The following is a 57671-nucleotide window of genomic DNA, read 5'->3' as shown; positions in this document are numbered from 1 at the left end:
TTTGCTGAAATCATTGAAAACATTGATATAGGTGGCCCAGCAATGGTTAGATCTGCTGCTAAAAACTTTGATTCTGTTATTATTATTACGGACGTTATTGATTATGATCTTGTTATTAATAATATTAAAAACGATACAAATACAGTTGAATTCAGACGTGATTTAATGATTAAAGCGTATGAGCATACAGCTGCTTATGATTCTATGATTGCAAATTATATGAACAAAAGATTTAACAATGGAATGGGTGCTAAACAGTTTATTGTAGGTGAGAAAGTATTTGATACAAGATATGGAGAAAATCCTCATCAAAAAGGTGCTTTATACGAATTTGATAAACATTTTTCTTCTAAGTTCATTACCTTAAAAGGGGAAGCATCTTTTAACAATATGGGGGATATCTCCGGAGCTTCTAAAATTGCTGGTGCTTTTGGAGATGCTAATGCTGTATGTATTGTAAAACATGGTAATCCCTGTGGTTTTGCTATTAAAGACACTCTTCTAGAATCTTATGAGCAAGCTTTAAGATGTGATCCTATTTCTGCTTTTGGTGGAGTGGTTGCAGTAAATGGTATTGTAGATTTAGCGCTTGCTATTAAAATGAATGAAATCTTTTTAGAAGTAGTTTTTGCTGCTGATTTTACTAAAGAAGCTGAGATTGAGTTAAATAAGAAAAAAAGAATCAAATTATTTAAACAAGGTAACGCTAAAATAGAATTAGCAAACGATGCTACAAACTTTAAGATTGTTGATGGTGGATTTGTTTTTCAAGATGCGGATAAAGTTGAAGAAGATGAAGTTAAAAACTCGGAATTAAAATCTACTCGAACAGCAAGTACACAAGAAATTAAAGATATGGAAATTGCATATAAAATTGCATCATTAACTAAATCAAATTGTGTTGTATATGTTAAAGACTCTGCAATGGTAGCTGTTGGAATGGGTATGACTTCAAGAGTTGATGCTGCTAAAGCAGCTTTACGAAAAGCAGAAGACTTAGGAATTGATGTAAGCGGAGCAGCACTTGCTAGTGAAGCATTTTTTCCTTTTAGAGATTCTATTGATGCAGCACAAGAAGCTGGTGTTAAGTGTATTATTGAACCAGGTGGTTCAATTAGAGATGAAGAAATAATAGACGCAGCCAATGAATTTGGTATGGCTTTATACTTCTCAGGTAAACGTCACTTTTTACATTAAGATATAGGCTTAGGCCTATATTTTATTCTCTATTTTAAATGTTATTTCAAAACTTGAACCTTTATCAAATGAATATTTAAAATCTCCAAAAAGTTGCCCTTTTATAATATTTGATACAATTTGTAAACCCAAACTTTTTGTATTGTTTATATCAATATTATTATGCAAACCTCGTCCATTATCCCGAATTATTAAAGAATAATAATCTTTTCTTTTTTGAAAAATAACTTCTATTAGACCATCATTTTTAAAAGCATATTTAAAAGAGTTTGTTACAAGCTCAGTTATTACGAGGCCTAAAGGCAAAGCATAATCAATACTTATATCAATATCTTCTACATGGGTAGTGATTTTTATATCTTTATTTTTTGAATAACTTGTATTCAAATCTTCACATAACTCACTTACATACTTATCAAAAGAAATAGAACTTAAATCTTTTGATTCATAGAGTTTTCTGTGTAATAACTCCATTACAAAAACTCTTTCTTGTATATTACTAAGTGAGTTTTTAGTTTCTTGATTAGATATTTTCGATTTTTCGATTTTTATTAGGTTGATTGTAATTGCTAAATTATTCTTAACTCTGTGATGAATTTCTTTTAATAATATTTCTTTTTCATTTAAAGAAGAGGACAGTTCTTTGGTTTTATTCGCAACTTTTTTATCTAAGTTGGCAATATTATTTTCTAAATAATCAAGCATTTTATCAAATGCTTTTGCAAGTGTTGATATATCATCACTTCCTTTTATATGATTTCTTTTATTTAAATTTCCTTTTATTACTTGGCTTGCTGTATCTGTCAAAATATTTATGGTTTTAAACAATCTTTTAAAAAGAAGAAAGCCTAATAAAATAGCAATTATAAAAGATATTAAAGCAGATGGCAGAATGTTCAATAAAGGAGAGCCAATATGTTTGTTATAATCTTTCTCATAAATAGTTGTAAGATACAAAAATCTTACTGTTTCATTCTCACTGATTTGCCTGACCCACGTATGTGCTGGATATATATAGTTATTCAAGTCCGATTTTGTATCCAACATATGATTAATAGGGTCTTTATCAACAGCTTGTTCAATTTGTTTTCCACTTAAGAGACCAAGGGTAGGAGATCGTAAATTCGATAAATGACTTAAACAATATTTTAAATTTTTATTTGGGTTATCATTTTTATGCAAAATTGCATTCTCATTGTCATTTTGTTTTTTATTTAACCACATTACATAGGTTTTTCCTTTATGAAAAGAATCTAATAATGAAAAACTTGTTTGAATATTGATTTTGATATTTTTTTCCAAACCTCCATTTAAAGATGGAAAGGCTTTAATATCACATGATATTACAAGATATTTATTTGCTGTTTCTAATTTTTTTGTATAAAAAAGTCTTCTAAGTCCTGATGTACACATATAATCATTGTTTACATCATGCCTTAAAAAATCATTTGTTATTAATTTATTGCTAATTTTTTCGAAATTCTCATATTTAGTTTGCGATATTATGTTTTTATTTTGATCTAATATGCTTGTATTACAAGAGATTTTTTTTGAACTAAAGGTATTTTCATTTGAATTTAGTGTGAAATTTGTTGTATTTATCATATTTGTAAATATTCTATTTGCTTCACGTTCCATAATGGATTTTAGTCCATCAATTTTTCTTTTTCCACTGTTTTTAATGGCTTTTTCCGCAAGTTTTATTTGTTGAGTTGTTAAATAAATAACATTCTCAATATGTGTTTCCATATGCTCTTTTTCTTTTTCTTTCATATCCGGAATTATTTGAAAAAATAAAATAGCCAATAAAAAGAGACCTAAAAGGATAAAAGAGAGAAAAATTTTTAAACTAAAAGAGTTAATATTAAATTTATACATTATTTAATCTTTAACTTGTAGCCTAATTCAAAAACATTCTCAATTAAATTTGTTCCTATTTTTTGTTTAAGCCTGGAAATAAGAACTCTTAATTTTGAAATATCGGATTCATCATCTCTCCAAATATAGTTTGAAATTCTATCAAAATTTACAGGTTCTCCTGGATAATCACTTAGAACTTCAAAAAGTTTGATCTCATTACCTGTTAAATTTAAAGCCATATCTTTTTTAAATAAAACTCTTTTTCCTTTGTTATAAGAAAATTCATTTACGAAATTTAAAATATTATTTATTTCTTTTTTACTTTTTAATGCATTTTTATTTTTAAAAAAATAGTTGTGTTTATGCAAAGTGGTTTCAATTGCAATTTTTAAAGCATCTTCTCTACAAGGTTTCAATAAATAAGCATAAGGTTCACAACTCATAGCTTCTTTGATTGTTTTGTCATCATTGTAAGAGCTTATAAAAATAATTGGAATTTTATGGTATTGCCAAATATGCTTACCAGCATCCACACCTGTTTGATTTCCTTTTAGTTCTACATCCATTAAAATCAGATCTGGGTGAAACTCTTTTACATGATTAATTGCATTTTGTGCAGTTGTTTCAATCCCACTTACTTCATATCCAAAATCATTTAAAGAACATTTCATACCCATTGCAAGTATCATTTCATCTTCTACTATTAAAATACGGATAGTTTTATTATAAATTTTAGGAATCTTTGTCATTATGTCGCTTTGTTATTTTGATGTTATTAGTAACAGTTATGATACTCAGTATTAATTTAAAAAGGAATAAAATGAAAACAAAAAATAAGATTTTTTTATCATTAGTTACAATAATGTTCTTATCTTCTTCATCGTTTGCAGATGAAAATAAAAATGACTTAGGGGAGGTTGAAGTTATAAATGATAATATCACGGAAAATTCAGATTCATATACTATGGACTTTATGCGCTCAGCTACAAAATTGAACTTGCCAGTCTTAAATACTCCACAAAGTATTTCCGTTATTACTTCTCAGCAAATGGAAGATTTTAATTTAAATACACTTAATGATGTATTAGATAATACTACAGGGATTGAAGTTCAAAGAATGGAAAGTGATAGAACTCAATATACTTCAAGAGGTTTTAATATTACAAACTTTTTGATTGATGGAGTTGGTTCAAGTTTAGCAGATAATTATATCTATGGTAATGTTGATATGTTTTTATATGATCATGTTGAAGTTACTAGAGGCGCAACTGGACTTTCTAGTAATCATGGAGATCCTTCTGCTAGTATTAATATGGTTAGGAAAAGACCGACAAAAGATTTTCAAGCAAGTACAAAAATCTCCTTAGGTTCATGGAACAAAAAAAGACTTGAAGTGGATGTTTCAAATTCATTAAATGATGATAAAAGCATAAGAGCAAGAGTTATGGGTGCTATTGAAGATACTAAATCCCACTTAGATAGAAATGAATCCAAATTACATGTGTTTTCTGCAATTATTGATGGCGATATAAACGATAATAACAAAGTTACTCTTGGAATTAAAAGTGCAAAAAATGATGTTAAAGGAACGCAACAAGGAGGTTTTAATAGTACAGATTTGCAAGCAAAAAATTACGATATTTCGACAAATGCAGCGCCAGATTGGTCTTATAGAAATACAGACTCAAAAGAAATATTCTTAGAACTTGATTCTATTTTATCCGATAAATGGAAATTAAAAACATCCTATAGAAAAGAAAATAATGAGGGAGAAAATCATGTTGGTATTTTTACTGCAAATACCTTAACAACTTCTATGCTGTACAACAGTAAAACGGATGCTGACTTATTTGATGTAACATTAAATGGTTCGTATACCTTATTTGATAATGAGCATGAAGTTGTTTTTTCTGCTAATTATATTAAACAAAAATATACTTTAGATGTCTGGATGGATTTTACTGATTATGCGATTGATTTTAATACTTGGGATGGTTCAACGTCTTCTAGAACATATGCAGTAGATCCAAACAGTGTTACAGATTGGACGTTAACAGAGAAATCTTTTTCAGCTGCAAATAATTTTAATATAACAAATAGTTTATCTGTGTTATTAGGTGGTAAATTTTCCAGATATGAAAAAGAAGGCTTATCCTATAGTAAGGATTTTTCGCAAAAAGACAATAGTGTATTTACACCATATGCTTCTCTTATTTATAAAATAAATGACAATATATCTGCGTATACAAGTTATACTACAACTTTTAATCCTCAAGACAAAATTGACGCCCAAGAAAATCAATTGGATCCTGAAGAAGGAATCAATTACGAAGCTGGAATAAAATCATCTTTTTTTGAGGAAGCATTAAACAGTTCTTTTGCTGTATTTAGAAGTAAAAAAGATAATGTAGCAGATGAAGCTGGAAAACTATCAGATGGTGTCACCAGTTATTATAAAGGAGAAGATGGTGTAGTAAGTCAAGGATATGAAATAGAAGTATCTGGAAAACTAAGTGATAATATCAATGCTTCTTTAGGTTATACAAAACTTTCTATAAAAGATAAAGATGGCAAAGATTATAATACTTATATCCCAAGAAAGATGATTAATGCTGCTGTTTCTTATTCTCCTACACAAGTAAAAGGTTTAAAAGTTGGAGTCTCAGCTAATTGGAAGAGTGCAGCATATCATTCTATTGCCCCTGATGTTGTTCAACGTTCTTATACAATATTTAACTTGATGTCAAGTTATGCAATTAATAAAAAAACTGATTTGTCTTTTAATGTTAATAATGTAACTAATAAAAAGTATTTAAACTCTTTATATAAAAGAGGTTTTGCCATAAATGGAGCACCTAGAAGTTTTGGAGTATCACTTGCTTACAAATTCTAAAACGCTTCTAAAGAGATTATTTTTAATCTCTTTGGTGTTTCTCTTTTCTCCCTCTTTTGCACAAGATTTTAGTAAAACTTTTTCTTTTAAAGAGACTTTGAAAGCAAATTTATCTTCTTTTCAATTACTTAAGTTAGATAAACAAAAGTTTGTAAGAGGAAATTATAAAGTAAGTGCAAAAATCAAAAGAATGGATTTATTAGACAAAGATAAAAATTTTGTACGAAGGTTGGATACTCCTTTAAAACTTGAAGGTAGATTTATTTTTATAAGCCAAAAAGCTCAAGATTTTTATATAAAAGTGGAAAGCTTAGATAAAGATATAAAATATGAAATTAGTGTAAACAAAATATTAGATGTGTTTTATGATAAAAAACAAAATGAAGAAAGAATACTAAGTAAGATTATAAAACAAACAAGAAAAGACTTACAATCAAATTCATCTACTAAAGAGTTTTGGCAAACAGTAAAAAGTGTAGGGACGCCTTTGGTTGAAAAGATTGATGAAAACTACTCTTTGATTACTTTTTTGTACAAAGGTGCTAAGCATAATGTACGTCTTTTAGGCGCGCCAAGTCATGATCATGTCAAATTAAAACAACTAAAAAACAGTGATATTTGGTATAAAAGTTTTAAAGTTAAAAATGGGCTAGTATTGTCCTATCAAGTAGCACCAGATGTCCCAAGTATAAAAGGAAGCAAAAGAGAAAACAGAGTTGCTATATTAGCAACAGCACAAGTTGATCCTTTTAATAAAAGTCCTTATCTTATTTCAAATGTAAAAATAAAAGATAAGTATTTTAAGCATTCAAGTTTTATGTTAAATGTTAAAGAGGATAAATGGTATGAAAAAAAGAACTCTCCTCGTGGAAGTTTAGAGAGTTTTTTGTTTACTAGTAAAATATTAAATAATACAAGAAATATTACTGTTTATATGCCATATAATTATTCAAACAAAATAAGTGACTATAAACTTCTTTTTATTTTTGATGGTATTGAATATCAACATAAGATTGAAACACCACTAATCTTAGATAACTTAATTCATGCAAAAAAAATAAAACCTACGCTTGCTGTATTTATTGATAATATTTCTTACAAAATCCGTTCTTCTGAATTACCAACGAATCCTAAATTCGCAGATTTTATGGCAAAAGAATTATTTCCATATATAAGTAAAAGATTTAATATTAAAAACAAAGCAGAAAACACTGTATTAGCTGGATCTTCTTATGGAGGTTTAGCTTCTGCTTATGTGGCTTTCCAATATCCAGAAATTTTTGGAAAGGTTTTAAGTTTATCAGGTTCTTTTTGGTGGCATAACAATAGTGGTGAGTCTGAATGGTTAAGCGAAGAAATAGCTAAAAATAAAACAAAAGATATAACTTTTTATTTAAATGCAGGAGTGTATGAAACTGGCTATTTTTCAATTGGTATTTTAGAAAGCAATAGGCATTTACGAACACTTCTTAAGGCTAAAAATTATGATGTGATTTATAAAGAAGTCCAAGGAGGTCATGATTACTTTTCATGGAGGATATCCTTACCCGATGGACTAATTAGTTTATTAAACAAATAAAAAATACTTGAATTACATGTTTAAAAGAATGTCAGTGTTTTTTGAACAATAAAGTTAAACCCTAAATATTATTATATTTTTAAAAATTGCAGTCTTTATAATTTTGTGATTTGGGTGTTATTTGTCTTGGTTATGATACTTAGTATTAAAATAAAACGCATATTCATTTTATGAGAACTTACTAAAACTAAATATTTATTTTAGAATAGTAAAACTGATTTATATGAATGAAAAATAAGGAAGAATATGAAACAACTGGGCGAAAGGCTTATAAAAGTTCATGCGACAGCAGGCATTGTTTTTGGACTTTTATTTTATGTAATAATGTATTTTGGTATATTTTCCATATTTCAAAACTATATTAAAGTATGGGAAAAACCATCCAGGCATTTTGCAAGTATGGTTAAAAAAGAAGATATCCCAATAAGCAAATATGTGAATCAAATACTATTAGATCCTAATATTCCTAATAATAATTTAAGAATTATCTTGCCTGATTCAAAAAATGATAATGCTTTGGTTTTATCGCAAATGTTTATAAAAAAGATTGTAATAAATCCAAATAATGGAGAAAAACTTAAAGATGAAGGAAGAAGAATAGGTTTAGGCTTTTTTTTACATAATCTGCATACAGGACGGGCATTTTATAGGAATGTAGGTTTTACTATTTTTGGTATTGTAGCTGTGGCTTCAATATTTTTGATTTTGACGGGATTAATTCAAGTACTTACCATTAAATATTCAAATAAAGGAGACTCTGCACTTAAAAAAAGCTCTAAATGGCATAGAAAATTATCTATTTGGTTTTTTTTTCCTATTTTAATAATCTTTATTTCAGGCGCTGCTCTTAATCTTCAAATAAAAGGAAATAAAAAATTATCTGAGCCCATTACACAGATCCTTTCAAATAAAAAATCGACTAAATGGCCAGAAGCAATAGGCAGTACTTTATTCCCTAGTCCAGAAGTAAAAAAGAAAGAAGGCATTCTTGTAACAATGATGCCTCTTGAAAAGTTATATGCAAAAGCAAGAGAAATTAATCCTAACTTAGATTATATTGATATGAGACTTTATCGATGGAATGATTCCAGTGCAGAAATTGAGTTACGTGGGTACAATCCTTCTTATCCTTTTTTTAATGGCTTTATAAATCTCCCAAGTGTTACATTAAAGGGATCAGATGCTTCTGTTGTAAAAATAAAAAGAGTTTTTGATGCACATTGGATGAGAATCTTTTACGAATTTGTGCATTTTTTACATTTTGTGCCTTTTATGAGTTTTATCGTTAAATTCTTACTTTCTTTAGTTGTTGCTGGTTTTACAATAGGAACTGCTTTTGGCATATGGCTTTATTTGGAAAAATGTGTAAAAAAATATGATAATAAAATTCCTTTTTATCACTGGTTTAGTAGGTTTAGCATGACTATTATGCTTGGAGTTTTTCCTTCAACGGCTATTGCTTTTTGTTTACAATGGTTATTGCCCCTAAATATGGAAGAAAGAATCCTATGGCAACAAGGCGCATTTTTCCTTACGTGGCTTAGTACGGGACTTATTGCTTTTGCTAGATTTGATTCTAATAAAGCAGCAAAAGATATTTTGTATATAGGCAGTATTTTGTTTTTTTGTGCTCCTCTTATTCATTGGTTTAATAGTGGCTACGGACCTTTAAAATTAGCAAGTTTGAATATGTATCCTATTTTAGGTGTAGATATTGGACTACTTTTTTTAGCTGTATTGTGTTTTGTATGTGCTTTTATCTTACCAAAAAGTAGAATACAAAACAAAAAAATATGGAAGAGCATATAATGAATTTTGGCATTAGAAAATATCTGGATGAATTTAACTCTAGGCAAAAAAATGGAAAAACAATAGGCTGGATAAGAAGTTTATGTGCCATTTTAGGAGGTTTATTTATATCTTATTTTGCTTTGATTATTATCTTAAAAGTTATATTTGATGCATCAAAAGATGCACTTATAATTCCTTTATTATTCAATACCTTCACATGGCCATGTGTTTCTATTTGGATATTTTTAAGCAGAAGTTCTAAAGATGTATTTTTAAGAACATTTATACCTTCTCTTTTTATTGGTATTGTGTTGATTTTTATAATAGAGTAAAGGAAAACAATGAAATTTATATTGATGATTATATTATGTGCGAGCAGTCTTTTTTCTCACACCTTACTTTTGAATATAGTTGATAATAAAGATGGCTCTATTCAGATAGAAGCTGCATTTAATACAGGACAAACAGCAGCAGGTGCTTTAGTAAAAATTGAATCGCTGTATTCAGGTAAGATACTTTTAGAGAAACGTTTGCCTGATGAAAGTGAACTGAAGTTTATAATTCCATTTGAGCCATATTCTGTAATTTTAGATGGAGGAAGAGGGCATAGAATAGTTAAAAATGGCCCAGCTCCTGATGGTGGTTTTATAAAAGAAGCGAAAATGAGTATTTCAAAACAAAAAAGAGCTTTTAAAAGCAGCAATACTCTTCCTGTACTTTGGAGTAGTGCTTGTATTATTCTATTATTAATTCTATTTTTCTGGATATGGAATAGCCACAAATTAATGACTATGCTAAAAAATAGAACATAGTTTATAAAATAGAATAACACCGTACATATAGTGTTTTATTCCTGCATATTCAAGTTCATAATTCAATAATATGTTTTTTTGTGTATAAAATACTTATTTTCTTAAAAAAAAACTATATTTTAAAAATGTAACTGTTTTTCAATTTTAATGAGATATAATTTTTAAAATCCCTAAGGATATTAATTGAATATTTTATTTAAAAAAACTACTGTCATATTATTAATACTATTTTTAGCACATATATCTGCTTATTCAAAAGAATTAAAAAAAGTAACACTTCAATTGTCATGGTTTGATCAATTTCAGTTTGCTGGTTATTATATGGCAAAAGAAAAAGGCTTTTATAAAGACCTGGGCCTTGATGTAACAATACTTCCTTTTAAGTTTGGTATTGATATTCCTTTAGAAGTTAGTAATGAAAATATTGATTTTGCTATTGGACGTGAGACCTTATTATTAGAGCGTGCAAAAAATAGAAATATTGTTGCTTTATATGCTTTGTTTCAATCGACTCCTTTAGTATTATTAAGTACAAAAGAATCTAATATTAATACTATCAGGGACTTTTCTAAAAAAAATATTATGACAACAATTGATGATGCAAGTGAAGTGTCCTTAAAAGCGATGATTCGTTCTCATAAAGTAAAACTAGATGATATTAATTTTTTAAAACACAGCCATAATATACAAGATTTGATTGATAAAAAAACAGATGTTATTTCTGCTTATATCTCAAAATCTCCTTATGAATTGCAAAAAAAGAATATAGAGTATAATATTTTTGATCCAAAAAAATTCGGTTTTGATATGTACAGTGATTTTTTGTTTACCAGTGAAAATCTAATAAAAAAAGATATAAAAACAGTACAACTATTTAAAGAAGCTTCTTTAAAAGGTTGGAAATATGCCTATTCTAATATTAAGGAAAGTGTTGATATTATTATAGACAAATACAATGCTCAAAATATTTCTAAAGAAGCTTTAATTTATGAAGCTAAAGAATTATCAAAACTCTCTTATTTTAATACCCTAAATCTGGGTGAAATTAAAATGGACAAAATACAAAGAATTTATGATTTGTATAATGTTATGGGTTTATTACCACAAAAGATAAATATTAAAGATTTTGTTAATCCTTTAAATAAAACAAATAATATTTCTTTTACGCAAGAAGAGCTTGAATATATAAAAAATAAAAAATATTTAAAGCTATGTGTTCTTCCCGATGCTTTGCCTTACAGTGCAATTAAAAAGGACAAACATATTGGTTTTATAGCAGATTATTCGAATAAAATATCAAAAATAATTAACATGCCTTTTGTTTTAGTAAATACTAGCTCTTTTTCACAATCCATAAATTATTTAGAAGATAAAAAATGTGATATTCTTCCTTCTTTACATAAAACAAAAGAAAGAAGTGAATTTGCTAACTTTACATCCAGTTATTTTAAAATACCTTATGTATTAACAACAAATTATAAAATTTCTTTTATTAATGATTTGAGTACTTTATCTGATGTAAAAATTGGAATTACTAAAGGACATAGAATAATTTCTGCCTTAAGAAAAAAATATCCTAAAATTACTTTTGTAGAAATACTAAATGGAAATAATGGTTTTTCATTGGTCTATAAAGAAGATCTTTTTGGATATATAGATAGTATTGCAAGTACTTGGTATACTCTTCAAAAGAACTATTCTAATGAATTAAAAATTTCTGGGAAAATAAATCTTTTTACAAATTTACGAATTGCTAATATAAAAGAGGACAAAATCCTGGGAGAAATTCTTAATAAAGCTGTTTTAAGTGTAAGCCCGGATGATGTTAATGAAATGCTTAATAAATGGACTTCTATTGAATATAAAGATGATATAAATTATAAATTATTAACACAAATTTTATTTTTTCTTACTTTGGGATGTATCTTTATTTTGTATAAACAGTATTTTTTAAACAAAAAAAATAAAGCATTACGAAAAGAACTTTTAGAAAAAAGTTCTGAATTGGTTAAAATAAATGCAGGTTTAGAAAATAGAATTAAAATTGAAGTTCGTAATAATGAAAGAAAAAATAAACTTTTATTTCAACAAACAAAAATGGCCGCAATGGGTGAAATGATTGCCAATATTGCCCATCAATGGAGGCAACCACTTAATAATATTTCATTATTAGTTTATTTTGTAAGAGATAATTATGACAATAAGAACTTTACAAAAGATGATTTTGCTGTTTGTGTTCACGATATAAGTTCACAATTAAGTTATATGTCAAACGTAATAGAAGATTTTTCTGCATTTTTTAAACCAACAAGTAAAGAAACAGTATTTAATCTGTCTTCTGCACTTAAAAAAACCATTAACTTAAGTGCTATTGAGTACTTATACAAAGATATTAATATTATAAAAGATACTAAAAATATCCAATTAAAAACCCTAGAAAATGAGTTTACTCAAGTGCTTATAAATATTTTAACCAATGCCAGAGATGAATTCGTTCGTAATGAATCAGAAGAAAAATTAATTTTTGTTTCTGCAATTAAAAAAGATACTAACATTATTATTAAAATTAGGGACAATGCGGGCGGAATACATGAAGATCATATTCCTCGAGTATTCGAACCTTATTTTACGACAAAAGAAGAATCTAAAGGTACTGGAATAGGGTTATATATGTGTTCAGAGATTATTACAAAACATATGCACGGTCAAATACTTGTGGAAAATAAAGAATATACTTATAGAGATAGAATATTTAAAGGTGCAGAGTTCACAATTATTTTACCAAATAACTTATTGTAATTAGAAAAAGAAAAGTAATTTTAGGGGTAAATTATTTTTCTTTTATATGTATTTGATATAATATATCATTATAAAAAGAAAGATGTTATTAGTAATGAAAAAAAAAGATTTAGAAAAATTAAAACACAATTTACCCTTAACTCCTGGTATTTTAGGCCGTGAACGATACTTTAATTCAAGTATTTTAATTCCACTTGTAAAACTTCAAAATGAATATTATATTTTACTTCAAAAACGTGCCAAAGATATTAGGCAAGGTGGGGATATTTGTTTCCCAGGGGGTAGAGTTGAAAAAAGTGATAAAAGTTTTAAACATACTGCTTTACGTGAAACAAAAGAAGAGTTAGGAATTAGAAAAAAAGATATAAAGATTATAGGGCAATTAGATACTCTTGTTACTTCTTATGGTGTGGTTGTTGAATCTTTTGTTGGTCTTGTAAAGAAAAAAGCACTAAATAATATGGTATTAGATCCAAGTGAGGTTGAAAAAACACTCTTAGTTCCTATGTCTTTTTTTAAAAATACTAAAGCAGAAGTGTATACCTTACGTGCTGAAGTTAAGCCTTATTCTATTGATGATGAGGGAAATAAAAACATACATTTCCCCGCAAAAGAGCTTAATTTACCTTTGCATTATCAAAAAACTTGGATAGAAAAAGAGTATCAAGTTTGGGTATATAAATATGAAGGTGAAGTTATTTGGGGCCTTACTGCATTGATTATTAACGATTTACTTAAAAAATATTAGAAGGAAAAAAATGACAAGTTTATGTTTAAATAATGAGAAAATTACGGTTTCAAAGGTCGTTTGTATTGGACGAAATTACAGTGAGCATATTAAAGAGTTACAAAATGAAGTTCCTAGTGAAATGGTATTTTTTATTAAACCAAATTCTTCTATTTCTTCTTCTATCTTATTTCCAAAAGATCAACCTTCTTGCCATTATGAAGCTGAACTTAGTTTTTTAATTAAAGATAATAAAATTCATGCAGTAGCTTTTGGTTTAGATATGACTTTAAGAGAAAAACAAAGTGAATTAAAAAAGAAAGGACTTCCTTGGGAGAGAGCAAAATCGTTTAAAAATGCTGCTGTTTTTTCTGATTTTATTTCTTGTGATGAAGATGTTAAAGATTTAAGTTTAGAGTTATATATAAATGGGGAGCTTAAACAAGTTGGCGGATATGATTTAATGATTAATAAACCCAATGACATTATCAAAGAGTTTAACAGTTTTAATTCTTTTGAGCAAAATGATATATTAATGAGTGGAACACCAAAAGGGGTAGGAACATTTAAAATCAAGGATGTTTTTTTAGGAAAAATCCTTTTAAATGGAAAAACAATTTTAGAAAAAGAATTTATTGTTTCATAATACGTAGTTAAAATAAATAAAAAGAGTATTTTGGGAATAATGACAATGTATATCAATATGTCTAGCTAAATTAAAAAATTTAGCTCTTTTAAAGATGAATACATTATCTTGATATATAAGCGAAATACTAGGGATGATAATAAAACACTTATTTTTGATTTGAATATTTTTTTATAAAATGATTAAAAATATCAATAAATATCCATTCTAAATTAAAGGAATAAACTATTTATTTTTTTTATCATTATGTACAAAAATATTTGTTAAAATTATTAAGTAGGATTAGTAAATAAACAAGAATATATTATAGAGGTTATTATGGATTACAATGAATTAAATGATGAAGAAAAAAGAGTGATTGAGCAAAAAGGTACTGAACGTGCTTTTTCTGGGGAATACAATGATTTTTATGAAGAAGGTGTTTTTGTATGCAAAAAATGCAATACTCCTTTATATAAATCAGAAAATAAGTTCTCTTCTGGATGTGGATGGCCAAGTTTTGATGACAATTTGGAAAATGTTAAAAGAATACCAGATAGTGATGGTTCAAGAATAGAAATTGTTTGTGCTAAATGTGAGGGCCATTTGGGCCATGTTTTTGAAGGTGAACATTTTACGCCAAAAAACACAAGACATTGTGTTAATTCTATGTCTTTGAAGTTTTTAGCTGGTGATAAAAAGAATATAAATAAATCTTTTGCATATTTTGCAGCGGGATGTTTTTGGGGCGTTGAATATTATTTCCAAAAAAAAGAGGGAGTTGTTAAGGTTAAATCAGGATATATGGGAGGACACTTAAATAATCCTACGTATGAAGACATTTGTACGGGTAATTCGGGACATTTAGAAGTTGTACAAGTTGAGTATGATTCTTCAAAAGTATCTTATAAAGAACTCTTAGAATTGTTTTTTGAAATTCATGATTTTACTCAAACAAATGGTCAAGGTCCTGATATTGGTTCACAATACTTATCTGCTATTTTCTATTTAAATTCACTAGAATATAATACTGCTTTAGAAATAATTGATGCTTTAGAATCCATGAGTTATGATGTCGCTACAACATTAAATGAAATGCAAACCTTTTATGTGGCGGAAGATTATCACCAAGATTATTACATAAGGCATCAAACGATGCCTTATTGTCATGCTCATAAAAAAATATTTTAAACAGTACCTAATATATAATAAATAGGTTTAGATGGCATTTTTTCAAGTTTTACATTGTATTTATTTGACCAATGTAGAACTTCTTCATGAAACTCTTCTAAGATTTCTTCGGCATCATTTTCATCACATTTTATTTTTAAATAATCAGTTTGATTTGAAAGCCCAACATAAGCATTCATTTTTTTAAGATGGTCATTTAAACTTAGAATATGTTTTGCAAACTTTTCAAAGTTACCTGTATTATTAATCATTATTTCTGCTTGTTTTAAAGCGGTATCACTTTTTGTATAACCAAGTTGCGATAAAACAACTTCTGCAGTCATTTCTATTTGCATTGTATTTCCTTTTGTGTAATCTAAAAAATAATTCTATCTTCTACTCTTATAATATATCCAATTATATATGAAACTAATATAAAAATAATAAGTAATTTATAAAGTAAAAAGAATTTTATGAAAGGTAAAATAATAATATTATTTCTTAAAATAACTTTATCAATAGCCTATTTTAAGCTATATTGTTAAAATAAATAATATATTTTAACTTTTATTAGAATAGTGATAAAAAAAAGCTTTTGATAAATATAAAATTAGTTTAGATATAATCATTTTATTAAATTAAAAAGGTTAAACGTGAGTGTATTATTAGAACTTTCAATGTTCCCTACGAATAAAGAGGAAAGTAAAAGTGAATATGTTTCACAAGTTATTGCTTTGATTCGGAAAAGTGGTTTTGATTATCAATTAACAGCAATGGCAACTCTTATTGAAACAAATACAATAGAGGAAGCTCTTGACTTAACTGCTAAATGTTATAAGATTTTGGAGGACCTAGGTTGTAACAGAGTTTTTTCTACTCTTAAAATGGATATTAGAAAAGGGCATAATAACAGACTAAAAGGTAAAATTAACTCCATAGAAAATCATATAGGGGAAGTTTGTAAATAAATAAAACCTTAGGGTTTTATTTATTTTCTCCTAAGGCTTTTAGTTTAAATGTAAAACGGTGTTCATCGCTGCGCCCAAATTCTTTTATTTTTTCTACATGGGCTTTTGTTCCATAACCCTTATGTTTTTCAAAATCATAGTTTTTGTAATAAGGTGCAATTTTACACATATATCTGTCTCTTGATACTTTTGCTAAAATCGAAGCAGCACTTACTTCTTTTATTAATGCATCTGCTTTTATTAAATGATCTAAATCATCAATGCCAAAAGAAGTATTCCCATCCATTAAAAATGCTTTAGTATAGGCTTTGAGTTCTGACATTATCTCCAAAATTGCATTTTTCAAACACAAAGATAAACCTTTTTCATCAATGGTTTTTGCACTAATAAAAACAATATGATAATGTGAGTGTTCTTTAATAGGCTCAAAAAGGATTTCTCTCTTTTTTTCACTTAAAACTTTTGAATCATTTAATTCTTGTATTTCTTTTTTTAAAATAACTCCTGCTACTACTAGAGGACCAGCTAATGGGCCTCTTCCTGCTTCATCAATTCCACATAACACATACATTCCTTGTTTTAATTACGTAATTATAGCTAAGATTAGTAAATTCTATTTTAAATACTTAATAAGTACTTGACATACATTGACTAAAGTTGATATAATGATTTTAGCACTAGAGATACAAGAGTGCTAAAGGGAAAATAATGAATAATATATTTGAAAAACTAACCAATCAATTAAGCGAAAGTTTAGACAGTGCTTTTGCTTTGTCTTTACATAATAAAAATCAAGAAGTACAAATAGTGCATTTATTTTGGGCTTTAATTACTAACAGTTCTTCTGTTCTTAATCAGCTTCTTAATAAAATGAATGTGGATAAAACAGCTATTGAATTGGAAACAAAATCGTATGCAAGTACTTTATCTAAAGTCTCATCTTTAAAAAAAGAGAATCTTAAACTCTCAAGCTCTTTATTGCATTCTTTTGAAAAAGCGCAAGGTTTAATGAGCAGTTTAGGAGATTCTTTTATTGCAATAGATACTTGGTTACTTGCTAACTTTGATGAAAAAGAACTAAAAACTCTGCTTGGTAAATATATTTCTTTAAGTGAAGCAAAAAAAGAATTGCAAGCCTTACGGGGTGAAACGATTATTGATAAAGCAAGCGCAGATGATAATTTGGATGCTTTAAATAAATATGGAATAAATCTAAACGATAAAGCGCGTGAGAATCTTTTAGATCCTGTTATTGGAAGAGATGAACAAATAACTCGTATGATGCAAATTTTAATACGAAAAACAAAAAATAATCCTATTTTGATAGGAGAACCAGGTACTGGTAAAACTGCAATAGTAGAAGGCCTTGCACAAAAAATTGTAAACAAAGAAGTACCAACCTCTTTATTAAATAAAAAAATTATTACCTTAGATTTATCTGCTTTAATTGCAGGAGCTAAATACAGAGGTGAGTTTGAAGAGCGACTTAAAACAGTTATAAAAGAAGTTAAACGTGCAGGTAATATTATTTTGTTTGTTGATGAAATTCATACTTTAATAGGAGCAGGAGCAGCAGAAGGTTCTATGGATGCTGCTAACATTTTAAAACCAGCACTAGCACGTGGGGAATTACATACTATTGGGGCTACAACGCTAAAAGAATACAGAAAGTTTTTTGAAAAAGACACAGCAATGCAAAGAAGATTTCAAACAGTAAAAGTAGATGAACCAAGTGTTAATGAAGCCATTGCAATGTTAAGAGGAATAAAAGAAAAACTAGAAACACATCATAATGTAACTATTCAAGACTCGGCATTAGTACATGCTGCTAAACTAAGCCATCGTTATATTAGTGACCGATTTTTGCCAGATAAAGCCATTGATTTAATTGATGAAGCCAGTGCAGAATTAAGAATGCAAATTGAAAGTGAACCCAATATAATCGCGAAAATAAAAAGAGATATACAAAATTTGAATGTTGAATATGAAGCACTTAAAATGGAAGATAGCACAAGAAACAAAACCAGATTAAAAGAGATAAAAAAAGACTTAGAAAACTTAAATGAAGAAAAAAGAGCTTTAGATGCAAGATTTATTAGTGAAAAAGAAACCTTTGATGCTTCAAGTATTTTAAAAACAAAAATAGAAGATTTAAAAAATCAAGCAAAAAATGCAAAAGCCGTTTCTAATTTTGAAAAAGCAGCAGCTATTGAATATGGTGAAATTCCTGCTTTAGAAGAACAAATAAAACAAAATGAAATAAAATGGAAACAAATGCAAGAAGAAGGCACTTTGCTTTCAAATTGTGTTAATGAAGATACTATTGCTTCCATTGTATCAAGATGGACAGGAATCCCAGTTAATAAGATGCTTAAAAATGAGAAAAAAAGAATTTTAGAAATTGAACAGGTTCTAAAAAAAGATGTAGTAGGTCAAGAGGATGCATTAAAAGCTATTTCAAGAGCCATTAAACGTAATAAAGCAGGTTTAAGTGATGAAAGTAAACCTATTGGTTCCTTTATGTTTTTAGGACCTACTGGGGTAGGTAAAACACAAGTAGCAAAAATATTGTCCAAATTTTTATTTGATAATGAAGAGTCTTTAATTCGTTTTGATATGAGTGAATATATGGAAAAACACTCAGTTTCCAGATTAATAGGAGCAGCTCCTGGTTATGTTGGATATGAAGAAGGTGGGCAGTTAAGTGAAGCAGTTAGACGTAAACCATACTGCGTAATTCTTTTTGATGAAATAGAAAAAGCTCATCCTGATGTTCTTAATATACTTTTACAAGTATTAGATGATGGGCGTTTGACTGATAATAAAGGTGTTAATATTGATTTTAAAAATACAATTATTATTTTAACCTCAAATGTGGCTTCTTCTGTGATACAAAGTATAAATGGAAAAGAAGAAAGAAAAACAGCTGTTTTGGGGGAACTTAAACATTATTTCAAACCAGAATTTTTGAACCGTTTGGATGAGATTGTTATTTTTGAACAATTAAGTTTAGAATCGGTTAACAGTATTGTTGAAATTTTATTTAAAGCAATTCAAACAAAAGTAAATGAAAAAGGAATAAATATTTTCTTAAGCAAAAATGCAAAAGAATATATTGCAGAGTTCTCCTATGATGTATCTTATGGAGCAAGACCAATAAAGAGGGCATTGTATGAAATTATTGAAGACCAATTATCTGATTTAATTTTAGAAGATAAAATTAAAATAGGTTCAAATGTACATTTTGATTATGTAAATAATCACATTAGCGTAGAAATATCATAAATTTTGATAATATGCTCAAAAACTAAACAAAACTTAAGGATGATTTAATTATAATCCCCAACTTAATAATGATGAAAAAAGGAAAACTTTTATGAAAAGAACATATCAACCCCATAACACACCAAGAAAAAGAACACATGGTTTTAGAATCAGAATGGCTACTAAGAACGGTCGAAGAGTTATCAAAGCAAGAAGAGCTAAAGGTAGAAAAAGATTAGCTATCTAAGTAAAGAATATCGTCTTAATAATTCAAGAGATTTTAAAAAGATATATAAAAGCGGCAAAAAATGGCATACACCATCTTTTGTCGCTTTTTTTTGTTCTGCTACAAATACAAGTTTCGCTTTTGTTACTTCAAAAAAAGTTGGAAATGCCGTTGTACGGAATAAAGCACGCAGAAGACTAAGAGCTGCGATTTTGACTTATGGAGATACTTTGCTTACTGGATCCTATATTTTTGTAGCAAAAGACAGTTTAACTACTCGTAGTTATAAACAAATGATGAGTGACTTTAAATTTACTTTTACAAGAATGAATTTAATGAAATGAGCTTAATATTTTCAACACTTGTTAGATGGTATCAGAGATATATATCAAGATATACACCTGCATCTTGTAGATATTATCCCACATGTTCAGAATATGCACTTATACAATTGGAAAATAATACCTTTTTTAAGGCGATTTATTTTACAATAGCACGAATCCTTAAATGTAATCAGCTTTTTGCTGGTGGAATTGATTATCCAATAGTGAAATTAATAAAACATAATAATATTTCATTTAAAAAAATAACAATAAAATATTGGTTTGTACCAATGAAAAATAATCGTTTTTATGTGATTAAAAACAGGGAGTGGAAGAAATAATATGAATAATGAGAATAATGGTATGCAAAAAAGAATGTTAATAATGACATTAATTGTCTTTGTCTTTTTTATAGCTTACGAATTTTTAGTACTAAAACCAAAACAAGAGGCACGAGAAGCAGCTGCAAAAATTGAACTTAAAAAAGAACAAAATGCAGCGCCACAGGTTAATCAAAATGGAAACTTAGCTCCTAATAATATGAGCAGTGATTTGGGTGCTTTATCTACTAAGAATATTTCAACTTCTAGTATTGTTAGTACAATTACTACCTTACATAATATTATTGAAATTGATTCTTTAGGTAGAATTGCGCAAGTAACACTAAGAGATAAACAATACCATGACGAAGATGGTAATGCAATCAAATTGTTTGAAAACAATCAATTACGACCTTTGGAAGTAAGATTTACAAACAGAGAAATTAATAATGAATCACAAGAAGTAAAAATAAAAACGAGTGCTACAACACTTGATGCTACAAAAGCTATTCAAAGTTTAATTTTAACGCAAGAGTTAAAAGGTACAACATTAAGAAAAGCATTTACATTTTATCCTGATGGACATTATGATTTAACTGTTACTTCTACAAATAATGCGAAATTTTTTATTACTAATGGGTTTAGACCAAGTGTATTAGTTGATATGTATGCGGATCACGGTTTAATTGTTAAACAAAGTGATGGAACAACTGAATTGGTTTCAGATGAAGACTTAGATAAGAATAAGAGTTTTTCTGCTATTTCTTTTGTATCGTCTTTTGATAGATACTATGCAACTGTAATTTATAATTTTAAACAAAATATGTCAATTACATTATTACCAGATAATGAAGGTAATCCTCAAGGTTTTATTCATGGAGGAGATAATATCTCTTTTTCTGGTTATATGGGACCAAAAACATTTAAAACACTGGAAGCGTTAAATCCTGAATTAACAGATGTTATTGAATATGGATTTTTTACTTTTATTGCTAAACCTATGTTTTTATTATTACAATATATGCATTCAATCATTGGAAACTGGGGTTGGACTATTGTTTTTGTAACGATATTAATTAAAGGTATATTATTTCCTTTATCATACAAAGGTATGGTATCAATGCAAAAACTAAAAGACTTATCGCCTAAAATGAAAGAAATCCAAGCAAAATACAAAGACGATAAACAAAAACAATCTATGCATATGATGGAACTGTATAAAAAACATGGGGCTAACCCTATGGGTGGATGTTTACCATTAATTATGCAAATACCTGTCTTTTTTGCAATATATAGGGTATTATTAAATGCTATTGAATTAAAAGGTAGTGAGTGGATTCTTTGGATTCATGATTTAGCTGAAATGGATCCATATTTCATCTTACCTGTATTAATGGGTGCATCAATGTTTTTACAACAAAAGATTACTCCTAATTCTATGCAAGATGAAATGCAAAAAAAGATTTTTCAAATGTTACCAATTGTTTTTACATTCTTCTTCTTGTGGTTCCCCGCAGGTTTAACATTGTATTGGGTTGTAAATAATGTATTTACAATTTCTCAACAATATTATATTAATAAAGTTTTTGAAAAACAAAGAGCAGCAAAAAAACACTAATTTATTAGGGATATATAATGAAACAGTTTGAAGGTAAAAGTTTAGAAGAGGTATATACCTTAGCTACAACCGAATTTAAATGTTCAATTACTGAGCTATATATTGAAGTTATTCAACAACCAAGTAAGGGATTTCTTGGTTTTGGACGAAAGACTGCAATGATAGCAGTCTCCTATGAAAAAGAAAAAACTCAAGTCTTAAAAAAAGAAGAGACTTTTAAAAAAGTAAATATTAAAATTGAAGATGTTTCTAAAAAATTAGAAAAGATTGAAAAAAAATCTTCTCCCCTAATAAAACCTAGCAAAAAACAACATATTAATCTTGAGAAAAAAGAAGAAATATTTGATAACTTTTATTCAAAAGACAAAGCACCTGAACTTTCAAATCTAATAGTAAAAAAAGATAAAAATGATGTTATTACTGATGTTAAACAAAAAGTAAATCATCTTTTTAAAGATACTTGTTATGATATAAATGAGATTAACGTTGATTTTTATGATGATGAAACATTATACATAGAGTTTTCTGGAAAAGATTCTGCTTTACTTATTGGAAAAGAAGGTTACAGATATAAAGCTTTGTCTTACATTCTTTTTAATTGGATCAATGAAAAATACAATTTAATGTTAAGACTTGAAGTTGCAGAATTTCTTAAAAATCAAGAAGAATCTATTTATAACTATTTAGGCCCAGTAATTGTAACTATTAATGAAGTAGGAACCTTTAAAACAAAACCTCTTGATGGAATTTTAGTACATATTGCATTAAAACGATTAAGAGAAGAATTCCCTGATAAATATGTAGCAGTAAAAACAAATATAAAAGGTGACAAATACGTGTTAGTAAACGAATACAGAAGTAAACAACAATAATGTTAGAAGAAGATACAATTGTAGCAATTGCTACTGCCAATGGAATTGGTTCCATATCTATAGTTAGATTAAGTGGGCCAAGTGCACTTAAAATAGCACTACAACTCTCAAAAAAAAAAGAACTTAAGCCAAGACTTGCAACGTTAGCTTCTTTATACAATGCTAAGAATGAAATAATTGATGAAGCTTTATTAATTTATTTTAAAAACCCTTATTCTTTTACAGGTGAAGATATTGTTGAGTTTCAATGCCATGGTGGTATTGCTATATCAAATATTATTCTTTCTGAGTGTATGCTTGCTGGTGCAAGACTTGCCAATCCGGGTGAATTCTCAAAACGTGCTTTTTTAAACAATAAAATTGATTTAACAAAAGCAGAAGCAATCGCAAAAATCATAGAAGCCAGAAGTGAAGATGCAGTTAAATTATTAGCCAGACAATTAAAAGGCGAATTGAGCGATTTTGTTAATGATATTAGAGAAGATTTACTTTTTATGTTGGCATATACAGAAGTAACTATTGATTATGCAGAAGAAGATTTACCAAAAGATATTTTAGAACAAATTAAAACAAAACTAGATGCGATTATACTTAAACTTGGAAATACGCTTGAAGCTTCTAAACGAAGAGAAGGTTTAATTGAAGGGTTTAAAGTAGCTATTATTGGAAAACCAAATGTTGGAAAATCTTCTTTATTAAATAAACTTCTAAATTTTGATCGTGCTATTATTTCTACTATTGCAGGAACTACAAGAGATACTATTGAAGAAACTGTAAAAATTGGTACGCATTTAATTAAGATTGTTGATACAGCTGGAATAAGAGATGCCAGTGATGAAATAGAAAAAATAGGTATTGAAAAATCTTTGGAAGCAGTAGAAGATGCAGATATTATTATTTGTTTGTTTGATAATTCACATGCAAAAGATGATGAAGATGAAAAAGTCCTCTCTATTATAGAAGAACATAAAAATAAAAAAATACTTACTGTTTTAAATAAATCAGATTTAAAAAATGTATTTGATAAAACTTTATTACATGAACCCTTAACTCTTTCAACAAAAGAAGATATAAATCCTTTAATATCTTTAATAGAAAAAATTCTTGATGCGAATACTCACAGTGATGAAATGACACTTATTTCTAAAAGACAAGTAGATGCAGTATCTCAAACACTTTACCATATTCATGAAGCATATTCCCCTTTAAATACAGGAGAGTTAGAGTTTTTTGCTTACAATATTCAAGAAGCTTTGGAGTATATATCCAATATTACAAGACCTTATGACAATGAACAAATGTTAGACGTTATGTTTGGAGCATTTTGTTTAGGTAAATAAACAAACATGCCCTTTTAGTGAATGAAAATATTACTTCAATTTTCATTCCTCTGTAAATTCATAATTTATTTGTTATTTTAATTTTACTTTAAGTATAATAATTAATTATGAATAGATTTACTTTGTTGTTTAAACTCTTTTTACTACTTTTTACCAGCTTACTTTTTGCAAAAAATGATTCTCTTGATTTAAGAGAAATACATGTGCAATTAAATTGGAAACACCAATTTGAACATGCCGGTTTTTATGCTGCGATTAATGAAGGGTATTATGAAAAAATTGGCCTAAAAATAATACTGCATGAAAAAAACAGTGACAGTAATATTTATGGTGATGTTCTTGCTTTAAAAATGGATTTTGCTATTGGTTATTCTTCTATTGTTTTAGAATATCTCGAAGGAAAACCTTTAGTGGCGCTTGCCAGTTTTTTTCAACATTCTCCTTTGATATTTTTATCTAAAACAAGTTCAAATATTAGAAACGTATCTGATATGCGTGAAAAAAACGTAATGGTTAATATTGATACTAGAAGTGCTGCATCTTTATTAATTATGATAAAAAAAGAAGGCTTGTCTTTGTCTTCCATGAACATTCAAGAGCACAGTTACGATGTTATGGATTTAATTAATAATAAAACAGATGTAATTGCTGCTTATATATCAAATCAACCCTATATATTAAAAGAAAAAAACATAGCTTACAATATCATTGATCCTGCTAATTTTGGTTATGATTTTTATGAAAATATTTTGTTCACATCAAAAGATTTAATTGAAAAAAATCCCAAACTGGTAAAGAATTTTTTAAAAGCAACATTAAAAGGTTGGAAGTTTGCTTTAGAGAATGAAGATGAAATAATAAAACTTATTTTAAATAAGTATTCAAAAGAAAAATCATACGAAGCGTTATTATATGAAGCTGAGATAATAAAAAATTCATTAATGCCCGCAAATATTGCTATTGGAAATATTGATAAAAATAGAATGAAAAGAATTGTTGATGTATATGATGAAATCGGTATTTTAAATGTAAATTCAAAAAATATTGATGCTTTGATATACAATCAGAATAAACATATTGTTTTATCCTTAACACAAAGAGCTTGGATAAAAAAACATCCAAAAATATATTTTACAGGTGATCCCAATTGGCTTCCTTATGAGGCTTTTGTTGATAATAAGTATATAGGTATTGTTAATGAGCATCTTAAACTAATTCAAGAATATACAGGTTTAGAAATTATTATAAAAGAGAGTAAAACCTGGAATGAAGCCTTAGTTATGTTAAGAAATAAACGTGTGGATATTTTATCTGAAACAAATGCCTCTATTTTAAAAAAAGAAATGTTATTTACCCAATCTTATTTATCTTCTCCCATTGTAATGGTAATGAATAAAAAAGCTTCTTATAAAAACTCACTTAAAGATATAAAAGAAAAAAAGATTGCTGTTGTAAAAGATTATGGTTATATCACTGAAATCAAAGAAGAATATCCCGATTTAAATTATTATGAAGTAAACTCTTTACAAGAAGGATTATTGGCTGTTGAAAATGATCATGCAGATGTATTTTTAGGAGCTTTACCACAAAGCAGTTATTGGATTAATAAACTTGGTTTACAAAATACCAGGATTGTTGGTAAAACTAAATTTAAAGCATCTTTATCTTTTGCAGTAAGAAAAGACTATTCTATTTTAGTTGATATTATTAATAAAGCTCTCTTACAAATAGATGAAAGCAAACAACAAGAAATATTAGAACAATGGACAAAAGCAAAATTTAAAGAAAATAGTGATTATTCAATCTTTATTTATGCACTGGTTATTTCCCTTTTTGTGATTGTTTTTTTAATCATAAGACAAATACTATTAAAAAAATACAGTAAAGAACTTGAATATATTTCTCAAACAGATTCATTAACCAAAATATATAACAGGGTTAAATTAAATTCAATTATGGCAGAACAATTAAATGTATTTAAACGCCATAATCACAGCTTTGGAATTATACTTTTGGATATTGATTATTTTAAAAGAGTCAATGATAGTTTTGGACATGATATAGGTGATTCTGTGTTAGTCGAATTTTCTACTTTATTAAAGAACAATATAAGAGAAGTTGATTCTGTTGGGCGTTGGGGAGGAGAAGAATTTATTATTGTTTGTCCTTTTAGCAATAAAGAAGGTATCTCCTTATGTGCACAAAAACTTAAAAAAATTATTGAAGAACATGATTTTTTTAAAGTAGGAAAAAAAACAGCCAGTATTGGTATATCTTTATGTGAAAAAGATTCTACAATTAAAAGTTTAATAAAATGTGCAGATATAGCATTATACGATGCAAAAGCTTCGGGACGTAATACCATTCGTTTTTTTAAATAAAACTATTTTAAGAACTTTTAGTTATTATACGGCATGAATAATACAAAATACGATGTAATAATAATAGGTTCAGGAGCTGCTGGTATGATTGCTGGAATTACAGCGGCTAGGGCCAACAAAAACGTACTTCTTTTAGAACAACAAGATAAGGTTGGTCCCAAACTAAAAGCAACAGGTGGAGGAAGATGTAATCTTTCTAATACTTTATCCAATACTGATTTTATGAATTCTTTTGGGCGAAATGGTAAATTTATGAGCGATGCTCTAAATCTTTTGGACCATAAAGATTTAATAGCGTTCTTAGGAGATATTGGTGTTGAAACACATATTCCTGATGGTTTTCGTATTTTTCCCGTTACGCATAACTCTTCAACTATAATAAAAGCCTTAGAAAAAGAACTGATACGATTAAATGTGACACTTTCTTTAAATACAAAAGTTTTACGTTTACTTCTTGAAAATGAAGACATAGTTGGTGTTCAATGCACAAAAGATGATGAATCAGCAAAGTTTTTGTCTTCAAGAATTATAGTTGCTACGGGTGGTTTGGGTTTTCCTATGTTAGGAGCTAATGGAGATGGTTATGACTTTGCAAAACATTTAGGCCATCAAGTAACAGATCTTTATCCTGCTATGTTACCACTTCTTACCAAAGAAACGTGGGTAGGGGAGTGTAAAGCAGATACCATTGCAAAAGCTGTTTTAAAAATCGATTTACCAAAAGCCAAAAAACTAAAAGCAGTGGGGGATTTAATTTTTACTTCAAAAGGTATTAGAGGTCCAGTAGTACTTGATTTCTCCAGAGAAATTACACCTTTTTTAGAAACGCACAAAGAAGTACCTATTTTAGTTCATATGCTAAAAGGAATGAATGAAGAAGATTTACGTGTGCATATTAAAAATGAAGTAAAAATCAACAATGACGTTACTGTATTAGATACATTAATTAAAATTTTGCCTGAATCTGTAATAAAAGGGTTATGTAAACAAGTACAAGCTGATTATACGCTTACTTTTAAAAATTTAAAGGGTTTAATTAGAGATAATTTAATAAAAATACTTATTTCTACACCTTTAACAATAACAGATCATGTCGGTTTTAAAAAAGCAATGATTACAAGAGGTGGCGTTAAACTAAAAGAAATTTCTCCCAAAACAATGCAAAGTAAGATTATTGATGGTTTATATTTTTGTGGAGAGGTTGTTGATTTAGATGGCCCTTGTGGGGGATATAATTTGCAATGGTCTTTTTCAAGTGGAAACTTAGCAGGGCACTTGCTTTCATAAGTTAACACTTCCTTCACATTAAAATTCTATACTAGTTCATTAAGGATTTATTATGAGAATTTTAATTTTTTTGAGCCTGTGTTTTTCGGCACTATTTGCTTTTGACCCAAATATCGATGACAGGTCTTATGGTTTAAAAAGCTCTACGTCTTCTTGGAATACTAATTGGAATAAACACTCAATTCCATATTCTGAGCTTTTAAGTGGAGGACCTGCACGAGATGGTATTCCTCCCCTAGATAAACCAAAATTTGTAACTATTAAACAGGCAAAAACATTTCTAAAAGATGATGAGCCTCTTATTTTTGTTAGTATCAACAATGAAAAAAAAGCCTATGCTTTATCTATTTTAATTTGGCATGAAATAGTAAATGACAGTTTAGGAAATGAAAAAATTCTGGTTACTTTTTGTCCTTTATGTAATGCTTCAATTGTATTTTCAAGAATGATTGATGGTGTTTTACATGATTTTGGGACTTCTGGACTTCTTCGAAAATCAGATCTAGTAATGTATGATAGACAAAACGAATCCCTGTGGCAACAATTTACAGGGGAAGCAATAGTGGGTGATTCTTTGGGAAAAACATTGAAACTTCTAAATTCTTCTATTGTATCTTTTAAAGATATTTATACCCATCATCCTTCAACTATGATTTTATCACAAGACACAGGATATAAAAGAGAGTATGGTAAAAACCCTTATTCGGGATATGACGATATTAATTCTTCTCCTTTTTTATTACAAGAAGATATTGATGATAGAATGCCCCCTATGAGGAGAGTTGCAACCCTTAGTATTAATAATAGAGATAAAGCTTATTCCTATAAGCTTCTTAAAGCAAAAAAAGTGATTAATGATCGTTTTGAAAATAAAGACTTAGTTTTGTTTTATAAAAACAATGTTTTATCTGCTTTAGATAAATCAAAAATAAAAGATTCTAAAAAAGTTGGTTCTGCAAGTATTTTTGAATCAAAACTAAAAGGTGAGATTTTAGAATTTTATTATGACAAAGGTTTTTATGATAAAAAAACAAAAAGTTTATGGAATATTTTTGGTTTAGCAATAGAAGGTAAACTAAAAGGAAGTCAATTGAAAAAAATTACTTTTGGTTCACACTTTTGGTTTGCTTGGGTTGTTTTTAAACCCAATACGGTTATTTATAAATAACAGTATTACAGGTCTTTTGGTTTTGTATAAGAAATAAAAGTCGCATTGTTTTTATTTACATCCATCCAAGAATCACAAGAAAAAGATATTTCAACAATAGAAGCTGTTTTTAACTCTTCTCTTGAATCACATAACATATATGCTAACGTTGATACTCCTGGATTATGACCTACTAGAATTGCTGTATCATTGTCATCATGAATATAAGAAATCAATTCTTGAATTGCTGCAACAAAAGGTTCATATATATATTGATTTTGCATTATGTTTTTATTAAAATCAAGTTCTTTTGCTAAGAGTTTAGCAGTTGTATGTGCTCTTAATGCAGGGCTTGATAAGATAATATCTATTTTTTCATTTTTCTGTTTTAAATACTTTCCTACTAGTGCACAGTCTTTTATGCCTTTTTCATTTAAAGGTCTATCAAAATCATCTAGGTTTTCATCTCCCCAATCTGATTTTGAATGTCGTATTATAAATAGTTTTTTCATTTTTCGCTCATTTTATCTAAGATGTAAAATTATAAGATATTTTTCTTAAAAACAACTAGAAAAGCCTTTTTTTAATGCTATTTTGTATAATATATTTATAAATAATAAAGAAAAATTAAAAGGCTATATTTTGGGATATAATTTAGATGATAAACTTGTAATAGCAATTTCTTCAAGGGCTTTATTTAATCTAGAAGAAGAAAATAAAATTTTCGAATCTTCTGGTTTACAAGATTACTATGATTTTCAAATTAAGAATGAAGATACCTTATTAGAAAAAGGTACAGGCTTTCGTTTGGTGAAGAATTTACTTAGAATTAACGATGATTTTCCTGATAATAAACAAGTGGAAGTCATTATTATGTCGCGAAATAATGCAGCAACCTCTTTGCGTATTACAAAATCAATTGATGCTTATAAACTTGATATAAAACGCAGCGCTTGGTCAGGTGGAAACAATATTTCAAAATATTTAAAACCTTTTAAAGTTGATTTGTTTTTATCAGCAAATGATGAAGATGTGAGGGCTGCCAATGATATAGGAATAGCAGCTGCTAGAATTTTACCTTTTGTTAATGTTGATGAACAAGATGAACAACAAGTGAAAATTGCCTTTGATGGGGACGCGGTATTGTTTTCAGATGAATCTGAACAAATTTATAAAAGTAAGGGCCTAGAGGCATTTTTAGAGCATGAAACAAACAATGCCAAAAACAATTTACCTGATGGACCTTTTGCTAAATTGTTACGTGTTATCTCTACCATACAAAATAAATATGCAAACGAACACACACCTATTCGAACCGCTTTAATTACTGCTAGGAACTCTCCTGCTCATGAAAGAGTAATACGAACACTAAATGCCTGGAAAGTACGAATTGATGAGTCTTTTTTCTTAGGTGGTATGGATAAATATGAAGTAGTGCAAGCTTTTGGTGCAGATATCTTTTTTGATGACCAAGATGTGCATTTAGAAAATACGTCAAAAGTAATTCCAAGTGCTAAAGTTCCTTATAAAAGTGATTCAAAGATTAATAAATTATAATCACTTTTTAATTATTGTTTTATTTGAAGATATTAACAATTTCATCAAGAGATATTTCTTCTTTTATAATAGGATAAATACCCTTATCTATTAAATATTTTTTACAGGTTATTCCAATTTGTTTTGTAATGAAATAATGAATATTTTCTTCTTTAAGGAAGGTTGGCAATACATGCCTGGGTCTAATATTATTTTCAGAAAAAGCAGGGTTTTGTATGTGCTTGATATTTTCTAATTTATAATCTTTTATGTGTAAAATAAAGATATATTTTGAATCAATTGAAATATCATCCAGAACTTTTAATTGATTTGAACAAACGGCTACATTAAAATCATTTTGTATTTCATGTACTTTTATATTGGAACCATTAATTAAAGCAGATGCAATTTTTAAACGTGCATTTTTAATAATTCTAGCTAGGGTTGGTCTAGAGATATTCATCTGTATTGCCGCATCTTCTTGGTACATTGAATCTAAATCCATTAATTTAATAGCTTGTATTTCTTCATGCAATAAAATAATATCTTCATTAGACTTTATATCTTTTGGACCAAAATATTTAGAGGTTGGTTTAAAATTTAATTCACGTTGTTGTTTTTCTCTGGGCAAATTTTTCCTTTTTTCTTTGAAGATAGATTCTAACATAAATAAATCAAAAAATATACTTGACATATGTTCACTAATATGATATAATCCGGTCATATGTTCATAAGTTTAAAATTATTTTATTTGTATTTATCTGAAATATAGAAAAATTTAGCCGCTTTTCTTATATATAAATACTCTTCCAATAATAATAAATGATTTGATTTGTGAAATATATCATTAATTAATTGGATTTTGTGTTTAATAATCTAGCCAATTTAAATATTAAACATAATAGTCATTCCTTTAATTGTCCAATTAATGATGTTCATTCCTAATTTTGTAGAAACTTACTTTTAAATATTTTATTACTTTTTTTAGTTTCTACAATCTCCTTTTTACTACACACAAAATCAATAACTGCATTAAGTAAACATTCAAGAATTAGTTTAATTTATAGAATAAAAGATTAGTAGGAAAGATACAAATAAGTATGCTTCTTAGGAAGCATCTTTATTAAGAGTTATAGACTTTTTTAATATTCTTTATTTTTGAGGACATATTTAGTATAAGCATATCTGCTAATACTAAAGCCATCATTGATTCTGCAACTACTGAGCCTCTAATAGCTACACAAGGATCATGACGTCCTTTTAATTCACAAGTAACTTCATCATTGTAAATATCAACTGTATCTTGTTTTATAAAAACAGAAGGAGTTGATTTAAAATGAACTTTGATATTAATGTCATCTCCATTAGAAATTCCACCTAATATTCCGCCTGAATGGTTTGTTTTAAAACCATCTTTTCTTATTTGGTCATTATTATCAAAACCTTTTACTTTAGCAGCTTCAATTCCATCTCCAATTTCAACTGCTTTTACTGCATTAATACTCATCATAGCAGAAGCAATTTGTGCGTCCAATTTAAAATAAATAGGTTCACCTAAACCACTTGGGCAGTTTTTAACATTAACAAGAGCACAGCCTCCAACAGAGTTGTGTTGTTTTTTTGCTTGAATTATTGCTTCTTTTTGTTTTTCTTCGACTTCTTTATCTAAAGCAAAAATATCAGAAGTAAGTGCATGTTTAAAATCGTAATTTTTAGCAGCTATACCATCAATACTAGTTATTCCTGAATTGATTTCTATATTCACTTCTTTTAGCATAAGTTTAGCAATAGCTCCTGCTGCTACTCTTGAAGCAGTTTCTCTTGCACTGCTTCGTCCACCGCCTCTATAATCTCTTAATCCATATTTAGCAAAATAAGTAAAATCTGCATGACCTGGTCTGAATAAATCTTTTACATTCGTATAATCTTTTGATTTTTGATTCTCATTATAAATAATCATAGCTATAGGTGTACCTGTGCTTAAACCTTCAAAAACACCTGAAAGTATTTCAATAACATCACCTTCTTTTCTGGCTGTTGCATATTTATTTTGTCCAGGTTTTCTTCTGTTCATTTCACTTTGAATAAATTCTTCATCGATTTTTATTCCAGCAGGAACTCCATCAACCACACAACCTATTGCTTTACCATGGCTTTCCCCAAAGGTCGTAAATCTAAAGTTTTGACCAAAACTATTCATTAAACTTCGCTTTTTAATTGAAAAAGTGCAATCTTTGCAACAGCTTGTTGTGCAAGTTTTTTACTTTTTCCTATCGCTTGTCCATAATGTTTTCCATCAATCCAAATAGAGACTTCAAATTCTTTTTTATGATCAGGACCATAAGAAGCTTCAATTTTGTATTCTGGAATTGAAGCAAATTGAGCTTGAGTTATTTCTTGTAAAGCCGTTTTATAATCAGAAAACAATACTGATAAGTTTATTTCTTCATAAGATCTGTTTAATAAATCTAAAATAATAATTTTTAGGATTTCAAGTCCTGACTCTAAATAAATAGCCCCCATAATTGCTTCAAAAGCATCTGAAAGAATAGATGCTTTTGATCTTCCTTTATTTCTTTCTTCTGCTATTGATAAATAAATATAATCACCCAGTTTAATTTCATTTGCAAGTCGTGTAAAACCTGCTTCATTCACCAAAGAAGCCCGTATTTTTGATAGATCTCCTTCGTTCGATTTGGGAAATTTTTTGTATAAAAACTCTCCAACAATCAAATTAAGTACTGCATCTCCTAAGTATTCTAAGCGCTCATTATCATAGGGTTTTTTAAAACTTTTGTGTGTAAGTGCTTCGACTATCAGGTCTTTATTTTTAAACTGATAATCCAGGCACTGTTCTAACTTTAAGTAATCACTCATATTAAATTCTTCCTGTTCTTTTTAATTTTCTTTGCGTGGATGCTAGTATATCACATCTTTCATTATGCTTATTGGCTCTGCGTATTTTTATCACAATTGCTTTTATATTGTGACTTTTTGAAACTTTTGTATGAAAAAACACTAAGAGCACAGTTATTATGTATCATTCTTACCATTAAGAAGATTAATTTATTAAAAATAATCTTTTATAATAAGGATTGGTTTTTTTCATAGGCATTTTTTACAAGCATGTGTTTTACAATAAAACTTAAAATACTATGACAATGTGGACATCTTGATTCAAAAATAGGATGAACATGTTTACACGAGGTACAAATAAATTCAAAATCCAAATCGGCTTTGGTATCATGCTCATGAGTATTTAATAATATTAATATATCTAAGTCAAAATCTTTTGAATGTTTTAAAGAGTTTAAATAGGATTTTGCATTGTATAACTCTTCTAAAAAAGGATTATTGTTTACTTTATCAAAATCAATATCTTCAAATTTTTGATACCACATTAAATCAGTAAATTTATTCACATCAAAACTGTCTATATTTTCCCACAAAAATGTTTTGTTATACATAATAAGGTATTGTGCAAATAAACGTTCAATTATTTTGTCTTTTTGGAAGATTTCATACAAAGCATATGTTTTTTTCTCATAAGATAAAAGTGGGTCATGTATCACTTTTAGTGTTTTGATATAAATTTTATCTTTAGAAATATCTATTTGCAATTCATCAAGTGATTCTAAAACTTCAAACGCTCTGTCAAAATCTTTAAGTTTTTCATAAATTAACAATAAATACTGCAAAGCACTTGTATTTCGTGGTGAAAATTTTAGTATTTTTAAAAATATATCTTTTGAGCGTTGTAAAAAACCACCTTTATAATAAGTAGTTCCTAATAACTCTAAGAGTTCTTCTTTTTTAACTCGGTTTGTTACATGTTCTAAAAGAGCTAAATATACAGAAATTGCTTTTGTATAATCGCCTTTATGTAAAAAACTTGAAGCCAACAAGATGATAGAATCAAAAGGTAAATTATATGTTTTATACAAATGCACATAATCTTCTTCTTTTAATTTGCCAAGCTCAAAACGCTTAAGAAGTTTCCTGTATTCTTTTCTTGCTTTTCTTTCTTTATATGCACCAAAGGTGTATGTTAAAAATGAGATACAAAAAATCAAAGAAAAAAATATGACAATACCAAATAAGGGATCTCTATATTCTAATACTAAACCTTCCATTAAGACCTTTGTTATGTAAGAATAAAATATAATAACATAAGTATGGTTAATAAATAAGATGCTAAAACAAAATCTAATATTGCATTAGATACAATCGCATATGATTACAAAAGACTCAATTGAAAGCTTAAAATCCCAATTAGATGTTGTAGATGTTATATCTCAATTTCTAGAACTTAGAAAAGCCGGCGCAAATTTTAAAGCCTGCTGTCCTTTTCATGGAGAAACAACTCCTTCTTTTGTTGTAAGCCCAGCAAAACAAATATACCATTGTTTTGGCTGTGGAGTAGGGGGCGATTCTATTAATTTTTTAATGGAGTATGAAAAACTTTCTTATCCTGAAACCTTGGAAAAACTGGCAGGAATGTACAATGTTACACTTTCTTATGATGATAAAGGTCAAAAAGCACAAAGCGTAAAAATAATTGAAGATTTAAATAAACTTTATCAACGTTTATTTGTTAATAACGATACCTGCAAAGATTATATAAAACAAAGAGGTATTTCAGAATTTTCTATTGAAAAATTTGAAATAGGTTATGCTCCTAAATCGGGCGATACTATAAATTATTTAAAAAACAATCATCATAATTTAAGTGAAGCCATAGACTTAGGCGTAATTGATACAGGTCAAAGTGGTTTATACTCAAGGTTTATTGAGCGTATTACTTTTCCAATTTATTCTCTAAATGCAAAAATTGTTGGCTTTGGGGGAAGAACAATCACAGGGCATAATGCCAAATATGTGAATTCTCCTCAAAGTAAAGTATTTAATAAATCACGTTTATTATATGGTTATCATTTAGCCAAAGAACATATTTACAAAAAAAATCAAATCATTATTACGGAAGGTTATTTAGATGTTATTATGCTTCATCAAGCTGGTTTTAATACAGCAGTTGCAACGCTAGGAACGGCTTTAACCTCCGATCATTTGCCTTTGATTAAAAGAGGCGAACCTAAGGTTATTCTTGCATATGATGGAGATAAAGCAGGTCTTAAAGCTGCTTTTAAAGCTGCCACTATTCTCTCTCATTCAGATTTTGAAGGCGGTGTTGTTATTTTCTCTGGAGGTTTGGATCCTGCTGATATGGTGAAAGAAGATCGTATTGAAGAATTAAATACAATGTTTTTAAAACCTAAGGGGTTTATTGCTTTTGTAATTGACTCAATTATAAGCACTTATGATACCCATGATCCACAGCAAAAACAAAAAGCTTTGGTTGAAACCAATGAATATTTAAAAACACTAAATCCTATTTACCAAGATGAATACAAGCGATATATAGCTCAAAAATTAAATGTAAGAGAACATTTGGTTCAAATTAACAAAGTATCAAGAGCACAAGCCATTAATTTATCAAAAATTGATATAGCTGAACTCTCCATTTTAAAACATATTTTAGAAGATAAATCTAGGTTAGATGGAGTCTTAGACATTATTGACTCTTCTATGTTTGAATTTCATGTAGAAGAGTTTAATACTTTGATTCATGATATAGGAAATCCTTCTTTAAATGGGATACTATTAAATGAAGCTTTGCAAGAATATTCACATGAAGAATTTGAAAAACAGCTTTTGTGTTTATTGGATAAATTTTACAATAATAAACTAACCCACGTTACTTATGCTCAAGATATGAATTTTAAAGAAAAAGTACTTTTAATAAGAAAAATAAAAGACAATATAAAACAATTAAAAATAGGTAAACTTATAAAATATAACTTATAACAATAAAGAATATTTTGGCTAAAATACGCCTAATAAAATAAAAGGAAATTCATGGAAATTATTAATACTACCAATGCACCTGCTGCAATTGGACCTTATTCACAAGCTATTATTGCAAATGGTTTGATTTACACATCAGGACAAATCCCTTTAACGCCAGAAGGTGATTTAGTTGAAAATGACATAAACAAACAAACACAACAAGTAATGACAAATTTGCAAAGTGTATTGGAAGCTGCTGGTTCTTCTTTAGATAAAGTAATTAAAGTTACAATATTCTTAGATTCTATGGATGATTTTGCTGCTGTAAATGAAATATATGCAAGTGCTTTTGGTGATCATAAACCAGTACGTTCAACGGTTGCCGTTCAAACATTACCTAAAAATGTTTTAGTAGAAATGGATGTTGTTGCATTGGTTTCATAATAATTTTGAAAGAAATAAGACTTTGTAAGCTATTTAAAGGAATCTTAAAGGAACTTTAGATAATATTGCATCCCGTTAGAAAAGAATCATAAAGATTGATAAGTTAGAGGAATAAATATGTACGCAATTATTAAATGTGGTGGTAAACAGTATAAAGTGTCTGAAGGTGATATCTTAGATATTGATTATACAGGTTTAGCAGCAAAAGAAGCTTTAGAAATTACTGACGTTTTAGCATTAAACGATGGTGAGTTAAAAACTGGTAAAGAAGTAGAATCTGCAAAAGTTTCTGCTGAAGTAGTTTTAGATGGAACTGGTGTAAATAGAGATAAGAAAATTATCATTTACAAAAAAAGAAGAAGAAAAGATTCAAAATTAAAAAGAGGTTTTAGAAAAAGCTTCACTAAAATTAGAATCATTAAAATCGCTGCATAAGGAATAAGTCATGGCTCACAAAAAAGGTCAAGGAAGTACACAGAATAATAGAGATTCAGCTGGTAGAAGACTAGGCGTTAAAAAATATGGTGAAGAAGTTGTAAGAGCTGGAAACATCATTATTAGACAAAGAGGAACTAAAGTTCATCCTGGTAACAATGTTGGGATGGGTAAAGATCATACTCTTTTTGCTTTAATTGACGGAAAAGTTAAATTCGAAATTAAAGATAAAAACAGAAAAAAAGTTTCAGTTTACGCAGCGTCGTAAGTCAAACTAATTTGTTTAAAAGGGTGTAAGGCTTCTGCCTGCACCCTTTTTTTATTCTGCTAAATAGATAATATTGAGTGATTTACAGATTATTGAATATTATTTATTAGTAAAACAACTAATAACATCGGAGATAAAATGTTTATAGATAGCGTGAAATTTACAATAAGATCAGGTAAAGGAGGACAGGGATGTTCTTCATTTAGAAGAGAAAAGTTTGTTGTAAAAGGTGGCCCTGATGGTGGGGACGGTGGAAAAGGTGGAGATGTATATATTTTAGTTGATAATAATACGGATACTTTGTCATATTACAAAGGGAGAAGACTTTTTAAAGCAGATCATGGGGTTCAAGGAATGCCAAGAAGAATGACTGGTAAGTCTGCTGAAGATATGACTTTAGTAGTTCCTCCAGGAACACAAGTATTTGATGATGAAACAGGTGAATTATTACACGATTTATTAGTTGAAGGTGTTAGAATTCTTCTTTTAGAAGGTGGAAAAGGTGGTTTAGGAAATGTTCACTTTAAGAACTCAAGAAACCAAAGACCTACGTATTTTCAACCAGGACTTCCAGGAACTGCATTAAATGTTCGTTTTGAATTAAAACTAATTGCTGATGTTGGTTTGGTTGGATATCCAAATGTTGGAAAATCAACCTTGATTTCAACGACTTCAAATGCAACACCAGAAGTTGCTAATTACGAATTTACTACTTTAACTCCTAAATTAGGTGTTGTTGAAGTAGGAGAATATAATTCTTTTGTTATGGCAGATATTCCTGGGATTATTGATGGTGCTAGTGAAGGTAGAGGTTTAGGGCTGGAATTTTTAAGACATATTGAACGAACTAAAACTTTATTGTTTATGGTAGATCTTGCAAATCATAGAACACCAATTGAACAATACAATGTATTAAAAGATGAATTAAGAAAATTTTCACCTGAATTAGCAACAAGAAACTTTGCAATTGCTTTAAGTAAAACAGATGGTTATTATGGAGAAGATGTTGTTGAAGAAATCAGAAATTTTATTAAAGAAATTGGTTTAGATATTTCACCATCAAATGAATTTGGTTTTGATAAAAAATACGAATATTATGCGCAAGATTTAACGTACAATCGTTTTGATAATACAAAACCAATGTTTGTTTTACCTATTTCTTCTGTTACTAGAATGAATACGGCATCTATTCGATTTGCTCTGTATGAATTGTTAAGTCAATAAAAATGAAACGCCTGGTTATAAAGGTTGGTTCCGCTGTTTTAAGACACGGTTCTGATCTGGCACTTGATAGATTAAATAATCTTGTAGATTTAATAGCTGCTTTAAAGCGTGAAAAAAACTATGAAATTATTTTAGTATCTTCTGGTGCTGTTGCTGCTGGTAATATTACTTTAGATTTAGATAAAACACAAATTTATAACAGACAAGCTCTTGCTGCAATTGGGCAACCTTTATTATTAAAACACTATAAAAAACAATTTAATACACACAACTATAAATGTGCTCAAATGCTTTTAGTTGCAGATGATTTTGATTCACGAAAACGAACAAAAAATATTAAAGCTGTAATGGAAATTCTTTTAAAAAACAATATCACACCTATAGTAAATGAAAACGATGTTATTGCAAATGAAGAACTTTTATTTGGAGATAATGATCAATTAGCTGCTAATGTTGCTTCTGCTTTTAATGCTGATTTGTTGGTAATATTGAGCGATATAGAAGGTTTTTATGATGACAATCCTCATACGAATTCAAATGCCAAAATTATTAAAGAAGTTTCTTTTATTAAAGATGAAGATTTAGAAGTTAAACACTCTGCTAATTCTGAATTTGCTACAGGTGGAATAGTTACAAAACTAAAAGCTGCTAAATTTTTAATGGATAAAAATATTCCTATGTTTTTAACATCGGGTTTTGATTTAAAAACAGCCCATGAATATTTATTAGAAAATAAACATAATAGTGGAACCTTATTTAAAGCCTAAGTTTTTTACTCACAAAGGACCAATATGTCAATTAAAAAAATTCTCTTTATGGGAACACCTGATTATGCTACGTGTATTTTTAAGGAGCTCTTGGCTTCTTCTTATGAAGTGATTGCTTTATTCACCCAAGAAGATAAAAAAGTTGGAAGAAAACAAATACTTAGTGCGCCTCATATAAAACAATATTGTTTAAATGAAAACATTGATATTCCTATTTATCAACCGCAAAAACTAAGAGATAATGAGGAAGCTTACGAACAAATTAAAGCTTTAGCGCCTGACATTATTATAGTAGCTGCTTATGGACAAATTTTACCAAAAAATATTTTGGATCTTGCTCCTTGCATGAATTTACATGCTTCTTTATTACCTAAATACAGAGGTGCTTCACCTATTCAAGAAGCCATATTAAATGATGATTCTTATACAGGCGTTACTGCTATGTTTATGGAAGAAGGTTTAGATACAGGAGATATTTTAGGGCTTCAATATCTTAAACTAGAAGATAAAATGGAAGTAGCAGAAGTATTTGATAAACTCTCTTTTATCGCTGCTAAACTTACGCTTGATACTTTAGATAATTTTGAGAACATTAAGCCTAAAAAACAAAACAATGCTCTTTCTTCTTTATGTAAAAAAATCAAAAAAGAACATGGACTTGTACGTTTCAAAAATGCTAAAAAACTGTATCAGACTTATAAAGCTTATTCTTATTGGCCAGGTGTATTTTTAGAATCTGGTTTAAAAATAAAAGAAATATCTTTGATAAACGAAGCTTCAGTAAATAAAGAAGGTGAAATTTTAGCTTTTGATAAAAATGCTGTTATTATTGGATGTAAAGAGGGATCTTTACAAATCAATGTTCTTCAAGCCCCTTCAAAAAAAGCTGTAAATGCAGCTGATTATATAAGAGGACAGCGTTTAAGTATTGGCGAAGTCTTAAAATAAACACAAAACGTGTGTTTATTTTAGCCCAAGTATAAATAAAAGCCAGTTACGCTTAAGAGAGACAATAATACGCCAATAACTAAGGCATTAACTGCCAATCTTTCATCTAGTCCCCCTTGAATAGCTAAAATCACTGCTGTAGTCATAGGGGGCATTGCTACTTCAAGAATCGTAGTCTTACTCCAAGTATCGTCTAAATTATAAAAATATGAAAATAAGCACATAACAATTAGTGGCATTAAAAACATTTTGGTTCCCAATAAATAACTTGTTATTTTAAATTTATAAAATATGTTTTTAAGTTCTAATTTCATACCAATTGCAATCATCGCAATAGGAACCAGTGTTGCTCCAATTACTTCTGCTGTATTCATAACAAAAATAGGAACAGGGAAAAGTTTTGCAAAAACGGTTATAAAAAACATAATAATAGGTGGAAAAAACAATACTTTTTTTGATATGGCTTTTAGGTTTACAACTTGTCCACTTCCCCAATTTATAATAATAGTTCCCAAAGAAACTACTAATAAAAAAGAACCAAACAAATCATAAATAAGAGCATAAACAACATAATCAGAGCCATAAAAAGCATCAATATAAGAAAAACCAATAAAAGATGTATTCCCAAATGTTCCTACTACCATAAAAGTGGCTAAGGTTTTTTTATCCAGTTTTAACGCTTTTCCTATTGCATAAGTTAGCAGCAGATTTCCAAGTATAATAGCATTGAACATAAGAATAAGATTGAGTATTTCACTGTCTAATACTAAGGGATAAATCTTTACAAATATCATTGCGGGAAGGGAAAAATAAATCACAAAATCAACCAAAACTTGCGAATTGTCTTTTTTTAATACTTTAAATAAATAACCAAATAACAGATACAAAGCAATAGGTAAAACAGGATCTAACACACTTAGCCTTTTTGTTTAAAATAAATATAAATTACATTATATTAGATTTGTATTAATAAGTAATTATGTATAATGTTTTATGCAAATAATCCAATTAAAAGAAGTTGATTCAACTCATAAATATTTAAAAGAGTACTTAAAAAACAATGTTTATTCCAAACCTTTGTGTATTCTAAGTTTTAAACAAAACAAAGGAATTGGAAGCAGAGGAAATGAATGGTTAGGAAAAGAAGGCAATTTATTTTTCTCTTTTGTTTTGGAAAAAGAATTATTGCCCAGCGATTTACCTATGCAAAGTGCTTCTATTTATTTCTCGTTTTTATTAAAAAGAACATTAAAAGAAATGGGTTCGAAACTTTGGCTTAAATGGCCCAATGATTTTTACTTAGAAAATAAAAAAATAGGGGGAACGATTACTAATTTATCGAATAATTTATTTTTATGTGGCATTGGTTTAAATCTAATCGAGGTAAATAAAGATTATGGAAAATTAGATATTGTTATTGATAAAATACACTTATTAAATAATTACTTTGATATCTTAGAAAAAAGAATTTCATGGAAGGAAATATTTAGTGAGTATAAGATAGAATACTCTTTGAGTTTGGAATACGAAACAAACATTGATAATAAAAAAGTTTCATTAAAAAAATCAATATTGAACCCTGATGGCTCAATATCTATAAATGAACAAAAGGTATTCGGTTTAAGATGAGTGAAGTAATAGCAATAGCAAATCAAAAAGGTGGGGTAGGTAAAACTACTACAGCGGTAAATTTAAGTGCGGCCCTAGCATTAGAAGGTAAGAGAGTATTATTAGTGGATGCAGATCCTCAAGCAAATGCTACAACTTCTTTAGGTTTCCACAGAGATACTTATGAATATAATATTTATCATGTTATGTTAGGTACAAAAGAACTTAATGACATTATTTTAGATACTGAAATCCCAACTTTAAAAGTGGCCCCTTCTAACATAGGACTAGTTGGAATTGAAAAAGAATTTTACAAAGATACAAGTGACAGAGAACTGGTATTAAAAAGATGTATTGATCCTGTAAGAAAAGATTATGATTTTATTATTATAGATTCACCTCCTGCTTTAGGACCTATTACTATTAATACTTTATCTGCTGCGAATTCTGTTTTAATTCCAATACAGTGTGAATTTTTTGCACTAGAAGGTTTGGCACAGTTATTAAATACAATAAAACTAGTAAAACAAACCATTAATAGATCTTTGCAAATAAGAGGTTTTTTACCAACAATGTATTCTTCTCAAAACAATCTTTCAAAACAAGTTTTTGCTGATCTTGCACAGCATTTTGAAAGTAAATTGTTTAAAATTGATGACAATTCATATGTGGTAATTCCAAGAAATATTAAACTAGCAGAGAGTCCAAGTTTTGGTAAACCTATTATGTTGTATGATAATGCAGCAATAGGTACAAAAGCATATAAAAATTTAGCAAAAGCAATTTTAGGATAATTATGGCAAAAGGTATGGCGTTAGGTAGAGGCTTAGGTGAATTGTTAGGTGAAGTTGAAGCGGCATATGATAAAGGCAATACGTCAAGCAGAGAAGGTCTTCTAGAAATTGATGTAAATAATATAGTACCTAATCCCAATCAACCAAGAAAGATGTTTGACGAAGATAAATTACAAGAACTAAGTTCTTCTATTAAAAAACATGGCCTTTTGCAACCTATTGTTGTTATTAAAGATGACAGTGATGGTTTTATCTTAGTATCTGGTGAGAGAAGATTACGAGCACATAAACTTGCAAATATAGACACTATAAAAGCAATTGTTACGAATATCAAAGAATTAGAATTAAGAGAACTTGCTTTAATAGAAAACATCCAAAGAGATGATTTAAATGTTATTGAACTGGCTTATTCTTATGCCCAATTAATAAACGAACACGCTATTACTCATGATGAACTCTCAGGAAGAGTTTTTAAAAGCAGAAGCTTGATTACTAATACCTTAAGATTATTACAATTAAGTGCTTATGTACAACAATTACTTGCTAATAACAAACTAACAGCAGGTCATGCTAAGGTTATGTTAGGACTTAGCGAAGAGGATCAAAAAAAGGTCGCTGATTCAATTCTTGGACAAAAACTTTCAGTAAGAGAAACAGAAAAAGCGGTTAAAGATTTAAAATCCTTACTTAATCCTAAAAAAACAAGCAAAAAAACACAAAATTATGACTTCAAATCTTTGGATAATATTGTTTCCATTTTACAAGCCTCAAACTTGAAAATTAAAGCAGAAAAAAATTATTTAAAGATAGAATTTAACTCACAAGAAGATATCGAAAAATTTTCCCATTACTTTAGTAACACTTTATAAAATTTCTTAATTTATTACCTTCATTTAAACTATTATTATAATTATTTTAGATAATATAAGTCAGTTTTAGTCAAACTAAACTGTTATAAATATGGAGGAATGAATGTTAGACATAAGTCCAATATTGATGCTTAGCTCGGGCGTAGTATTTTTATTAATACTTGCAGGGTTAAACAGTTGTCTATTTAAGCCTTTATTGAAGCATATGGATGAAAGAGCGGAGTCTATTAAACAAGACTTGATAAACGCAAAATCAAACAGCGCTGATGTAGATGGAATGCTGGCTGAGGCGAATGATGTTATTGCTGCTGCTAAAAAAGAAGCGGTTGTAATAAGAGAACAAGCTTATAATGAGGCTAAAGAGACTGCTGATGCAAAACTTATTGCTGCGAAAAGTGATGTTGATACCAGATATGGTGTTTTCGTTGCAGAACTTGCTGATGAAACAAAAGCGTTAAAAGAATCTTTAGTTGCTGCTATGCCTCAATTTAATGAGAGCGTAAAAGCGAAGCTTAAATCAATTTAAGGGAGAAAAAGTGAAAAAAACATTATTATTAACTATTTTAGCTTTTGCTCCTGTAGCATTATTAGCTCAAGCTGAAGGTGTGGAATCTGATATTCTTCAGAGATCTGTTAACTTTGTAATTTTTGCTGCTATTTTATGGTATTTACTTGCTGATAAAATGAAAGCATACTTTGCAGGAAGAACTTTAGATATTCAATCTGAATTAGATAAAGTTCAAGATACATTAAACGCTTCTCAAGCTAAATTTGATGAAGTAAAAAAACAATTAGACGATGCCAAAATAATGGCAGCTGAAATTGTTGAAAGTGCGAAATTAGATATTGATTCAGTTAAAACAAAAGTATTAACTGCTGTTGATTCAGAAATTGCAAATTTAGGTAAAAACTTTGATGCTAAAATCGAAGTGGAAACTAGAAAAGCTAAAAAAGAAATTGTTAATGAAATTCTTAATGAATTATTAAATTCTGATAATCTTACAATGTCTGATGAAGAACTTGTAAATATCGTAATTAAGAAGGTTGCATAATGATTGATTTAATAGCAAAAAGATATGTAAAAGCATTATTAGAAGGTCGTGATAGCGCTTCTATAACTGCTATTTATAAAGAATTAAATGAAATTTCTACTGCATATAACGATGAAAAATTTCTTGCTATTATTACTTCTTCTGAAGTAAAAGCTGAGAAAAAAGCGGCTTTGGTTATTTCATTTGTAAATGATTGTAATGCTACTACGAGTAACTTTATAAAAGTACTTGCTAGCAACAAAAGATTAGATATTATTCCTCATATTGTTAAAGAGTTAGAATCACAAGTAGCTATTATTTCTAATAGTTATGCAGGTATTGTTTATACGAATAAAGAATTATCAGCACAGTATGTAACTTCAATTGAAGAAAAATTCAGTAAGAAATTTGATGTTAATTTAACATTAACACAAGATGTTTGTGATTATGATGGTATTAAAGTTGATATAGATGGGCTTGGTGTTGAGATTTCTTTCTCAAAAGCAAGACTTAAGTCTCAATTGATTGATCATATTTTAAAAGCAGTTTAGAACTTAATAAAGGAGAATTTGAATGAGTACAAAGATTCAAGCAGATGAAATCTCTTCGATCATAAAAGAGCGAATTGATAATTTTGAATTAAATGTAGACGTTAACGAAACTGGTAAAATCATCTCTTATGCAGATGGTATTGCTCAAGTTTACGGACTTAAAAATGTAATGGCTGGAGAAATTGTTGAGTTTGATAATGGCGAAAGAGGACTTGCTTCTAACTTAGAAGAGTCTTCAGTTGGTATTGTTGTTCTTGGTAAAGGAACTGGACTTAGAGAAGGTAGTTCTTGTAAACGACTTGGTAAGATTTTAGAAACTCCAGTTGGAGATGCTATGATTGGTCGAGTTGTAAATGCACTTGGTGAACCAATTGATGGTAAAGGTACTATTACTGCAACTGAACATAGAGTAGTTGAAGAAAAAGCACCTGGTATTATGGCTAGAAAATCAGTTCATGAACCATTACAAACGGGTATCAAAGCTATTGATGCACTTGTTCCTATTGGAAGAGGTCAAAGAGAGCTTATTATTGGCGATAGACAAACTGGTAAAACAACTGTTGCTATTGATACTATTCTTAATCAACATGATCAAGATGTAATTTGTATTTATGTTGCAATTGGGCAAAAAGCTTCAACAGTAGCTACTGTTGTTAGAACACTTGAAGAAGCTGGAGCAATGGATTATTCTATTGTTGTAAATGCATCTGCATCTGATTCAGCTGCTTTACAATTTTTATCACCATATACTGCTGTAACTATTGGAGAATTCTTTAGAGATAATGGTAAACACGTTTTAATCGTTTATGATGATTTAACAAAACATGCCGTAGCTTATAGAGAAATGTCTTTATTATTACGAAGACCTCCAGGTCGAGAGGCATTCCCAGGGGATGTATTTTACCTTCACTCAAGATTACTTGAGAGAGCTGCTAAGTTAAATGATGAATTAGGTGGTGGTTCTATGACTGCATTACCTATTATTGAAACTCAAGCGGGAGATGTTGCTGCATATATTCCTACAAATGTTATTTCTATTACAGATGGTCAAATCTTCTTAGAAACTAACCTTTTTAACTCTGGAATTAGACCTGCTATTAATGTTGGTTTATCTGTTTCAAGAGTTGGTGGAGCTGCACAAATTAAAGCTACTAAACAAGTTGCTGGTACGTTAAAATTAACACTTGCACAATTTAGAGAGCTTGAAGCATTTGCACAGTTTGCTTCTGATCTTGATGAAAATACAAGAAAAGAACTTGAACTTGGTCAAAGAATGGTCGAAGTACTTAAACAAGGTGTTAACGCTCCTTTAGTAATCGAAAAACAAATTTGTATTATTTATGCTGGAACTAGAGGGTATTTAAATGACGTAGCTGTAGCTGATGTTGTTAGATACGAATCAGAATTACACCCTTTTATTGAGCAAAAATATCCAAATGTTTTAGAAGATATTAAATCTAAGAAAAAATTAGATGACGATACTGAATCAGCATTAAAAGCGGCATTAGAAGAGTTTAATACTATATTCAGTGCAAAATAAGGATAGTCAATGGCTAACTTAAAAGATATAAAAACTAAAATTGGAAGTGTTAAGAATACTCAGAAAACTACTAATGCAATGAAATTAGTATCGTCTGCTAAATTAACTAGAACAAGACAATTGTCTCAACAGGCAAGAGCTTATTCTGTTAAAATTAATGATGTATTAAGTGAAATTGCAAATAGAGTTAACAAAGTTCAAGATGGAGGAAATACGTCAAAATCTTTTCTTCAAAATGACAATCCTAAAACAGTAGATATCGTTTTCGTAACTGCTGATAAAGGTCTTTGTGGTGGTTTTAATATGGTTACTATTAAAACTGTTGTAAAACTTATGGAAGAGTATGCAAATAAAGGTGTTACTGTAAGACTAAGAGCTTCTGGAAGAAAAGGTGTTGATTACTTTACTTTCCAAAAGATTGATTTATTACAAAAAATTTCAACTTTATCTGCTGCACCTGATTACGATAAAGCTTCTGATTTTATAAAAGATGTTGTAGAAGATTTTACTTCTGGGAAAACAGATAAAGTTATATTAGTATATAACGGTTTTAAAAATATGTTAACTCAAGAGTTAAAAGTAAGAACTTTATTGCCTATTTCTTTAGACGATGTTGAAGCGAATGAAGAATCAAGCTCAATGTTAGAAATTGAACCAGATGATGATGAAGAAGTGTTAAATGAATTAACTGGAAAATACATTGATTTTAATATGTATTATTCTCTTATAGATTCTTTAGCAGCAGAACATAGTTCGCGTATGCAAGCTATGGATGCAGCTACTAAGAATGCAAAAGAAAAAGTTGATGCGTTAACAATTGAATATAATAAAGCTAGACAAGCTGCGATTACAACAGAGTTAATTGAAATTATCTCTGGTGTTGAATCACTAAAATAATATAAAGGAGCCGTGCATATGAAAGGTAAAATTATTCAGGTAATGGGACCAGTTGTTGATGTTGAATTCGACGGGTACTTACCAGAAATTAATGAAGCAATTGAAGTTACACTTGCTGATAAAACACAAGATAGATTAGTTCTTGAAGTTGCTGCTCACTTAGGTGACAGTAGAGTTAGAACGATTGCTATGGACATGACTGAGGGATTAACTAGAGGTCAAGAATGTATTGCTAGTGGAGGACCTATTAAAGTTCCTGTTGGGGATGCTGTATTAGGTAGAATTTTTAATGTTATTGGAGAGCCCGTTGATGGTGGTGAACCAGTTCCAGAAGATACTCCTAGATGGTCAATTCACAGAGATGCTCCAGAATTTGAAGAATTAACAACTAAAACTGAAATGTTTGAAACTGGTATCAAAGTAGTTGATTTACTTGCTCCTTATTCTAAAGGTGGAAAAGTAGGACTATTCGGTGGTGCTGGTGTTGGTAAAACAGTTATTATTATGGAATTAATTCACAATGTTGCATTTAAACATTCTGGTTATTCTGTATTTGCTGGTGTTGGTGAAAGAACTAGAGAAGGAAATGACCTTTATTACGAGATGAAAGATTCTAACGTTTTAAATAAAGTTGCACTGTGCTACGGTCAAATGTCTGAGCCTCCAGGTGCTAGAAATAGAATTGCTTTAACAGGTCTTACTATGGCTGAGTACTTTAGAGATGAAAAAGGTCTAGATGTATTAATGTTTATTGATAATATTTTTAGATTTGCACAATCAGGTTCTGAAATGTCTGCATTATTAGGAAGAATTCCTTCAGCTGTTGGTTACCAACCAACACTTGCTTCAGAAATGGGTAAGTTACAAGAAAGAATTACGTCTACTAATAAAGGTTCTATTACTTCTGTTCAAGCGGTATATGTACCTGCGGATGACTTGACAGATCCAGCTCCTGCTTCTGTTTTTGCTCACCTTGATGCAACAACAGTTCTTAACCGTAAAATTGCTGAAAAAGGTATTTATCCTGCAGTTGATCCATTGGATTCATCTTCAAGAATATTATCTGCAGATATTTTAGGTCAAGAGCATTATGATACTGCAAGAGGGGTACAATCTGTACTTCAAAAATATAAAGATTTACAAGATATTATTGCAATTCTTGGTATGGATGAATTATCTGAAGAAGATAAAATGGTAGTTACACGAGCAAGAAAAATCGAAAGATTTTTATCTCAACCATTCTTCGTTGCAGAAATCTTTACAGGAACTCCTGGTAAATATGTTGAATTAAAAGACACAATTGCTGGGTTTAAAGGAATTTTAGACGGTAAATACGATGAGCTTCCAGAAGCTGCTTTCTACATGGTTGGTTCTATGGAAGAAGCTCTTGTTAAAGCTGAAGGTATGAAATAACCATTAAGGTAACAATATGAATACAATTAGATTATCAATTGTTACACCTAATGGAGAAATTTTTAACGATGACGTTAAAACAGTAACTCTTCCTGGAAAAGAGGGAGAGTTTGGTGTTTTACCAGGTCATGCGTCATTGGTTTCTTCTTTAAGCGTAGGTGTAATTATTATTGAAAAAGCAGATGCTACTGAAGCAGTTGCTATTAACTGGGGACATGTTAAAGTTTCTGAATCTGCTGTTGACGTTTTAGTTGACGGTGCAGTTTCTTTAACTCACGGTGAAGATTCATCAGCTGCCAAAGCAATTGAAGATGCGAAGAAATTAGTTAATTCTGTTTCTGATGCTAATATTTCAATAGCTGCTGTTGAAGCTAGAATCAATTCATTCGCGTAAGCTAATGATAGATACTATTTTTAATTATTTTAGTAATAGTACAGCAATCACATTTATTGTGTTTGCTGTCCTATCTACTTATTTGATACTTGTTTTTTGGATATTTATTTACAGATTCCAAGCAGTCACTTCTATGATTTCTAATGAAAAAAAATCTTTAGAAATGTTAACCTCAAGAGATTCCTCTTTGAGTCCTTTTTCTGCTTTAACAAAATGTACAAATAATATAACCAATTCAAAACCCATTTTACATGCTTGTGAAATATCAATTATTAGAGATGCCTCAAAAGGTATATCTTGGTTGTCCATAATATCTTCTACCTCACCCTTTATTGGTTTATTTGGTACTGTTGTTGGTATTTTAGAATCATTTGCACTTCTTTCTTCTCAAGCTAAAGTTGCTTTTTCTGTTATTGCACCTGCTATTTCTGAAGCGTTAGTTGCTACTGCTGCTGGAATATTTGTGGCTGTATTTGCTTATACTTTCCATCAAATTATGGTTAGAAAAGTGTATGAGTTAAATATTTATTTAAAGGCACAATGTGATATTTTAGTAGCAAAAGGTTAGTCATGTATGATTATAATAATAAACCAGAATTAAACGTAACACCCTTAGTTGATGTTATGTTGGTTTTGCTTGCTATTTTAATGGTAACTGCACCTGTTATTGAATTTGAAGAAAGTGTTAATTTACCTCGTGGAAGTAAATCCAGACAAGTAAGTGAGAGTACAAAAATCAATATCATTGTAACAAAAGAGCGTATAGTACGCGTTAATAAAAACAAATACCCAATAGAGAGTTTTGCAGATAATTTTATTTTATTTTCGCAAAACAAAGATAAAAATACTCCCATTCATATACGTGCAGAAAAAACGCTTATGTATGATGATGTTATTTTTATTTTAAAATCTGTTAAAGAAGCTGGTTTTACTAAAGTTTCTTTAATTACTGATGGTTAAAATGCCAAGACTGAACCTTCATACTAGTGAAAAAAGTTATTTTCTTTCGGGCCTTATTTCTTTTATCATTTATTTATTTTGCATAGTTTCAATTCTTTTTTATTTAAGTGAAAATGAAAGTAAAAAAATTGATGCAATGCAAAAAAATACTGTTTTACAGTTAGAAATAATTGTAGACAATACACAAAAAATTCAAAAATCTACCTCCAAACCTGTTAAAAAAGTTATCAAAAAAGAAGAAAAAATTGTCGAAAAGTCTAAATCTGTAAGTATTACAAAAACTGCTGATTTAAAATCCTTATTTTCAAACGTAAAAACAAAAGCCAAAAAAGTAGAGAAAAAAGAAGTCATTAATGTCAAAAAATCTTTGGTTTCAAGCCGTTTTAGAAGTAATTTTGAAAAACAAAAAAAATCTGAAAATATTAAAGTAAGTAATATCTTAGATGATGTGACTGTTAAATCACGCGCGAATGTATCTATGGATTCTAAGTACGACAAAGACCCTTATTATTCAAAAATTTATGAAATGTTAGGACAGCGTTGGAACAATGTCATTACATTTGATGAATTATATGCAAGTGTACTTATTACAATTACCAGTTCTGGGAGTTTTGATTACCGTATTATTAAAGGATCTGGAGATGAAACGTTTGATCTAGCCTTAAAAGAATTTTTACAAAATCAAAAACTTGAGCTTTATCCTGCTTATACTAAGGGAAGTAAAACCCAAATTGAAGTAATATTTAAATCAAAGAACTAAAAACACTTAAACAATCATTTAAAGGACAAAAATGAAAAAAATAATATTAATTTTACTCTTCATGTTTTCTTGCGTATTTTCAGCAGACGTAAGTATGGAAATTGTTAAAAAATCAAACTCTAAACCCAGCATACTTATTTCTTCTGCACAAGGTGCCTTAAATGAGTCTATGTTATATAAAATCACTAAAATCATTCAAAAAGATTTAGATGTTAGTGGGCATTTTGATGTAATAGATGATACGTATAAAGTAAGCATGACAAATAATGCGGATTACATTTATTTGGGACGAAAAAAGGTTGATTTGTTTTTAAATGTTAATTTTGAAGAATCTGCTTTTGGTGGAATTGTTTTAAAAACAAAATTATATGACGTAAATGCAAAGAACTTAGTTTTAAGCAAAACCTTTACTACTTCTAATATCAACAGACACGTCTTTTTAGCGCACAGAGTAGCAATTGCTACGAATGCTTATATGAATGCACCCTCAATTGCATGGATGGATAAGTTTGTTATTTATTCTGTTTATAAAAAAGCAAAACAAAGTGATATAATAATTTCTGATTATACTCTAAGTTATAAAAAAACAATTATTACAGGGGGACTTAATATCTTTCCTAAGTGGGCAAATAAAAAACAAGATTCTTTTTATTTTACGCGATATGTAAATTCAAAACCTACCTTATACAAAATTAATATTTATACGAAAAGAATGGTAAAAATACTTGACAGTGATGGAATGATTGTAGCTTCTGATGTAAGTTCTGATGGAAATAAACTATTAATCACAGCAGCCCCAGATGGCCAGCCTGATGTATATATCTTGGATTTAAGAACAAAAAAACAAATTAAAGTTACTTCTTATAAAGGAATTGATGTAGGAGCTCATTTTATTGATAATGATAAAAAAATTGTATTTGTAAGTGACAGATTAAGCAGACCTAATATTTTCTCAAAAACCATTGGAAGACGAGGGGTTGAACGTTTGGTTTATCATGGAAGCAATAACTCATCTGTAAGTACGTTTAATGATAAAGTTGTTTATACAAGCAGAGATAGAAATTCTCAGTTTAATAAGAGAAGTTTTAATCTGTTTTTAATTTCAACCAGAAGTGATTATATTAAAAAACTTACAGTAACAGGAGTGAATCAATTTCCTAAATTTTCTAGTGATGGAGAAAGTATTTTATTTATAAAAAACTTTAAAGACAAAAGTTCTGTGGGGATAATACGGTTAAATTTTGACAAAGTGCACCTATTTTCATTGGATAAAGGGCGAATTCAGTCAATTGATTGGTAATAGGCCTACGATAATAAATTATTAAGTTTGTTTTTAGTAGAATTATTAATATTTTAACGAAGGATTATTTTATGAAAAAATTTTTAGCGTATTCTGTTTTGGCATCAGTACTATTATTTACTGGGTGTTCTCAAAAATCTACAGAAATGAATGAAGCAAAGATGAATAAAACAGAAAAGTCTTCAGAATCTAACTTGGATGCAATGAATGCAAACAATATGAATCAAGACTCTATGTCAGATTCAGAATCAATGACTGCAAATGCAATCAAAAACTTACTAATTGATGTAGTTTACTTTGATTTCGATAAATTTACATTAAATGAAGAAAACAGAGATGTTGCTAAGTCTAATGCAAACAAGTTATCAGTATTAGCTGGTAAAATCAAGATTAAACTTGAAGGTAATTCAGATGAGTGGGGAACGGATGAGTATAATTATGCTTTAGGTTTAAAAAGAGCTTTATCTGTTAAAACATCATTAATTGATGATGGTATTTCTGCTGATGATATTTCTATGATTTCATTTGGTGAAAGTAACCCAGTTTGTTCAGATAAAAATTCTACTTGTTGGAAACAAAACAGAAGAGTTGAATACAAAATCTTACCATAATTAATTTATGCGAAAAATATTCTTATTAACGTTATTACTAGTTACATATTCATTAGCTGAACAAGTTTCAGCTTTTGGAGCTGGTAATTTAAACTCAAAAAACCCATACGGTCTTACCAATACTGAAAAACACATTTTAACCAATAAAAAAAAACTGGGATCAATTGATTCAAAAGTAAAAGATGTTAAATCTACTGTTACTTCTGTAAATCAACGTTTAGATGGTTTAGAATCTATTTATGAAGGTGATAGTGCCAAATTAAATAGAACAGTTATAAAATTAAACAATTTAGTATTGGATTTAAATACAACAAAAGAAGTATCCCAACAAATTTTAACGATACAAGAAGAAATGTCCGCAGAAAATTTAAAAAATATTGAAGCACTTAAATTAGCAATTTCAGAACTTACCAAATCGGTAAATAAAATCAATGCAAATTATATTTCTGAGCGTGAGTTTAGAAAAAATATGAAACAATTTATTACAAAAAAAGAATTTTTAGCCTTTAAGAAAAGCTTAGGTAAAAAAACTAGTAGTAAAATTAAAGCTAAAACTTTGAATACTAATGATAAAAAAGGGATGATGGTTAAAGCAAAAGCTTTATTTAAAATAGATCACTTTACAAAAGCGATTCCAATGTTTGAAAGCTTAGTTGCTGCTAAGTATAAACCGGCGGAAAACAACTTTTATCTCGGTGAGATTTGGTACTATCGTAAAAAATATGATGACGCAATAAGGCATTATAAAATTTCGGCAACCTTATACGATAAAGCATCGTATATGCCTAAATTACTTTTACATAGTGCTATTTCATTTGAGAAAGTAAATGACTTAGATAATGCTGCTAATTTTTATAGTACACTTATAGATGTGTACCCAGAGTCAAAAGAAGCGAAAATAGCTTATAAAAATCTATCTACAATAAATTAATAAAAAGGAGACTTATGTCAAAAGTTATAAGTATAGAATATACTTTAAAAGATGCGAATACTAATGAGCAACTCGATACAAATGTCGGTGCTGCACCATTAGAATTCATCATTGGAAAAGGTCAAATTATTCCAGGATTAGAGAAAAAAGTAATCGAAATGAATGTGAATGATGAAGCAGACGTTTTAGTTCAACCAGAAGAAGCGTATGGAGAAATCAAAGATGATGCAATCCAAACTTTACCTAAAGAACAATTCGCAGGAATTGAAATTGCTGAAGGTATGAGCTTATATGGAACAGGTGAACAAGGTGAAACTGTACAAGTTATGGTTAAATCTTTCACTGACGATGAAGTAATCATTGATTACAATCATCCTATGGCTGGAAAAACATTAATGTTTTCAGTATCTGTTTTATCTATTAGAGTTGCAACAGAAGAAGAACTACAAACTGGTGTTGTAGGTGGAATGACTGCTATGGGTGGCGGCGGTGGATGTTGTGGTGGCGGTGGCGCTCCTGCAGCTGATGAATCAGCTCCTAAACAAGGTGGATGTGGTTGTTAGTATAGTTGGCAGGCTGCCAAAACACTTTTCTATAACTCGTTTATAGACTAACAAAAAACACAAAACACTAAATTAAAATGCCCAAAAGCGTGAAGCTTTTGGGCATTTTTCATGTATACAAGATGAATAAGTATTTTTTAAGAGTAATAACAAAATCAACATTGTATAATTCTACTTTTAAAAAATAGTTTTAGACAAGAAACATTAAACTATAGAAAATTTTTACAAGGGTATTTTATGAAAAAAGTAGCATTTATTTTTCCAGGGCAGGGCTCTCAAAGTATTGGAATGGGAAAAGATTTTTTTGACAATAGTGATATTGCAAAAGAAATGATAGAAAAAGCATCTAAGAGATTACATATTAATTTTGAAGAACTTTTATTTGAAGAAAATGACAATCTTTCTAAAACAGAATATACACAACCAGCTATTCTTTTAGTTTCAAGCATAGCAGGGGCCATTTTTAAAGACAAGTGTGACATTAAAGCAGAATTTGTTTTAGGACACTCTCTTGGTGAGTTTTCAGCCCTAGTAGCAAGTGGAGCATTAAACTATTTAGATGCTATTGAAGTCGTACATAAAAGAGGAAAATTTATGAACGAAGCTTGTGAAGGTGAAGGTGCTGGAATGATGGCATTAGTAGGACTTGATGATGAAAGTGTAGAAGATATTTGTAAAACACAAAGAAAAGCAGATAAAAAAATCTGGCCAGCTAATTATAATTTAGATGGACAATTAGTAGTTGCAGGAAACAAAGCGGACTTAGAAAGTTTAGTGGATACTTTTAAAGAAGCAGGGGCTAAAAGAGCTATTGTTTTAGATATGAGTGTTGCATCTCATTGTGAGATTTTAAGACCAGCAGTTGAAAATTTAAAACCTTATTTAGAAGAATTTTTAAATGAAGATTTTGTTTATGATGTTATTTCAAATGTAAGTAGTGAAGCATATAATTTAAAAGATGAAGCTATTGAGTTATTGTCTTCTCAATTAACTTCACCTGTTAAATACAAACAAAGTATAAGAGCAAATGTTGAAAAAATTGATGTGTTTATTGAATTTGGAAATGGAGCTGTATTAAAAGGGCTTAACAGAAAAATCGATAAATCAACACCTACGTTAAATGTAAGTGATTTTGCATCTTTAGAAAAAACCTTGGAGGTTTTAAATGACTAAGTTAGCAATTATGGGTGCAATGGAAGAAGAAATTGAGCCTTTATTAGCCCATTTTGATTCTGTGAATAAAGTTGATTATGCAAATAATACGTATTATGAAGTAAATCACAAAGGTTTAGATATTGTAATTGCTTATTCAAAAATAGGAAAAGTATTTGCAACACTTACTGCTTCAACTATGATTCAAAAGTTTGGCTGCGATACCTTATTATTCTCTGGCGTTGCTGGTGGAATTAATCCCAAACTTAAAATCGGAGATTTAATTATTGCAGATAAACTGTGTCAGCATGATTTAGATATTACTGCTTTTGGACATCCATCAGGTTATGTTCCTGGGGGGAAAGTTTTTGTAGAAACTACAAAAGCTTTAAGAGATATAGCTATTGAAGTTGCTAGGGAAAATAATATCACTGTAATTGAAGGTACGATTGCAACTGGGGATCAGTTTGTATATAAGCCTGAGCAAAAGAAGTTTATTGAAACTACTTTTTCTGCAGATGCTTTGGAAATGGAAGGTGCTAGTGTTGCTGTTGTTTGTGATGCGCTTGATGTTCCCTTTTTTATTCTAAGAGCTATTTCTGATACTGCTGATGGTGGGGCTGATATTGATTTTGACGCGTTTTTAAAGACGTCGGCGATAAATTCAGCGAATTATCTAATAAAAATCGTTCAAAAGTTGTCGTAGTACTGCCACTTTTGCCCAATTCCTGCGTTAAAAGTTAAAATCTGTTCGTCACATACTTCGTGTATGCTCCTCTCATATTTTAACTTCCGCCTTGAACTTGACCAAAATTGTCAGCACTACGACAATTTTGAGAATCCTAAATAATTTTGTATAGACCCTCATTATTTACAAACTCTAACTTCGATTAGACCTCGAACAAAACTACTCACACTACGATTAGTTGTTAGTTTTTTTTAATTTTAATTTTAATTCATTTATAGCAAGATTAAGTTTATTTTTTACAGTTTCTTTTTGTTTTAATTTCCAAGAATCTAGATTCTCAAAACACCAATCTTCCAAAGTTTCATTATTATACTTAATCAATAATTTTTTTATATCAACATTTTTATCTTCTGCTATATTTCTTAAAATATTTAACATATCATATTGGAATAAGGATTCATTACTTTTTCTTATATGCGAAATATAGTTTTTATGAAGTTTTTGATTTTTTGATTTTCCTACAATTAATTCTAATTCAAATAGATTTATATATGCATTTGAATCTTCTGGATTTATTTTTATTGCTTTTTCATAGGATTCTATAGCTTTGTTGTACTCTTTATTATCACTATATGTAATTCCTAGATTATTATATGCCCCTGAATCTTCTGGATTTATTTTTATTGCTTTTTCATAGGATTCTATAGCTTTGTTGTACTCTTTATTATCACTATATGTAATTCCTAGATTATTATATGCCCCTGAATCTTCTGGATTTATTTTTATTGCTTTTTCATAGGATTCTATAGCTTTGTTGTACTCTTTATTATCACTATATGTAATTCCTAGATTATTATATGCCCCTGAATCTTCTGGATTTATTTTTATTGCTTTTTCATAGGATTCTATAGCTTTGTTGTACTCTTTATTATCACTATATG

The 57671-nt window shown here is 29.0% G+C and carries 59 protein-coding genes (1 of these 59 running past the window's edge); 48 read left to right on the top strand and 11 right to left on the bottom strand.

The features are described 5' to 3' along the window. A protein-coding gene (purH, locus tag HRT41_00295) for a bifunctional phosphoribosylaminoimidazolecarboxamide formyltransferase/IMP cyclohydrolase (protein ID NQY22446.1) crosses the window boundary here: on the top strand, positions 1-1197 show its 3' portion. The gene continues 336 nt to the left of window position 1, outside the view; the window shows 1197 of its 1533 coding nt (coding positions 337-1533); its start codon lies off the left edge, out of view; the stop codon is at positions 1195-1197. Positions 1198-1212: 15 nt separating this feature from the next. Here the strand turns inward: purH and HRT41_00290 are convergent, their stop codons facing one another. After that, positions 1213-3075 (bottom strand): hypothetical protein, encoded by a 1863-nt coding sequence (locus HRT41_00290; protein NQY22445.1) that lies wholly within the window; start codon positions 3073-3075, stop codon positions 1213-1215. Then, on the bottom strand, positions 3075-3806 hold the full coding sequence (locus tag HRT41_00285) for a response regulator (protein NQY22444.1): 732 nt from the start codon (positions 3804-3806) through the stop codon (positions 3075-3077). The genes HRT41_00290 and HRT41_00285 overlap by 1 nt, the downstream gene beginning before the upstream one ends. Before the next feature lie 71 nt (positions 3807-3877). Between HRT41_00285 and HRT41_00280 the strand changes: the two genes are divergently transcribed. The 9 genes from HRT41_00280 to HRT41_00240 all read left to right on the top strand — a co-directional run bounded on the left by HRT41_00280 (position 3878) and on the right by HRT41_00240 (position 15474). Then, on the top strand, positions 3878-5950 hold the full coding sequence (locus HRT41_00280) for a TonB-dependent siderophore receptor (protein NQY22443.1): 2073 nt from the start codon (positions 3878-3880) through the stop codon (positions 5948-5950). A gap of 97 nt (positions 5951-6047) precedes the next feature. Continuing rightward, positions 6048-7529 carry a DUF3327 domain-containing protein gene (locus HRT41_00275; protein NQY22442.1) on the top strand — a complete coding sequence of 494 codons (1482 nt, stop codon included), beginning with the start codon at positions 6048-6050 and terminating at the stop codon, positions 7527-7529. Between the two features lie 246 nt (positions 7530-7775). Continuing rightward, entirely contained in the window at positions 7776-9338 is a 1563-nt protein-coding gene (locus HRT41_00270) for a PepSY domain-containing protein (GenBank protein ID NQY22441.1), read from the top strand. Next, on the top strand, positions 9338-9652 hold the full coding sequence (locus HRT41_00265) for a hypothetical protein (GenBank protein NQY22440.1): 315 nt from the start codon (positions 9338-9340) through the stop codon (positions 9650-9652). The genes HRT41_00270 and HRT41_00265 overlap by 1 nt, the downstream gene beginning before the upstream one ends. A gap of 9 nt (positions 9653-9661) precedes the next feature. Beyond that, complete coding sequence (locus HRT41_00260) at positions 9662-10132, top strand: hypothetical protein (GenBank protein NQY22439.1); 471 nt, start codon at positions 9662-9664, stop codon at positions 10130-10132. Positions 10133-10315: 183 nt separating this feature from the next. Continuing rightward, entirely contained in the window at positions 10316-12931 is a 2616-nt protein-coding gene (locus tag HRT41_00255) for an ABC transporter substrate-binding protein (protein ID NQY22438.1), read from the top strand. Between the two features lie 94 nt (positions 12932-13025). Next, entirely contained in the window at positions 13026-13679 is a 654-nt protein-coding gene (locus tag HRT41_00250) for a CoA pyrophosphatase (GenBank protein NQY22437.1), read from the top strand. Between the two features lie 10 nt (positions 13680-13689). Then, positions 13690-14304, top strand: coding sequence for a fumarylacetoacetate hydrolase family protein (locus HRT41_00245; protein ID NQY22436.1), 615 nt, complete (start codon positions 13690-13692; stop codon positions 14302-14304). Between the two features lie 318 nt (positions 14305-14622). Continuing rightward, positions 14623-15474 carry a bifunctional methionine sulfoxide reductase B/A protein gene (locus HRT41_00240; protein ID NQY22435.1) on the top strand — a complete coding sequence of 284 codons (852 nt, stop codon included), beginning with the start codon at positions 14623-14625 and terminating at the stop codon, positions 15472-15474. Here HRT41_00240 and HRT41_00235 read toward each other — a convergent pair. Then, a complete protein-coding gene (locus tag HRT41_00235; protein NQY22434.1) occupies positions 15471-15809 on the bottom strand; it encodes a hypothetical protein in 339 nt (112 codons plus the stop codon). The two genes, HRT41_00240 and HRT41_00235, sit on opposite strands and share 4 nt — an antisense overlap. Positions 15810-16106: 297 nt before the next feature. Between HRT41_00235 and HRT41_00230 the strand changes: the two genes are divergently transcribed. After that, a complete protein-coding gene (locus HRT41_00230; protein NQY22433.1) occupies positions 16107-16421 on the top strand; it encodes an MTH1187 family thiamine-binding protein in 315 nt (104 codons plus the stop codon). Positions 16422-16437: 16 nt separating this feature from the next. On the opposite strand, the gene HRT41_00225 is transcribed toward HRT41_00230, so the two are convergent. Further along, a complete protein-coding gene (locus HRT41_00225; GenBank protein ID NQY22432.1) occupies positions 16438-16992 on the bottom strand; it encodes a ribonuclease HII in 555 nt (184 codons plus the stop codon). 137 nt (positions 16993-17129) lie between these two features. On the opposite strand from HRT41_00225, the gene HRT41_00220 reads away from it, so the two are divergent. The 10 genes from HRT41_00220 (at position 17130) to HRT41_00175 (ending at position 29220) form a co-directional block, all read left to right on the top strand. Beyond that, positions 17130-19706: an AAA family ATPase gene (locus HRT41_00220; protein ID NQY22431.1), complete on the top strand. Its 2577-nt coding sequence runs from the start codon at positions 17130-17132 to the stop codon at positions 19704-19706. Positions 19707-19797: 91 nt separating this feature from the next. Then, on the top strand, positions 19798-19932 hold the full coding sequence (gene rpmH, locus HRT41_00215; protein ID NQY22430.1) for a 50S ribosomal protein L34: 135 nt from the start codon (positions 19798-19800) through the stop codon (positions 19930-19932). Then, the gene (gene rnpA / locus HRT41_00210) at positions 19920-20255 is read left to right on the top strand and encodes a ribonuclease P protein component (GenBank protein ID NQY22429.1); all 336 of its coding nucleotides are present in this window, start codon (positions 19920-19922) and stop codon (positions 20253-20255) included. Before rpmH ends, rnpA begins: the two co-directional genes overlap by 13 nt. Continuing rightward, positions 20252-20575 carry a membrane protein insertion efficiency factor YidD gene (gene yidD / locus HRT41_00205; protein NQY22428.1) on the top strand — a complete coding sequence of 108 codons (324 nt, stop codon included), beginning with the start codon at positions 20252-20254 and terminating at the stop codon, positions 20573-20575. The genes rnpA and yidD overlap by 4 nt, the downstream gene beginning before the upstream one ends. A 1-nt stretch (position 20576) precedes the next feature. Beyond that, positions 20577-22172 (top strand): membrane protein insertase YidC, encoded by a 1596-nt coding sequence (gene yidC, locus HRT41_00200; protein ID NQY22427.1) that lies wholly within the window; start codon positions 20577-20579, stop codon positions 22170-22172. A 17-nt stretch (positions 22173-22189) separates the two neighbouring features. Continuing rightward, positions 22190-23044, top strand: coding sequence for a Jag N-terminal domain-containing protein (locus HRT41_00195; GenBank protein ID NQY22426.1), 855 nt, complete (start codon positions 22190-22192; stop codon positions 23042-23044). After that, entirely contained in the window at positions 23044-24384 is a 1341-nt protein-coding gene (gene mnmE / locus HRT41_00190; GenBank protein NQY22425.1) for a tRNA uridine-5-carboxymethylaminomethyl(34) synthesis GTPase MnmE, read from the top strand. The genes HRT41_00195 and mnmE overlap by 1 nt, the downstream gene beginning before the upstream one ends. Before the next feature lie 107 nt (positions 24385-24491). Continuing rightward, on the top strand, positions 24492-26765 hold the full coding sequence (locus tag HRT41_00185; protein NQY22424.1) for a diguanylate cyclase: 2274 nt from the start codon (positions 24492-24494) through the stop codon (positions 26763-26765). Between the two features lie 33 nt (positions 26766-26798). Further along, entirely contained in the window at positions 26799-28052 is a 1254-nt protein-coding gene (locus tag HRT41_00180; GenBank protein NQY22423.1) for an NAD(P)/FAD-dependent oxidoreductase, read from the top strand. A gap of 52 nt (positions 28053-28104) precedes the next feature. Continuing rightward, positions 28105-29220: a DUF3179 domain-containing protein gene (locus HRT41_00175; GenBank protein NQY22422.1), complete on the top strand. Its 1116-nt coding sequence runs from the start codon at positions 28105-28107 to the stop codon at positions 29218-29220. A 5-nt stretch (positions 29221-29225) separates the two neighbouring features. Here HRT41_00175 and HRT41_00170 read toward each other — a convergent pair whose 3' ends face one another. Further along, the gene (locus HRT41_00170; protein ID NQY22421.1) at positions 29226-29711 is read right to left on the bottom strand and encodes a histidine phosphatase family protein; all 486 of its coding nucleotides are present in this window, start codon (positions 29709-29711) and stop codon (positions 29226-29228) included. Positions 29712-29841: 130 nt separating this feature from the next. On the opposite strand from HRT41_00170, the gene HRT41_00165 reads away from it, so the two are divergent. Beyond that, on the top strand, positions 29842-30756 hold the full coding sequence (locus HRT41_00165; protein ID NQY22420.1) for a 5'-nucleotidase: 915 nt from the start codon (positions 29842-29844) through the stop codon (positions 30754-30756). Between the two features lie 19 nt (positions 30757-30775). Here HRT41_00165 and HRT41_00160 read toward each other — a convergent pair whose 3' ends face one another. From HRT41_00160 to HRT41_00145, 4 genes are all read right to left on the bottom strand, one after another. Then, a complete protein-coding gene (locus tag HRT41_00160) occupies positions 30776-31366 on the bottom strand; it encodes a DUF134 domain-containing protein (GenBank protein NQY22419.1) in 591 nt (196 codons plus the stop codon). Between the two features lie 492 nt (positions 31367-31858). Beyond that, complete coding sequence (aroC, locus tag HRT41_00155) at positions 31859-32935, bottom strand: chorismate synthase (protein NQY22418.1); 1077 nt, start codon at positions 32933-32935, stop codon at positions 31859-31861. After that, a complete protein-coding gene (locus tag HRT41_00150) occupies positions 32935-33612 on the bottom strand; it encodes a ribonuclease III (protein NQY22417.1) in 678 nt (225 codons plus the stop codon). The genes aroC and HRT41_00150 overlap by 1 nt, the downstream gene beginning before the upstream one ends. A 206-nt stretch (positions 33613-33818) precedes the next feature. Next, on the bottom strand, positions 33819-34868 hold the full coding sequence (locus HRT41_00145; protein NQY22416.1) for a tetratricopeptide repeat protein: 1050 nt from the start codon (positions 34866-34868) through the stop codon (positions 33819-33821). A 100-nt stretch (positions 34869-34968) separates the two neighbouring features. Here HRT41_00145 and HRT41_00140 point away from each other — a divergent pair, with 100 nt between their 5' ends. From HRT41_00140 to HRT41_00110, 7 genes are all read left to right on the top strand, one after another. Then, complete coding sequence (locus tag HRT41_00140) at positions 34969-36600, top strand: DNA primase (GenBank protein ID NQY22415.1); 1632 nt, start codon at positions 34969-34971, stop codon at positions 36598-36600. 51 nt (positions 36601-36651) lie between these two features. After that, on the top strand, positions 36652-37026 hold the full coding sequence (locus HRT41_00135) for a RidA family protein (GenBank protein NQY22414.1): 375 nt from the start codon (positions 36652-36654) through the stop codon (positions 37024-37026). Between the two features lie 117 nt (positions 37027-37143). Continuing rightward, positions 37144-37461, top strand: a complete 318-nt coding sequence (rplU, locus tag HRT41_00130) for a 50S ribosomal protein L21 (protein ID NQY22413.1) — start codon at positions 37144-37146, stop codon at positions 37459-37461. 10 nt (positions 37462-37471) lie between these two features. Beyond that, positions 37472-37729, top strand: coding sequence for a 50S ribosomal protein L27 (rpmA, locus tag HRT41_00125; protein NQY22412.1), 258 nt, complete (start codon positions 37472-37474; stop codon positions 37727-37729). 138 nt (positions 37730-37867) lie between these two features. Then, entirely contained in the window at positions 37868-38953 is a 1086-nt protein-coding gene (obgE, locus tag HRT41_00120; GenBank protein ID NQY22411.1) for a GTPase ObgE, read from the top strand. Between the two features lie 2 nt (positions 38954-38955). Next, positions 38956-39720, top strand: coding sequence for a glutamate 5-kinase (gene proB, locus HRT41_00115; GenBank protein ID NQY22410.1), 765 nt, complete (start codon positions 38956-38958; stop codon positions 39718-39720). A gap of 24 nt (positions 39721-39744) precedes the next feature. Next, the gene (locus HRT41_00110) at positions 39745-40668 is read left to right on the top strand and encodes a methionyl-tRNA formyltransferase (GenBank protein ID NQY22409.1); all 924 of its coding nucleotides are present in this window, start codon (positions 39745-39747) and stop codon (positions 40666-40668) included. A gap of 20 nt (positions 40669-40688) precedes the next feature. Here HRT41_00110 and HRT41_00105 read toward each other — a convergent pair whose 3' ends face one another. After that, positions 40689-41582, bottom strand: coding sequence for an AEC family transporter (locus HRT41_00105; GenBank protein ID NQY22408.1), 894 nt, complete (start codon positions 41580-41582; stop codon positions 40689-40691). A gap of 79 nt (positions 41583-41661) precedes the next feature. Between HRT41_00105 and HRT41_00100 the strand changes: the two genes are divergently transcribed. From HRT41_00100 to HRT41_00010, 19 genes are all read left to right on the top strand, one after another. Beyond that, on the top strand, positions 41662-42297 hold the full coding sequence (locus HRT41_00100) for a biotin--[acetyl-CoA-carboxylase] ligase (protein ID NQY22407.1): 636 nt from the start codon (positions 41662-41664) through the stop codon (positions 42295-42297). After that, on the top strand, positions 42294-43070 hold the full coding sequence (locus HRT41_00095; protein ID NQY22406.1) for a ParA family protein: 777 nt from the start codon (positions 42294-42296) through the stop codon (positions 43068-43070). Before HRT41_00100 ends, HRT41_00095 begins: the two co-directional genes overlap by 4 nt. A 14-nt stretch (positions 43071-43084) precedes the next feature. Further along, positions 43085-43939 carry a ParB/RepB/Spo0J family partition protein gene (locus HRT41_00090; GenBank protein ID NQY22405.1) on the top strand — a complete coding sequence of 285 codons (855 nt, stop codon included), beginning with the start codon at positions 43085-43087 and terminating at the stop codon, positions 43937-43939. Positions 43940-44042: 103 nt separating this feature from the next. Further along, on the top strand, positions 44043-44465 hold the full coding sequence (locus HRT41_00085) for a F0F1 ATP synthase subunit B' (GenBank protein ID NQY22404.1): 423 nt from the start codon (positions 44043-44045) through the stop codon (positions 44463-44465). 10 nt (positions 44466-44475) lie between these two features. After that, positions 44476-44991, top strand: a complete 516-nt coding sequence (locus tag HRT41_00080; GenBank protein ID NQY22403.1) for a F0F1 ATP synthase subunit B — start codon at positions 44476-44478, stop codon at positions 44989-44991. Then, the gene (locus tag HRT41_00075; protein NQY22402.1) at positions 44991-45521 is read left to right on the top strand and encodes a F0F1 ATP synthase subunit delta; all 531 of its coding nucleotides are present in this window, start codon (positions 44991-44993) and stop codon (positions 45519-45521) included. Before HRT41_00080 ends, HRT41_00075 begins: the two co-directional genes overlap by 1 nt. A gap of 22 nt (positions 45522-45543) precedes the next feature. Next, a complete protein-coding gene (atpA, locus tag HRT41_00070; GenBank protein NQY22401.1) occupies positions 45544-47061 on the top strand; it encodes a F0F1 ATP synthase subunit alpha in 1518 nt (505 codons plus the stop codon). A 9-nt stretch (positions 47062-47070) separates the two neighbouring features. Further along, positions 47071-47958 carry a F0F1 ATP synthase subunit gamma gene (locus HRT41_00065; GenBank protein ID NQY22400.1) on the top strand — a complete coding sequence of 296 codons (888 nt, stop codon included), beginning with the start codon at positions 47071-47073 and terminating at the stop codon, positions 47956-47958. Between the two features lie 18 nt (positions 47959-47976). Continuing rightward, a complete protein-coding gene (atpD, locus tag HRT41_00060; GenBank protein ID NQY22399.1) occupies positions 47977-49371 on the top strand; it encodes a F0F1 ATP synthase subunit beta in 1395 nt (464 codons plus the stop codon). Between the two features lie 16 nt (positions 49372-49387). Then, the gene (locus HRT41_00055; protein ID NQY22398.1) at positions 49388-49765 is read left to right on the top strand and encodes a F0F1 ATP synthase subunit epsilon; all 378 of its coding nucleotides are present in this window, start codon (positions 49388-49390) and stop codon (positions 49763-49765) included. A 4-nt stretch (positions 49766-49769) separates the two neighbouring features. Beyond that, complete coding sequence (locus HRT41_00050; GenBank protein ID NQY22397.1) at positions 49770-50333, top strand: MotA/TolQ/ExbB proton channel family protein; 564 nt, start codon at positions 49770-49772, stop codon at positions 50331-50333. A 2-nt stretch (positions 50334-50335) separates the two neighbouring features. Next, the gene (locus tag HRT41_00045; GenBank protein ID NQY22396.1) at positions 50336-50725 is read left to right on the top strand and encodes a biopolymer transporter ExbD; all 390 of its coding nucleotides are present in this window, start codon (positions 50336-50338) and stop codon (positions 50723-50725) included. Position 50726: 1 nt separating this feature from the next. Beyond that, positions 50727-51485, top strand: a complete 759-nt coding sequence (locus HRT41_00040) for a TonB C-terminal domain-containing protein (protein ID NQY22395.1) — start codon at positions 50727-50729, stop codon at positions 51483-51485. A 31-nt stretch (positions 51486-51516) separates the two neighbouring features. Continuing rightward, complete coding sequence (gene tolB / locus HRT41_00035) at positions 51517-52785, top strand: Tol-Pal system protein TolB (protein ID NQY22394.1); 1269 nt, start codon at positions 51517-51519, stop codon at positions 52783-52785. Between the two features lie 71 nt (positions 52786-52856). After that, positions 52857-53396, top strand: coding sequence for an OmpA family protein (locus HRT41_00030; GenBank protein ID NQY22393.1), 540 nt, complete (start codon positions 52857-52859; stop codon positions 53394-53396). A gap of 7 nt (positions 53397-53403) precedes the next feature. Next, positions 53404-54327: a hypothetical protein gene (locus HRT41_00025; GenBank protein NQY22392.1), complete on the top strand. Its 924-nt coding sequence runs from the start codon at positions 53404-53406 to the stop codon at positions 54325-54327. 14 nt (positions 54328-54341) lie between these two features. Beyond that, positions 54342-54890 (top strand): peptidylprolyl isomerase, encoded by a 549-nt coding sequence (locus HRT41_00020; protein NQY22391.1) that lies wholly within the window; start codon positions 54342-54344, stop codon positions 54888-54890. 237 nt (positions 54891-55127) lie between these two features. Continuing rightward, positions 55128-56063: an ACP S-malonyltransferase gene (gene fabD, locus HRT41_00015; protein ID NQY22390.1), complete on the top strand. Its 936-nt coding sequence runs from the start codon at positions 55128-55130 to the stop codon at positions 56061-56063. Beyond that, positions 56056-56748, top strand: coding sequence for a 5'-methylthioadenosine/adenosylhomocysteine nucleosidase (locus HRT41_00010; GenBank protein NQY22389.1), 693 nt, complete (start codon positions 56056-56058; stop codon positions 56746-56748). The genes fabD and HRT41_00010 overlap by 8 nt, the downstream gene beginning before the upstream one ends. A 216-nt stretch (positions 56749-56964) precedes the next feature. On the opposite strand, the gene HRT41_00005 is transcribed toward HRT41_00010, so the two are convergent. Beyond that, positions 56965-57671 (bottom strand): tetratricopeptide repeat protein (locus HRT41_00005; GenBank protein ID NQY22388.1); only part of this gene is annotated, 707 nt, incomplete at its 5' end.

Source organism: Campylobacteraceae bacterium (assembly GCA_013215945.1).
Lineage (GTDB): Bacteria > Campylobacterota > Campylobacteria > Campylobacterales > Arcobacteraceae > NORP36.
This window is presented reverse-complemented; position numbering and strand designations above follow the sequence as displayed.

Bases quoted from the DNA above. Each gene is read 5' to 3' on its own strand.
- HRT41_00290 (NQY22445.1), bottom strand. From the start codon at position 3,075: ATGTATAAATTTAATATTAACTCTTTTAGTTTAAAAATTTTTCTCTCT.
- HRT41_00285 (NQY22444.1), bottom strand. From the start codon at position 3,806: ATGACAAAGATTCCTAAAATTTATAATAAAACTATCCGTATTTTAATA.
- HRT41_00280 (NQY22443.1), top strand. From the start codon at position 3,878: ATGAAAACAAAAAATAAGATTTTTTTATCATTAGTTACAATAATGTTC.
- HRT41_00270 (NQY22441.1), top strand. From the start codon at position 7,776: ATGAAACAACTGGGCGAAAGGCTTATAAAAGTTCATGCGACAGCAGGC.
- HRT41_00265 (NQY22440.1), top strand. From the start codon at position 9,338: ATGAATTTTGGCATTAGAAAATATCTGGATGAATTTAACTCTAGGCAA.
- HRT41_00260 (NQY22439.1), top strand. From the start codon at position 9,662: ATGAAATTTATATTGATGATTATATTATGTGCGAGCAGTCTTTTTTCT.
- HRT41_00250 (NQY22437.1), top strand. From the start codon at position 13,026: ATGAAAAAAAAAGATTTAGAAAAATTAAAACACAATTTACCCTTAACT.
- HRT41_00245 (NQY22436.1), top strand. From the start codon at position 13,690: ATGACAAGTTTATGTTTAAATAATGAGAAAATTACGGTTTCAAAGGTC.
- HRT41_00240 (NQY22435.1), top strand. From the start codon at position 14,623: ATGGATTACAATGAATTAAATGATGAAGAAAAAAGAGTGATTGAGCAA.
- HRT41_00235 (NQY22434.1), bottom strand. From the start codon at position 15,809: ATGCAAATAGAAATGACTGCAGAAGTTGTTTTATCGCAACTTGGTTAT.
- HRT41_00225 (NQY22432.1), bottom strand. From the start codon at position 16,992: ATGTATGTGTTATGTGGAATTGATGAAGCAGGAAGAGGCCCATTAGCT.
- HRT41_00220 (NQY22431.1), top strand. From the start codon at position 17,130: ATGAATAATATATTTGAAAAACTAACCAATCAATTAAGCGAAAGTTTA.
- rpmH (NQY22430.1), top strand. From the start codon at position 19,798: ATGAAAAGAACATATCAACCCCATAACACACCAAGAAAAAGAACACAT.
- yidD (NQY22428.1), top strand. From the start codon at position 20,252: ATGAGCTTAATATTTTCAACACTTGTTAGATGGTATCAGAGATATATA.
- yidC (NQY22427.1), top strand. From the start codon at position 20,577: ATGAATAATGAGAATAATGGTATGCAAAAAAGAATGTTAATAATGACA.
- HRT41_00195 (NQY22426.1), top strand. From the start codon at position 22,190: ATGAAACAGTTTGAAGGTAAAAGTTTAGAAGAGGTATATACCTTAGCT.
- mnmE (NQY22425.1), top strand. From the start codon at position 23,044: ATGTTAGAAGAAGATACAATTGTAGCAATTGCTACTGCCAATGGAATT.
- HRT41_00185 (NQY22424.1), top strand. From the start codon at position 24,492: ATGAATAGATTTACTTTGTTGTTTAAACTCTTTTTACTACTTTTTACC.
- HRT41_00180 (NQY22423.1), top strand. From the start codon at position 26,799: ATGAATAATACAAAATACGATGTAATAATAATAGGTTCAGGAGCTGCT.
- HRT41_00175 (NQY22422.1), top strand. From the start codon at position 28,105: ATGAGAATTTTAATTTTTTTGAGCCTGTGTTTTTCGGCACTATTTGCT.
- HRT41_00170 (NQY22421.1), bottom strand. From the start codon at position 29,711: ATGAAAAAACTATTTATAATACGACATTCAAAATCAGATTGGGGAGAT.
- aroC (NQY22418.1), bottom strand. From the start codon at position 32,935: ATGAATAGTTTTGGTCAAAACTTTAGATTTACGACCTTTGGGGAAAGC.
- HRT41_00150 (NQY22417.1), bottom strand. From the start codon at position 33,612: ATGAGTGATTACTTAAAGTTAGAACAGTGCCTGGATTATCAGTTTAAA.
- HRT41_00145 (NQY22416.1), bottom strand. From the start codon at position 34,868: ATGGAAGGTTTAGTATTAGAATATAGAGATCCCTTATTTGGTATTGTC.
- HRT41_00140 (NQY22415.1), top strand. From the start codon at position 34,969: ATGATTACAAAAGACTCAATTGAAAGCTTAAAATCCCAATTAGATGTT.
- HRT41_00135 (NQY22414.1), top strand. From the start codon at position 36,652: ATGGAAATTATTAATACTACCAATGCACCTGCTGCAATTGGACCTTAT.
- rplU (NQY22413.1), top strand. From the start codon at position 37,144: ATGTACGCAATTATTAAATGTGGTGGTAAACAGTATAAAGTGTCTGAA.
- rpmA (NQY22412.1), top strand. From the start codon at position 37,472: ATGGCTCACAAAAAAGGTCAAGGAAGTACACAGAATAATAGAGATTCA.
- obgE (NQY22411.1), top strand. From the start codon at position 37,868: ATGTTTATAGATAGCGTGAAATTTACAATAAGATCAGGTAAAGGAGGA.
- proB (NQY22410.1), top strand. From the start codon at position 38,956: ATGAAACGCCTGGTTATAAAGGTTGGTTCCGCTGTTTTAAGACACGGT.
- HRT41_00110 (NQY22409.1), top strand. From the start codon at position 39,745: ATGTCAATTAAAAAAATTCTCTTTATGGGAACACCTGATTATGCTACG.
- HRT41_00100 (NQY22407.1), top strand. From the start codon at position 41,662: ATGCAAATAATCCAATTAAAAGAAGTTGATTCAACTCATAAATATTTA.
- HRT41_00095 (NQY22406.1), top strand. From the start codon at position 42,294: ATGAGTGAAGTAATAGCAATAGCAAATCAAAAAGGTGGGGTAGGTAAA.
- HRT41_00090 (NQY22405.1), top strand. From the start codon at position 43,085: ATGGCGTTAGGTAGAGGCTTAGGTGAATTGTTAGGTGAAGTTGAAGCG.
- HRT41_00085 (NQY22404.1), top strand. From the start codon at position 44,043: ATGTTAGACATAAGTCCAATATTGATGCTTAGCTCGGGCGTAGTATTT.
- HRT41_00075 (NQY22402.1), top strand. From the start codon at position 44,991: ATGATTGATTTAATAGCAAAAAGATATGTAAAAGCATTATTAGAAGGT.
- atpA (NQY22401.1), top strand. From the start codon at position 45,544: ATGAGTACAAAGATTCAAGCAGATGAAATCTCTTCGATCATAAAAGAG.
- HRT41_00065 (NQY22400.1), top strand. From the start codon at position 47,071: ATGGCTAACTTAAAAGATATAAAAACTAAAATTGGAAGTGTTAAGAAT.
- atpD (NQY22399.1), top strand. From the start codon at position 47,977: ATGAAAGGTAAAATTATTCAGGTAATGGGACCAGTTGTTGATGTTGAA.
- HRT41_00055 (NQY22398.1), top strand. From the start codon at position 49,388: ATGAATACAATTAGATTATCAATTGTTACACCTAATGGAGAAATTTTT.
- HRT41_00050 (NQY22397.1), top strand. From the start codon at position 49,770: ATGATAGATACTATTTTTAATTATTTTAGTAATAGTACAGCAATCACA.
- HRT41_00045 (NQY22396.1), top strand. From the start codon at position 50,336: ATGTATGATTATAATAATAAACCAGAATTAAACGTAACACCCTTAGTT.
- HRT41_00040 (NQY22395.1), top strand. From the start codon at position 50,727: ATGCCAAGACTGAACCTTCATACTAGTGAAAAAAGTTATTTTCTTTCG.
- tolB (NQY22394.1), top strand. From the start codon at position 51,517: ATGAAAAAAATAATATTAATTTTACTCTTCATGTTTTCTTGCGTATTT.
- HRT41_00030 (NQY22393.1), top strand. From the start codon at position 52,857: ATGAAAAAATTTTTAGCGTATTCTGTTTTGGCATCAGTACTATTATTT.
- HRT41_00025 (NQY22392.1), top strand. From the start codon at position 53,404: ATGCGAAAAATATTCTTATTAACGTTATTACTAGTTACATATTCATTA.
- HRT41_00020 (NQY22391.1), top strand. From the start codon at position 54,342: ATGTCAAAAGTTATAAGTATAGAATATACTTTAAAAGATGCGAATACT.
- fabD (NQY22390.1), top strand. From the start codon at position 55,128: ATGAAAAAAGTAGCATTTATTTTTCCAGGGCAGGGCTCTCAAAGTATT.
- HRT41_00010 (NQY22389.1), top strand. From the start codon at position 56,056: ATGACTAAGTTAGCAATTATGGGTGCAATGGAAGAAGAAATTGAGCCT.